The organism is Halomonas sp. CKK8 (genome assembly GCF_029625235.1).
GTDB classification, from domain to species: Bacteria; Pseudomonadota; Gammaproteobacteria; order Pseudomonadales; family Halomonadaceae; genus Halomonas; species Halomonas ventosae.
In genome coordinates this window covers 3,273,260-3,330,930 of record NZ_CP121193.1, presented here as the reverse complement: position 1 = coordinate 3,330,930, position 57,671 = coordinate 3,273,260, and the positions used below count along the sequence as shown (strand labels likewise).

Sequence of the window (57,671 nt, the reverse complement as noted above, 5' to 3'; positions counted from 1 at the left end):
CAGGCGCAGGTGCGGGTCGTCGGTGTGCAGGGTCTGCACCAGCACCCGGCCGGGATGGGCGGCGCGGCCGGCGCGCCCCGCCACCTGCTCGAGCAGCTGGGCGCTGTGTTCCAGGGCCCGGAAGTCGCTGGCATAGAGCCCGGCATCGGCATTGACCACCACCACCAGGGTGACATGGGGCAGGTGGTGTCCCTTGGCCAGCATCTGGGTCCCCACCAGCAGACAAGGATCGCCGCGGCGCACCTCGGCCAGCACCTGCTCGAGGGCGTCGCGGCGCCGGGTGCTGTCGCGGTCGATGCGGTGTACCGGCACCTCGGGGAACAGCGACGCCAGGGTCTCCTCGGTGCGCTCGGTGCCACTGCCCAGGGGGCGCAGGTCGACGCTGCCGCACTCGGGGCAGGCGTCGGGGAGGGCGCGGCGCCGGTCGCAGTGGTGGCAGGCCAGCAGCGGCGGCTGCCGGTGCAGGGTCATGCGCGCATCACAGTGGTCGCACTCGGCCATCCAGCCGCAGGCGTGGCAGGCCAGGGTGGGGGCGAAGCCGCGCCGGTTGATGAAGACCAGCACCTGGTGGCCGGCGGCCAGGGTCTCGCGCACCGTCTCGATCACCGGCGGGATCAGCCCGCCCTGGCGGCGCCGGCCGCGCAGGTCGACAAGCTCGAGGCGGGCCGGGGCATGGCGGCTTGCCCGTCGGGTCAGGCGCAGGTGACGGTAGTCACCTTGTTGCGCCCGCTGCAGCGACTCCAGCGACGGGGTGGCGCTGCCCAGCAGCAGCGGGATGCGGTGGTGATGGGCGCGGGCCACGGCCAGGTCGCGGGCATGGTAGCGCAGGCCATCCTGTTGCTTGTAGGAGCCGTCGTGCTCCTCGTCGACGACGATCACGCCGGGGCGGGCCAGGGGGGTGAAGATGGCCGAGCGGGTGCCCAGCACGATGGGTGCCCGGCCGCTGGCGGCGGCTTCCCAGGCATCGAGGCGCTCGTGGTCGGTGAGCCCCGAGTGCAGCGCCACCACCGGTGCCCGGAAGCGGCGGCGGAAGCGGGCGAGGGTCTGGGGCGTCAGGCCGATCTCGGGGACCAGCACCAGGACCTGGCGATGGCGGGCGATGACCGCCTCGATCAGCTGCAGGTAGACCTCGGTCTTGCCACTGCCGGTGACGCCATGCAGCAGGCAGGGATGGAAGCCGTCGAGCCGCTCGTGGATGGCGGCCAGCGCCACGGCCTGCTCGCGGTTGAGGGGCAGGGCGGGTTCGGCCAGCCCCACGTCGCCCTCGGCCGCCGGCGAGGCCGCCAGGGGTTCCTCGTGTCGCGCCACCAGGCCCTTGTCGGCCAGGGCGCGCAGCTGGTCGCGGCTGAACGACTGGGCGAGGATCGCCTGGCTGACCAGCCCATGGGGATGCTGGCGCAGCATGCCCAGCAACTCCGCCTGGCGGGGGGCCCGGGCCAGACCCCGCGGGGCGTCCTGGCGGCCGGCGGCGGTGACGCTCCAGCGCTCGCGGGTGCGAGCCTCGAGCGCCCGGCCCTGGCGCAGCAGTCCCGGCATCGCCTGGTGCAGGGTGTCGCCGAGGGCATGCTGGTAGTAGCGGGCGGCGAAGCGGCACAGCCACAGCCAGTCGGCCGGCAGCGGGGCGTCGTCCAGGCAGCCCGCCACTGGCCTGAGGCGTGACAGCGGCAGCTCGCTCTCGTCCCGGCACTCCGCTACCACGCCGACCACCTCCCGGCGGCCGAAGGGCACCGTCACCCGCAGGCCAGGCTGCCATCCCCCCGGGGGTGACTCGCGGCAGGGGCGGTAGTCGAACAGCCGGCGCAGCGGCGAGGGTACGGCAACGCCCAGTACGCGTGGCACGGGCGGGCAGGGGGAATCGGGCAATTGGCCTCCGGCGTCGGCTCTGCTAGAATGCTTCGCCGCTGCGGACACCCTGGCCCTGTACAAGGGAGCGTGGCGGCAACCGGTTCGCATCTACAGACAACCCGTATGCGGTGCCTGGCAGAAGATCAGGTGGCGGCATACAGCTTCATGAGGCTCAAGATGAAACAAGGTATCCACCCGGATTACAAGACGGTCAACGCGACCTGTTCCTGCGGCGCCACCTTCGAGGTCGGCACCACCGCCGGTCACGACTTCTCCCTGGACGTCTGCTCACAGTGCCACCCCTTCTACACCGGCAAGCAGAAGCAGGCGACCACCGGTGGTCGCGTCGAACGCTTCAACAAGCGTTTCGGTGCCGCCATCAAGCGCTGAGCCGCCCGGCACGAGGCACCATCGAGAAACCCGCCCATCGTGGCGGGTTTCTTTATGCCCGCTCGTCGGAGCGCCACCCGTCCCGTTGCCGGCCGCGAGGATAAGCAAAGCGTTATGGCTGGCGGGGTCAGCCATAAGTGTCGGCAAATGGCCGGTAACGTCTTCAAACGAGCGTACAACAGGGCGGATGTCTGGCGAGTTGAGCGCGACAGGCTTTTTGTATACGCTAGCCGACCTCCCACTGTTTACCGGATCCTCTCAGCATGACTGACGCGAAGAAGAAGGCGGCGCTGGATTACCACGCGAAACCCATCCCCGGAAAGCTGTCGGTGGAGCTCACCAAGCCCACCGCCACCGCCCGGGACCTCTCCCTGGCCTACAGCCCGGGCGTGGCGGAGCCTGTTCGCGAGATCGCCAGTGACCCGGAGAACGCCTACCTCTACACCGGCAAGGGCAACCTGGTGGCAGTGATTTCCGACGGCAGCGCCATCCTCGGCCTTGGCAACCTGGGCCCACTGGCGAGCAAGCCGGTGATGGAAGGCAAGGGGGTGCTGTTCAAGCGCTTCGCCGGCATCAACTCGGTGGACATCGAGGTCAATGCCGAGAGCCCGCAGGCCTTCATCGACACCGTGGCGCGCATCGCCGATACCTGGGGCGGCATCAACCTCGAGGACATCAAGGCCCCGGAGTGCTTTGAGATCGAGCAGGCGCTGATCGAGCAGTGCAGCATCCCGGTGTTCCACGATGACCAGCACGGCACGGCCATCGTCACCGCCGCGGGCATGCTCAATGCCCTGGAGATCGCCGGCAAGTCGCTGGACAGCGCCCGCATCGTCTGCCTGGGGGCCGGTGCCGCGGCCATTGCCTGCATGAAGCTGCTGGTCTCCTGTGGCGCGCATCCCGAGAACATCGTGATGCTCGACCGCAAGGGCGTGATCCACAGCGGCCGCGAGGACCTGAACCAGTACAAGGCGATGTTCGCCGTGGAGACCGACAAGCGCACCCTGGCCGACGCCATCGACGGCGCCGACGTCTTCGTCGGCCTCTCCGGTCCGGGACTAATGAGTGCCGACCACATCCGCAGCATGGCCCCCAATCCGGTGGTCTTCGCCTGCACCAATCCCGACCCGGAGATCCACCCTGACGTGGCCCGGGAGGCGCGACCGGACGTGATCATGGCGACCGGCCGCTCCGACTACCCCAACCAGGTCAACAACGTGCTGGGCTTTCCCTTCATCTTCCGCGGGGCACTCGACGTGCGCGCCACGCGCATCAACGAGGAGATGAAGGTCGCCGCCGTCCACGCCCTCAAGGACCTCGCTCGCGAGCCGGTGCCGCAGGAGGTGCTGGAGGCCTACGAGATGGACGAGATGACGTTCGGGCCGGAGTACATCATCCCCACCCCTGTGGACATCCGCCTGCTCGACCGGATCTCCTCGGCGGTGGCCCAGGCCGCGGTGGACTCCGGGGTGGCGCGCAAGCCCTATCCGTCCCATTACCCGCTGAAGACCGTGGATGACGTCTACGGCGGCTGAGCCCCGAAGACCCCCTCCGTTGCGCGACGACGCCGGCTCTCGAGCCGGCGTCGTCGTCTGTGGCGAGGAGGGCTCGGGGCCTACCAGTCGTAGAGGAGCGAGGCGCTGGTGGTATGGTCGGTGCGGGCCTCGGCGCCCTCCGGCGGGCGGGAGTTGTCGCGGATCTCGTGGGAGAGCCGCAGGGCCAGGTGAGCGTTGAGCCGCGCGGTGAGCGAGGTCAGCGAGCGCGAGGTGGTGTTGTCGTCGGTCGCCTCCACCGAGAGTTCCTGTGCCAGGCTGGAGGTCTCCGAGAAGGCCCATTCGTAGGCCAGCGCCCCGTAGGCCACGCCCAGGGTGGCGTTCTCCTCCCCCTCGATGCGGTCATAGCGGTAGCCAGGTCCCGCCTCCAGCGAGAGCTTGTGCCTTTCGCCGTCGAGCAGGTCGCGGCCGTAACCGCCGATGGTGGTGAACTGCTGGTCGTAGCCGCCGAAGCGGTCCTTCTCCCAGCGGGCAAAGCCGAACACGTAGTGGGGGCCGTCGAGCCCGTAGCGCTCGCGGCCGGCCACCAGGTATTGCTCGGCGCTGGTATCACCGTTTCGCGAGACGTTGCGTACCTCGCCGCGCAGGGTGTGGGTCCAGTCGTCGACTACCCAGGTGAGCCGGCCCTTGCCGATCAGGGTCTGGCTGTCGGTGTTGCCCGAGAGGTGGGTGTAGCCCAGCTCGGCGCTGCCGCCGAAGCCCTGGTCATCCTCCTCGGGCGGCGGCGGGGCATAGAAGGGGCCGGCCTGGGTGCCGCCGGCGAGCGTCAGCAGGCCGCAGAGGGCCGCCCATCGAGTCATCGAAGGGAGTGTCGCGGGATGCGGCATGGTGGTTCTCCCCGGGTTGCCGGATGTCGATAGCTGCCCGAAGCGGCGTGCGAGGTTGCGCTGCCCGGGCGGCGTCCCTGCCGCCCGGTGCAGGAGTCGGGTGTCGGCCTAGAAGATGGCCTCGTAGGCGCCGGTGCCCTGGGAGCCGCTCTCGCGCTCGACCTCACGCTCGACGCGACGCGGCTGGACGTCCGGCAGGTAGTCGGCCATGAACAGCTCCTCGATGCCGCCGCCCTGTCCCTCACGCAGCAGGCGGCCGGTGTCGGGGTCGACCCGCTCGGTGACCACCTGCTCCGGCCGCTCGGGCCAGCGCTCGGGCTGGCCCTCCAGGGCCTGGCCCATGAAGTCCATCCAGATCGGCAGGGCGGCCTGGGCGCCGTACTCGGCGGTGGAGGAGTTGTCGTCCTTGCCCACCCAGGCGGTGGTCACCAGGTCGCTGTTGAAGCCGGCGAACCAGGCATCGCGCTGGTCGTTGGTGGTGCCGGTCTTGCCGACGATGTCGCTGCGGCCGAGCTCCAGGGCCTTGCGCGCGGTGCCGCGCTCGACCACGTCGCGCAGCATGTCGCGCAGGATGTAGACGGCGGCGGGATCGGCGACCCGAGGGGCGACCTCGAAGGTCTCGCCGTCGCGCTCCACGGTCTGCTGGCCATCGCGGCAGTCGCGACAGGCGACGCGCGGGTTGGCTTCCTCGACGACGGTGGTGTCATCGCCGCGGGTCACCCGCTCGATGAACCAGGGCGACACCTGGAAGCCGCCGTTGGCCAGCACCGCATAGGCGTTGGTCATCTCCAGGGGGGTGAGGCTCGCGCTGCCCAGGGCCAGGGAGAGGCCGCGCGGCAGCTGGTCGGCGGCGAAGCCGAAGCCCTGCAGGAACTCGATGGTGCGATCCAGCCCCAGGGACTGCAGCACGCGGATGGTGACCAGGTTGCGCGAGCGGGCCAGGGCATCGCGCAGCCGGATCGGGCCGAGGAAGTCGCCGCTGGAGTTCGCCGGGCGCCACAGCTCGTCGCTGCCGTCCTGCATCACCACCGGGGCATCGTTGACCACGCTGGCGGGGTTCATCTCGCCGCTGTCCAGCGCCGCCAGGTAGACGAAAGGCTTGAAGATCGAGCCGGACTGGCGACGGGCCTGGGTGGCGCGGTTGAACTTGCTGGCATCGAAGTCGAAGCCGCCCTGCAGGGCCAGGATGGCCCCGGTGTCGGGGGCCATCGCCACCAGCGAGCCCTCGGCGTCGGGGCGCTGGGAGAGGCGCCAGCTGCCGTCCTCCCGCTGCAGGATGCGCACCAGGTCGCCGCGACTGGCGATCTCGCTCGCTGAGCCCGGGGCGGCGCCTCGGCTCCTGGCGCTGCGATAGGGGCGCGCCCACTCCAGGCCGGCCCAGTCGAGGGTGTGCAGCTCGCCGCCGCGGGCCAGCACCTGCATCTCGCGGCCCTCGCTCTCCACCACGATGGCCGGCTGCAGGGGGCCATAGGCCGGGGTGCGCTCGAGCACCTGCAGCCAGTTGCTGACATCGCCCTCGATGCCCTCGACCTCGGTCTGGCTGCGCTCGGCGGCGCGTCGCGCGGTCTGCATGATCTCGGGCGACTCGGCGAGTTCCTCCTCCAGACCCTCGCGTCCGGTCTGCTCCTGGGCCTCGGCCAGGCTGCGCGGGATGTCGGTCTCTTCGGGCCCGCGCCAGCCGTGCCGGGTGTCATAGGTGATCAGGCCGCCGGCCAGGGCCTGGCCCGCCAGCGGCTGGAGCTCGCTGTCCAGGGTGGTATGGATGCGATACCCGCCGGTGTAGGCCAGGTCGCCGTAGCGCTCCACCGCGAACTGTCGGGCCATCTCGGCGACGTAATCGGCCTCCACCTCCAGCTGGGCGAGGTGGCGGCTTGCGGTGACCGGGGCCTGCACGGCTTCCTCGTAGGCCGCCTGGTCGATGATCTCCAGTTCCCGCATGCGGAACAGGATCCAGTTGCGGCGGATCAGCGCCCGCTCGGCGTTGGCCAGCGGGTTGAAGGCGGAAGGCGCCTTGGGCAGGCCGGCGATCATCGCCGTCTCGGCCAGGGTCAGCTCGGCCAGCGGCCGGTCGTAGTAGACCTCCGCGGCGGCGGCGATGCCGTAGGCGCGGTTGCCCAGGTAGATCTTGTTGACGTAGAGCTCGAGGATCTCCTCCTTGGAGAGGATCTGCTCCATCTGCAGCGCCAGCAGGATCTCGCGGATCTTGCGGGTGAAGGTCCGATCCAGGGTGAGCAGGTAGTTGCGCGCCACCTGCATGGTGATGGTCGAGCCCCCGGACTGGATGTCGCCGCCGCTGGCCACCAGTTCCACGGCCGCACGCGCCAGGCCCTTGGGATCGACGCCGCGGTGGTCGAAGTAGGTGGCATCCTCGGCGGCCAGCAGGGCCCCGATGAGCGCCTGGGGGATCTCCTCATACTCCACCGGCGTGCGGCGCTCCTCGCCGAACTCGCCGATCAGCTTGCCGTCGCGGGTGAAGATGCGTAGCGGGGTCTGCAGCTCGAAGTCCTGCAGCTGGCGAACATCGGGCAGGCCGGGGGCGAAGTAGAGCGCGGCACCCACCACGCCCAGTACCCCGGCGGCGGAGAGCGAGACCAGCAGCCAGAGGACGGAGACAACCAGGGTTCTGAGTAACTTCATGAAAACGCGGTATCCATGCTGGGAACGGGGGCGGAGTGATGGCGATGAGCGTGGCCTTCCCTTGCGGCGGCCATTATAGGAAGCCGAGGGGGTGGTCACCAGCGTTGACGCCTGACGACACCGTCATTCGTGTGAGATCCGGAAATATCATGTAACCTTCGATTACGGATCGGGTATGATGAGTTTCATCTGTTCCGCCCCGGTTCGGAGTGGATAATCATAATGAGCGGCACGCCGCATGGATCAGGCAGGGGCATGACTCAAGATGCGACTGAGAGCATCCGGCAAGGGACTGGTCGGTGTCGACATCACCTCGGCAACCGTCAAGGTCATCGAACTCAAGCGCGCTGGTAGCCACTACCAGGTCGAAAGCTACGCCGTCCGGCCCCTGCGCGAGGGCGCCGTGATCGAGCGACGGATCCGCGACATGTCGGCCGTGGTGGACGCCCTGAAGCGTGCCGTGGACCATGCCCGGCCGGGCTCGCGCAACGCCGCTGTGGCCGTGCCGGCCAGCGCCGCCATCACCAAGACCCTCACCCTGCCCGCCTCGCTCGATGACGACGAGATCGAGGCGCGCATCCAGCTCGAGTCAGACAAGCACATCCCGTTTCCGTTCAGCGAGGTCGCCTTCGACTTCCAGCGGCTGGGGCTCAACTCGCGCTACGGCGACCAGCAGGACGTGTTGCTGGTCGCCTGCCGCCAGCAGGACGTCAACCAGTTGACCGAGGCCGTGCTGCAGGCCGGGCTGACCCCGGCGGCCGTTGACGTCGAGACCTTCGCCATGGAGCGCGCCTTCCAGGAGCTTCGCCACCAGCTGCCCGCGGACGAGGGCGAGCAGGAGTGCGTGGCCCTGGTGGATATCGGCGCCACCATGAACGCCTTCCATGTGCTGCGCGAGGGGCGCGTTACCTACAGCCGCGACACCGTGTTCGGTGGCCGCCAGCTGACCGACGAGATCCGCAACCGCTACGGGCTGAGCCTCGAGGAGGCGGGCCTGGCCAAGAAGCGCGGCGGCCTGCCCGATGACTACCAGCGCAGCGTACTCGACCCCTTCCTCGACACCCTGGTCCAGCAGGTGGGTCGCTCGCTGCAGCTCTACTATACCGCCGGGCGCAAGCAGGAGGTGCGGCGGATGATCCTGGCCGGCGGCACCAGCGTGCTTCCGGGGCTGGCCGAGCGCCTGGCCGAGGAGAGCGGCATGGAGGTGGTGATTGCCAACCCCTTCCGGCGCATGAAGGTGAACCCCCGCATCGACGTCCCGACCCTGGCCGGGGATGCCCCGGCCATGCTCACGGCCTGCGGCCTGGCGATGAGGGTAGGCAAATGACCATCGAGATCAACCTGCTCCCCTGGCGGGAGGAAGTGCGTGCCCGGCGCAGCAAGCGGTTCTACCTGGCGCTGGCGCTGATGGCGCTGATCGGCCTTGGCGGCGGCTATGGCATGACCTGGTACTACGAGCAGCGGCTGAGTGCTCAGCAGGAGCGTAACGAGTTCGTCGAGGCCGAAAGCAGGAGACTGGATGCCGCTATACGTGAGATCAGCGAGCTTGAGGAGATTCGGCAAACCATGGAGGCCCAGGTGCGGGTCTTCACGGAGCTTCAGGCGGGGCGAGCCCAGACCGTTCACGTCTTCAATGATCTGGTCACCAGCCTCGTCGACGGTGTGCATTACACGCGATTAAACCGGCAGGGAGACAACCTGCAGATGGCGGGTGTGGCCGAAAATAACCGCCAGGTGTCCGATCAGTTGCGAGCGCTGGCTGCTGCAGCGTCTCTCACTGAGCCTGTTCTTTCCGAAGTCGAGGCCGAGCAGGAAGGGGAGCTTCGACATTTCAGCCTGAGTCTCGGTCAGCGCATGCCATCGGCTTCTGATGACGCATCTGGAGGTCAGCCATGAGCATGAAGGACGAATGGCGCCGGTTACGTACCATGGACTGGGGCGAGCTGGACATCAAGGAGTCCGGCGGTTGGCCCTTCCTGCTGCAGCTGATCTGCTGTCTGCTGGTGCTGGGCCTGACGCTCGCCGGCATGTACTGGTATCTGGCAGCCCCCAAGGCCGAGGAGCTGGATCAGGCCAGGGCCGAGGAGGGGCGGCTGATCCGGGACTACCAGAGCAAGGCGGCCCAGGCGGCTCGTCTGGATGTCATGCGAGAGGAAATGGCCGTCCTCGAGGAGCGCATGGGGGTCCTCAGAGAGATGCTTCCCACGGGCGCCGAGGTTCCGTCGCTGATCGATAACATCAGTGAAGCGGCTATCAGCAACCAGCTTTCCATTGAGTTCATCCGCCTGCGTAGCCCCGTCTCGCAGGAGTTCTATGTCGAGCAGCCATTCGATATACGGGTGCAGGGTGACTACCACCGCATCGCGGAGTTTTTGGCGACTGTTGCCAGCCTGCCCCGCATCGTCACCCAGCACGACCTGATGCTCGAGCCCATGGAGGGCACTGGCGGTCAGCAATTGCAGCTGTCGATGCTTGCCCGCACCTACAGCTACCGCCAGCCGGATGATGAGGAGGCACCGTGACCAGACTGAACGGACGCCATGCGCTTCTGGTTCTCGGCATGACACTGCTGGCCGCCTGTGCGGACCCTGAGCTCCGTAGCCTCGAGCAGGAACTGGCCGAGGTGCGAACGGACCCGGGAGAAGTACCCCGGGTAGAACTCCCGGAAATCCCGCAGGTTGACCGGGTGGGGTATGCCGGGAGTGATGCCAGGAGTCCCTTCGAACCTCGGCGCATGCAGGATCAGCGTGAAGTGCCTGAGGCCGGTGAGCTTGCCCCTCCGCCTGATCGTCCTCGTGAGCCGCTGGAGGCCTACGACCTCTCCGAGCTGGATCTGGTCGGGACCTTGACGGTGGGCGGAGAGCCATCGGCGCTGGTACGGGGGCCCGATGGCAAGGTGCATCGGGTCCGGATCGGCGACTACATGGGGCTGGATCATGGACGTATCGTGAGTATCACGGATGCCTCGGTGGTATTGGTAGAGACCGTGCTTGAGCAAAACGCCTGGCAGGAGCGTTCCAGGCAGATTGCCCTCGGTGAGGGTGAATAATAGAACAGTTCATGCCGTGTCGTCGGCTGGAGGCGGCAGAGGCCAGCAGGGGGAAGGGAACAATGCAACCGATGATTCGTGGTCTCGCAATCGTGGCACTGCTGGCGGTCTCCACGGCCGCCACGGCGGCCTCCACCCTCACCGACCTGGCCTTCCGCCAGGGCAGTGACGGGGCGCTGGAAGTCGACCTCGACTTCCGTGGCCCGGTGCCCGAGGTGCGCGGCTATCGCCTCGACGACCCGGCGCGGCTGACCATCGACCTGATGGAGACCGACAGCGCCCTGGAGCGCCGCCGCGAGGAGCTCGGCATCGGTGGGGTGGAGCGGGTCACGGCCCTGGAGGCCGGTTCGCGCACGCGCCTGGTCTTCGAGCTCGAAGGCCCCCTGCCCTACGACACCCGCCAGCAGGGCGACCGCCTGCAGCTCTCCATCGGCGGCGGGGCCGGCCAGCCGTCGGCGGCCACGACCGCCTCGACCACGACTTCCTCGACCACCACCGCCCCGGCTAGCCCGAGCCGCAACACCACTTCGGCCTACGATGAGCCGAGCATCCAGGACATCGACTTCCGCCGCGGCGACGGCGGGGCCGGGCGACTGGTGGTGACCTTCGACCGGACCGGGGTGGATGCCCGGGTGCGCGAGAGCGGGCGCAACCGCATCGTCGCCGAGCTGCGCGGGGTCGAGCTGCCGGCCTCCCTGGACCAGGTCTATGACGTCAGCGACTTCGGTACGCCGCTCGAGCGCGTCACGCCGAGGGTGGGGCGCGATGGCGTCACCCTGGACATCGAGGGCAGCGGCAGCTTCGCCATGGTCTCCACCCAGAGCGGTCGCCAGCTGACCATCGAGGCCCAGCCGGTCACCCGCGAGGTGCGCGAGGAGCGCACTCGCGAGCAGTTCCCCTACACCGGCGAGCGGATCACCCTGAACTTCCAGGACATCGAGGTGCGCTCGGTGCTGGCAATCATCGCCGACTTCACCGGCCTCAACCTGGTGGCAAGCGACAGCGTGACCGGTCGCGTCACCCTCAACCTGCAGGACGTGCCCTGGGACCAGGCCCTGGACTTGGTGCTCAAGAGCCACGGCCTGGCCAGTCGCCAGGAGGGCAACGTCATCGTGGTAGCGCCGGCCTCCGAGCTCGCCCAGCGAGAGCAGATCGAGCTTCAGGCGCGCGAGCAACTCGAGACGCTGGCCCCGCTGGAGTCCGAGTATGTCCAGATCAAGTATGCCAAGGCCGAGGACATGGCCCGCCTGCTGCGTGGCGAGGAGGGCTTCGGCCTGCTTTCGGAGCGGGGCAGGGTGGCCGTGGATGCCCGTACCAATACCCTGTTGATCCAGGATACCGCCGAGAGCATCGACTCCATCCTCGCAACCTTCGAGACGCTCGATGTTTCAGTACGTCAGGTACAGATCGAGGCGCGTATCGTCATCGCCCGGGACAGTGCGACCCGCGAGTTGGGGGTGAACTGGGGGCTTTCCTCGCCCGATCGCATCGGTGATAGCCGCTTCGACGTGGATGGGGCGGCTACCGGCAATGCGCCAAACGGTGGCCTGACAGTGGATATGGGTAGCTCCGGCGTGGCGAACACGGCCTTCAGCTTCGGCTATCTCTCCGGCGATATCCTGCTCGACCTGGAGTTGCGTGCGCTGGAGAGCGAGGGCAAGAGCCAGACCATTTCCCAGCCGCGGGTGATCACCGCCAACCAGAAAAAAGCTGTGATCAAGCAGGGCACGGAGATTCCCTATCAGGAGGCATCCTCCAGTGGTGCCACCAACGTCGAGTTCAAGGAGGCGGTGCTGGCGCTGGAGGTGACGCCCCAGATCACCCCGGACAACCGCATCATCATGGACCTGGTGATCAACAACGACACGGTGGGGGAGCTCTTCAACGGCGTGCCCTCCATCGACACGAATTCCATCGAGACCCAGGTGCTGGTGGATAACGGCGAGACCGTGGTGCTGGGCGGGATCCTCACCACCGACGAAGTTCGCAGCCTGTTCAAGACCCCCTTCCTGGGCGACGTGCCGGTGCTGGGGAACCTCTTCCGCTATACCGAGAACACCAATGATAAGGTAGAGTTGCTGGTATTCATCACGCCCCGAATACTGGACGACAACCTGGCCATTCGCTGATGCAGGCACTTCCCAACCTGATACTGATCGGCCCCATGGGGGCCGGCAAGAGCACCATCGGCCGCCTTCTGGCGGCCGAACTGTCACGCGAGTTCTACGACAGCGACCACGAGATTCAGGCGCGCTGTGGCGCGGACATCCCGTGGATCTTCGACGTCGAGGGCGAGGCGGGCTTCCGCGACCGCGAGACCCAGATGATCCGCGAGCTGACCCGCCACGAGGGCGTGGTCATCGCCACCGGCGGCGGTGCCGTGCTGCGCGAGGAGAACCGCCGGGTGCTGCGCGAGAGCGGCACCGTCATCTACCTGCTCACCACCGTGGAGCAGCAGCTCAGGCGCACCGCCAAGGACCGCAACCGCCCGCTGCTGCAGCGCGGCGACCGCGAGCAGCTGCTGCGCGAGATGTTCGCGCTGCGAGACCCCCTCTACCGTGCTACCGCCGATGTGGTGGTGCGCACCGACCGGCGCGGCCCGCGGGCCGTGGTCAACGAGATCGTGCGGCGCGTCACGCGCCTGGTCGATCCCCTGCAATGCAAGGCCTGACGCCATGAGCGATTCCCGCAATGCCCCCAGCACCCTCGAGGTGGCGCTGGGCAGCCGCAGCTATCCCATCCACATCGGTCCCGGGCTGCTCGGCGATCCTCGCTGGTTGGCCCCCCACCTGGCGGGGCGCCAGGTCATGGTGGTGACCAACGAGACGGTGGCGCCGCTCTATCTGGAACGCCTCCGACAGGGGCTTGGCGATGACCTCGACGTGCGCGAGCTGGTCCTGCCGGACGGCGAGGCCACCAAGACGCTGGCCAGCGTCGAGCGGATCTGGGATGCCCTCCTGGCGGCCGGCTTCAACCGTCGCTGCACCCTCATCGCCCTGGGCGGCGGGGTGATCGGCGACATGGTCGGCTTCGCCGCGGCCTGCTACCAGCGCGGCGTGGCCTTCGTGCAGGTGCCGACCACGCTGCTCGCCCAGGTCGACTCCTCGGTGGGAGGCAAGACGGGGGTCAACCACCCGCGGGGCAAGAACATGATCGGTGCCTTCTGGCAGCCGCGGGCGGTGCTGGTGGATACCGACACCCTGGCGACGCTGCCGCCGCGGGAACTCTCCGCGGGGCTCGCCGAGGTGATCAAGTACGGCCTGATCCGCGATGCCGACTTCCTGGCCTGGCTGGAAGCGGAGATGGAGGCGCTGCGCGGCCTCGACGCCGACGCCCTGACCCGGGCCATCGAGCGCAGCTGTGCGCTCAAGGCCGAGATCGTTGCCGAGGACGAGACTGAGCAGGGGGTGAGGGCGCTGCTCAACCTGGGGCATACCTTCGGTCATGCCATCGAGGCCCACCAGGGCTACGGCAACTGGCTGCATGGCGAGGCCGTGGGCACCGGCATGCTGATGGCGGCCGAGCTCTCCCGACAACTGGGCTGGCTGAGCGACCCGGAGGTGGCGCGTACCCGGGCGATCATCGAGGCCGCGGGCCTGCCCCTGGCCGCCCCGGCCAGCATGGGCATGGAGGACTTCCTCGCCATCATGCGCCTCGACAAGAAGAACCTCGACAGCCGCCTGCGCCTGATCCTGCTGCGCACCCTGGGCGAGGCCTGCATCCATGACGCGACGCCCCCCGAGACCCTGGCCGACCTGCTCGAGGCGTTTCCTCGTCGCTGACGCCTTCCTGCGCCGCCCTTCCTTCGTGCCGCCGACGCCCGCCCCGTGCGGGCGTCGTCATGTCTGGAGGAGGAAGGAGAGGGTGCTCGGCGGCCTCATCCTCAAGCATCTGCATGGCTTATGCCGCATCGGCATGGGGGAATGGCGGCAATATAGACCAAAGTCTAGTGCGTTATCCGGCGCGTTGAAGCACCGTGGTTGGTCCTTGCAAGCCCTTGAGTTAGCGGGTTTTTTCGGAATGCCGTTGGTGCAAGTCGCGGATTTGTCGATGGTTTTCCGGGGCTTGCCCGGGGCGGAATATTGCGCAGTGGGGGTGGCTCTGGCTATGCTGGTCGGCCTTTTGCCGAGCAGTCGTGCGCCCGATTCGGGGGCAGCATGAAAAAAGCAAAACCGAGTAAAATAGCATGTAATGACTGCCAAAGAAACCCTTCAACTCGAGGCACGCCCATGAACAGAGGTCTTCACCAGCCCGGCGAGTTCCGCGACAACTGCGGGTTCGGCCTGATCGCCCATATGGAGGGCCAGGCCAGTCACGACCTGCTCAAGACGGCCATCGAGTCCCTGACCTGCATGACCCACCGTGGCGGCATCGCGGCCGACGGGAAGACCGGCGATGGCTGCGGGCTGCTGCTGCAGATGCCGGATGCCTTCATGCGCGAGGCGGCCCGCGAGGCGCTGGGCGTCGCCCTGGGCGAGCACTACGCGGTGGGCGTGGTATTCCTGCCCGACGATGACGCCCGCGAAGCTCGCGGGCGCGAGACCCTGGTCGCCGAACTCGAGGCACGTGGCCTGCGGGTGGCCGGCTGGCGCGACGTGCCGGTGGATGCCAGCGTCTGCGGACCCATGGCACTCGACTGCCTGCCGCGGATCCGCCAGCTGTTCGTCGAGCCGGGCGACGACGAGGCCGGCCACTTCGATGTGGACCTTTTCATGGCCCGGCGCCGCGCCGAGGAGAAGTTGCGTGACGACGAGGACTTCTATGTCTGCTCGCTCTCCCGCGAGGTGGTCTCCTACAAGGGGCTGATGATGCCGGTGGATCTGCCGGCCTTCTACCCCGACCTGGGCGACGAGCGCCTGGAAACCGCGATCTGCGTGTTCCACCAGCGCTTCTCCACCAACACCGCGCCGCGCTGGCCGCTGGCCCAGCCGTTCCGCCTGCTGGCCCATAATGGCGAGATCAACACCGTGGAGGCCAACCGGGGCTGGGCCAACTCGCGCAAGGAGAACTTCGTCAACGAGCGGCTTCCGGATATCGCCGGGCTCGACGAGATCGTCAACACCTCCGGGTCGGACTCCTCGAGCATGGACAACATGCTCGAGGTGCTGCTCACCGGGGGCATGGAGCTGCATCGCGCGGTGCGCATGATGGTGCCGCCGGCCTGGCAGAACGTGGAGCTGATGGACGGCGATCTGCGCGCCTTCTATGAATACAACTCCATGCACATGGAGCCCTGGGACGGCCCCGCGGGGGTGGTGATGACCGATGGTCGCCAGGCGGTCTGCATGCTCGACCGCAACGGGTTGCGCCCGGCCCGCTGGGTGATCACCCGCAATGGCTACATCACCCTGGCCTCGGAGATCGGTACCTACGGCTACAAGCCCGAGGACGTGGTGGCCAAGGGGCGCGTCGGCCCGGGCCAGATACTGGCCGTGGATACCGAGACTGGCGAGGTGCTGCATACATCGGACATCGACGAGCGCCTCAAGTCCGCCTATCCCTACAAGCGCTGGCTGAAGCAGGAGGCCCAGTACCTGGAGTCGGCGCTGACCGAGCTCGCCAGCTTCCAGAACATGGATCCCGAGGCGCTGCTCACCCAGCAGAAGATGTTCCAGGTCAGCTTCGAGGAGCGCGACCAGGTGTTGCGCCCGCTGGCCGAGACCGGCCAGGAGGCCGTGGGCTCCATGGGCGACGACACTCCCATGGCGGTGCTCTCCGGCAAGCAGCGCCTGCTCACCGACTACTTCCGCCAGAAGTTCGCCCAGGTCACCAATCCGGCCATCGACCCGCTGCGCGAGGCGATCGTGATGTCGCTGGAGACCTGCATCGGCGCCGAGCTCAACGTCTTCAAGGCGACCCCGGAGCACGCCCATCGCATCATCCTGACCACGCCGATCCTCTCGCCGCGCAAGTTCGCCGCCCTGGTGAACCAGGACGATCCGGCCTTCGCCAGCCACACCCTGTCGCTGGGCTATGACCCCGAGGAGGTCGGCCTCAAGGGCGCGATCCATGAGCTCTGCCGCCAGGCCGAGGAGGCGGTCAACGACGGCAAGGTGATCCTGGTGCTCTCCGACGCCGAGCTGGGCAAGGGGCTGCTGCCCATCCATGCGGCGCTGGCGGTGGGCGCGGTGCACCACCACCTGGGGCGCCTGGCCCTGCGCCCGCGCTGCAACATCGTGGTGGAGACCGGCTATGCCCGGGACGCCCACCAGATGGCGGTGCTGTTCGGGGTGGGGGCCACCGCGGTCTTCCCCTGGCTGGCCTACCAGGTCATGGCCGACATGCACCACACCGGCGAGCTGGTCGGCAACCCCGCCGATGCCCGGGAGAACTACCGCAAGGGCCTGCAGAAGGGGCTGTTCAAGATCCTCTCCAAGATGGGCATCTCGACGCTCGCCTCCTACCGTGGTTCGCAGCTGTTCGAGGCGGTGGGCCTCTCCTCGGAGGTGGTCGAGCTGTGCTTCACCGGTATGGCCTCGCGCATCGAGGGCACCGGCTTCAGCGAGCTGCAGCTGCAGCAGGAGCTGCTGGGACGCGAGGCCTGGACGCCGCGCAAGGGCGTCGCCCAGGGCGGCCTGATGAAGTACGTCCACGGCCACGAGTATCACGCCTACAACCCCGATGTGGTCATGGCGCTGCAGGAGGCGGTCCAGGAGGGCGACTACGCCAAGTGGAAGAAGTTTGCCCGACTGGTCAACGAGCGCTCCCCGGCTACCCTGCGTGACCTGCTCAGGCTCCGGCCCGCCGTCGAGCCGCTGCCGATGGAGGAGGTCGAGGCGGTCGAGGACCTGCTGCCGCGCTTCGACAGCGCCGGCATGAGTCTCGGCGCCCTGTCGCCCGAGGCCCACGAGGCGCTGGCCCAGGCCATGAACGAGGCCGGCGGGCGCTCCAACTCCGGCGAGGGGGGCGAGGACCCGGCCCGCTATGGCACCATCCGCTCCTCCAAGATCAAGCAGATCGCCTCCGGGCGCTTCGGCGTCACGCCGGCCTACCTGATCAACGCCGAGGTGCTGCAGATCAAGGTGGCCCAGGGCGCCAAGCCCGGCGAGGGCGGGCAGCTGCCCGGCGGCAAGGTCAACGAGCTGATCGCCCGGCTGCGCTACTCGGTGCCCGGCGTGACCCTGATCTCGCCGCCGCCGCACCACGACATCTACTCCATCGAGGACCTGGCGCAGCTGATCTTCGATCTCAAGCAGGTCAATCCCGATGCCCAGGTCTCGGTGAAGCTGGTCTCCGAGCCCGGCATCGGCACCATCGCCACCGGCGTGGCCAAGGCCTACGCCGACCTGATCACCGTCTCCGGCTACGATGGCGGCACCGCGGCGAGCCCGCTGACCTCGATCAAGCATGCCGGCAGCCCCTGGGAACTGGGCCTGCCCGAGGTGCACCAGGCGCTGCGCATCAACGGCCTGCGCGACAAGATCCGCCTGCAGACCGATGGCGGCCTGAAGACCGGCCTCGACGTGGTGAAGGCGGCGATCCTCGGCGCCGAGAGCTTCGGCTTCGGCACCGCGCCGATGGTGGCGCTGGGCTGCAAGTACCTGCGCATCTGCCACCTCAACAACTGCGCCACCGGCGTGGCCACCCAGATGCAGTACCTGCGCGACGAGCACTTCCGCGGCACCGTGGACATGGTCAAGCACTACTTCCGCTTCATCGCCGAGGAGGTGCGCGAGCTGATGGCCCTGCTGGGGGTGCGCAAGCTGACCGACCTGATCGGCCGCACCGACCTGCTGGAAGTGCTGGAGGGCGTCACCGCCTCCCAGCGCAAGCTCGACCTGTCGGGGCTGCTGGGCAACGACTTCGTGCTGCAAGACGCGCCGCAGTTCTGTGCGGTCAGCCGCAACGTCCCCCATGACCCGGGCGCCAAGAACCAGGAGGTGCTCGAGGCCCTCGCGGATGCCATCGAGGCGAAGTCCGGCGGCGAGTTCGATTTCGCCATCACCAACTGCGACCGCAGCGTCGGGGCGCTGACCTCCGGGGCCATCGCCAAGCGCTACGGCGAGGCGGGGCTCGAGGATGCGCCGGTCACCGCCCGTTTCACCGGCGTCGCCGGCCAGAGCTTCGGTGTCTGGAACGCCCGCGGCCTCAACCTCTACCTGGAGGGGGATGCCAACGACTATGTCGGCAAGGGCATGAACGGCGGCAAGGTGGTGATCGTGCCGCCCGCCGGCAGCGCCTTCGAGAGCCACCGCACCGCCATCATCGGCAATACCTGCCTGTACGGTGCCACCGGCGGCAAGCTGTTCGCCGCGGGTACCGCCGGCGAGCGCTTCGGGGTGCGCAACTCCGGTGCCCATGCGGTCATCGAGGGCGCCGGCGACCACTGCTGCGAGTACATGACCGGCGGCCTGGTCTGCGTGCTCGGCGAGGTGGGCGTCAACTTCGGCGCGGGCATGACCGGCGGCTTCGCCTATGTGCTCGACGAGGACCGCACCTTCGTCGACAAGTACAACCATGAACTGGTGGAGATCCACCGGGTGAACACCGAGGCCATGGAGGCCCATCGGCGTCATCTGCGGGAGATCATCGAGGAGTACGTGGCCGAGACCGGCTCCACGCGCGGCCACGCGATCCTCGAAGACTTCAGCGACTTCGTCCGTCACTTCTGGCTGGTGAAGCCCAAGGCCGCGAGCCTGGGCAGCCTGCTCGCCGAATCTCGGCGTCGGCCGGAATAAGTGACTGTCGAGACGACGATATCGCCACGCAGAGACCAGGAGAAGAGACCATGGCTAACCGCTTGAGCAACGATTTCCAGTTCATCGACGTGGGCCGCCAGGACCCGCAGAAGAAGGACGCCCGCACCCGCGCGCGGGAGTTCGCCGAGATCTACGAGCCCTTCAAGCCCCAGGAGGCGGCCAGCCAGGCGCATCGCTGCCTGCATTGCGGCAATCCCTACTGCGAGTGGAAGTGCCCGGTGCACAACTACATCCCCAACTGGCTGCAGCTGGTCAGCGAGGGCAATATCCTCGAGGCGGTGGAGCTGTGCCACAAGACCAACTCCTTGCCCGAGGTGTGCGGGCGGGTCTGTCCCCAGGATCGGCTCTGCGAGGGCGACTGTACCCTCAACGACGGCTTCGGCGCGGTGACCATCGGCTCGGTGGAGAAGTACATCACCGACACCGCCTTCGCCATGGGCTGGCGTCCGGACCTCTCTCGCGTCACCCAGACCGGCCGCAAGGTGGCGGTGATCGGTGCCGGCCCCGCGGGGCTGGGATGCGCCGACATCCTGGTGCGCAATGGCGTCAAGCCGGTGGTGTTCGACAAGTACCCGGAGATCGGCGGGCTGCTGACCTTCGGCATCCCCGAGTTCAAGCTCGACAAGACGGTGATGGAGCGTCGTCGGGCCGTGTTCGAGGAGATGGGCATGGAGTTCCGCCTCGGCGTCGAGGTGGGCAAGGACGTCGAGTTCGACCGCCTGCTCGAGGAGTACGATGCCGTCTTCCTGGGCATGGGTACCTACAAGTACATGGAGGGCGGTTTCCCCGGCGAGGACCTGCCCGGCGTTCACAAGGCGCTCGACTACCTGATCGCCAACGTCAACCACTGCCTGGGCTTCGAGAAGGACCCCCGGGAGTTCACCTCGCTGAAGGGTCAGCGCGTGGTGGTGCTGGGCGGCGGCGATACCGCCATGGACTGCAACCGCACGGCCATCCGCCAGGGTGCTACCAGCGTGACCTGTGCCTATCGCCGTGACGAGGAGAACATGCCCGGCTCCAAGCGCGAGGTGGCCAACGCCCGCGAGGAGGGGGTGGAGTTCCTGTTCAACCGCCAGCCGGTGGCGGTGGTCGGAGAGGGCAAGGTCGAGGGCGTCAAGGTGGTGCGCACCCGGCTGGGCGAGCCCGACGAGAATGGCCGGCAGCGCCCGGAAGTGGTGCCCGGCTCCGAGGAGATCATCCCCGCCGATGCGGTGGTGGTGGCCTTCGGCTTCCAGCCGAGCCCGGCGCCCTGGTTCGAGACCGTGGGCATCGAGCTCGACGAGCGCGGCCGGGTGAAGGCGCCGGAGGAGGGGGGTACCCATGCCTTCCAGACCACCAACGAGAAGATCTTCGCCGGCGGCGACATGGTGCGCGGCTCCGACCTGGTGGTCACCGCCATCTACGAGGGCCGCCAGGCCGGCGAGGGCATCCTCGATTACCTCGGCGTGTAATGGCGAGCCGCTCCTTCTCGTCCATGCTGCGCCCCGGCCAATGTCGGGGCGTCCGCATTGCGGGGGACGCTTCATCTAGACTCTTCCCATGGCCACTGCTCAGGAGGCGATCATGGAGACGACGCTGATATCCCTGGGGCTTGCGCCGGCCAAGGGCGGGTCGCTTGAGCCCGAGCGGATGACATTCGCCGATGATGGGGGCATTCCCAATACCCCCTTGGCGACCCTGCTGTTCCGCTCCCGGGGCCTCGATCCGCGGCTCGACCGGGAGGCCGTGGCACACTGCTTCGAGCGGGTCTTTGCCACCAACGGCTGGCGGCCGAGCTGGCGCGGCGGCGTCTATCCCTACCACCACTACCACTCCATCGCCCACGAGGCCTTCGGGGTGCTCTCGGGCCGGGGTCGGCTGCGACTCGGCGGGGAGCAGGGAGAGGACGTCGACATCCGCGCCGGCGATGCCCTGGTGCTTCCGGCGGGCACCGGGCATTGTCACCTCCAGGCCAGCGACGATTTCCTGCTGCTCGCCGCCTATCCCGAGGACCAGCGCGAGCTCGACCTGATCCGTGCCGACCCCGCCGAGCATGACGCGGCGGTGGCCCGCATCGCCAAGGTGTCGCGTCCCGCGCGGGACCCCCTGGGGGGCGAGATGAAGCGCTGGTGGCCATGATGGCGCCCCTTCGCCAGGGCTATCGCCGTGAGCGGCATGGCGCCAGGCCGTCACGCCGCCGCCCACTGCGTGTCCTTGCCGCTGGGGGGCTGCAGCGGCGTCGCCCTCCCGCTCGCTACCGGCCTGAAATTGAGCCTTTGGTCGTATTCTGCTAGTCTGTCGTCCCATCCTGGCGCGGCTTCCTGCCGTGCCTACCGATCACGTTTCGACAGGTTCTCCATGACACGATATATCTTCGTGACCGGCGGCGTTGTGTCCTCACTCGGCAAGGGCATCGCGTCGGCCTCGCTGGCGGCGATTCTCGAGGCGCGCGGCCTCAAGGTCACCATGCTCAAGCTCGATCCCTACATCAACGTGGATCCGGGCACCATGAGCCCCTTCCAGCACGGCGAGGTGTTCGTCACCGAGGATGGCGCCGAGACCGACCTGGACCTGGGCCACTATGAGCGCTTCATCCGCACGAAGATGAGCCAGGCCAACAACTTCACCACCGGTCGCGTCTACGAGCACGTGCTGCGCAAGGAGCGCCGCGGCGACTACCTGGGTGGCACCGTGCAGGTGATCCCGCACATCACCGACGAGATCAAGCGCCGCGTCTATGCCGGCGGTGAGGGCTTCGACGTGGCGCTGGTCGAGATCGGCGGCACCGTGGGCGACATCGAGTCGCTGCCCTTCCTGGAGTCGATCCGCCAGATCAGAAGCGAGCTGGGTGCGAGCCGGGCGATCTTCATGCACCTGACGTTAGTGCCCTATATCAAGACGGCGGGGGAGACCAAGACCAAGCCGACCCAGCACAGCGTCAAGGAGCTTCGCTCCATCGGCATCCAACCGGACATCCTGATCTGTCGCAGCGAGGTGGAGCTCGAGGAGAGCGAGCGGCGCAAGATCGCGCTGTTCACCAACGTCGAGGAGCGGGCCGTCATCCCGCTGCAGGACGCCGACACCATCTATCGCATCCCGCTGATGCTCCACGAGCAGGGCCTCGACGATATCGTCTGCGACAAGCTGCGCCTCGAGGCGCACGAGGCCGATCTCGGCGAGTGGGTGAAGGTGCTCGATGCCAAGCTCAACCCGCTGAAGTCGATCAACATCGCCATGGTCGGCAAGTACATGGAGCTGCTCGACGCCTACAAGTCCCTCAACGAGGCGCTGATCCATGCCGGCATCCAGACCCGCATGAAGGTCAACGTCGACTATATCGACTCCGAGGACATCGAGCGCCACGGCACCGAGCGCCTGGCCGGCAAGGACGCCATCCTGGTGCCCGGCGGCTTCGGCGAGCGCGGCGTGGAAGGCAAGATCGCCACCGCACGCTTCGCCCGCGAGAACGGCATTCCGTATCTCGGTATCTGCCTCGGCATGCAGGTGGCGGTAATCGAATTCGCACGCAACGTGGCCGGCTGGGCGGATGCCGACTCCACCGAGTTCACCCACGACACGCAGCACCCGGTGGTGGGCCTGATCACCGAGTGGTTGAGCCCCGAGGGCAAGGTCGAGCTGCGCGATGCGGCCTCCGACCTCGGCGGCACCATGCGCCTGGGTGGCCAGGTCTGCCAGCTCAAGCCCGGCAGCCGGGCTCGCGAGGCCTATGGCAGCGACGAGATCGTCGAGCGCCACCGCCACCGCTTCGAGGTGAATAACCAGTTCATCGACGAGCTCGAGCAGGCCGGCCTGGTGGTCTCCGGCAAGAGCGTCGACAACTCCCTGGTGGAGATGGTCGAGCTGCCGGACCACCCCTGGTACGTCGCCTGCCAGTTCCACCCGGAGTTCACCTCCACGCCGCGTGACGGCCATCCGCTGTTCACCGGCTTCGTCAATGCGGCGCTGGAGCACAAGGCGGCACGCATCCGTGCCCAGTCCTCCCACCAGGAGTGAGGCCCATGTCCGTGATGAGCGAGTCCGCCCCTGAACGGCACATCGAATTCGCCGGCCTGAAGGCCGGCAATTCGTTGCCGCTGATGCTGCTGGGCGGCATGAACGTGCTGGAGTCCCGCGAGCTGGCCCTCGAGGTCGCCGAGACCTACGCGGCGGTGACGGGTCGGCTGGGCATGCCCTACGTCTTCAAGGCGAGCTTCGACAAGGCCAACCGTAGCTCCATCCACTCCTTCCGCGGCCCGGGCCTGGAGAAGGGGCTCGAGATCCTGGCCGAGGTGAAGGCGCGCTTCAACGTCCCGATCATCACCGACGTCCATGAACCCTGGCAGGCCGCGCCGGCGGCCGAGATCGCCGATATCATCCAGCTGCCGGCCTTCCTGGCGCGCCAGACCGACCTGGTGGTGGCCATGGCCGAGACCGGGGCGGTGATCAACATCAAGAAGCCGCAGTTCCTGGCCCCCCACGAGGTGCGCCACATCATTCGCAAGTGCGAGGAGGCGGGTAACGACCGGCTGCTGCTGTGCGAGCGCGGCTCCAGCTTCGGCTACAACAACCTGGTGGTCGACATGCTCGGCTTCGGCGACATGAAGCAGACCGGCTATCCCGTCTTCTTCGATGTCACCCACTCCCTGCAGCGCCCCGGCGGCCGGGCCGACAGCGCCGGCGGGCGGCGGCAGCAGGTGACCGAGCTCGCCCGTGCCGGGGTGGCGGTCGGCCTGGCCGGCCTCTTCCTGGAGGCCCACCCCGACCCCGACAACGCCAAGTGCGACGGCCCCTGTGCCCTGCCACTGGATCGCCTCGAGCCCTTCCTGGCCCAACTCAAGGCCATCGACGAGCTGGTAAAGGGGTTTCCCACATTAACAATCGAATAACCCGGTAAACCGAGCAGCGCTGGAAAGCCGAGAGAGCACGGCAGTTTCCCCATCGACTCAATCAACGCTGACAGTATGGAAGGACGACACAGATGACCAAGATCGTCGATATACGCGCCCTCGAGGTGCTCGATTCACGCGGCAACCCCACCGTCCAGGCCGAGGTGCGCCTGGAGAGCGGCGCCGTGGGCGTGGCCTGTGCGCCCAGCGGGGCCTCCACCGGCTCCCGCGAGGCGCTGGAGCTGCGTGACGGCGACAAGAGTCGCTACCTGGGCAAGGGCGTGCTGAAGGCCGTGGAGGCCGTCAACACCACCATCCGTGAGCGCCTGGTGGGCATGGATGCCCGTGACCAGCGCGGGCTGGACGACGCCATGCTGGTGCTGGACGGCACCGACAACAAGGCGTCGCTCGGCGCAAACGCCATCCTGGCGGTGTCGCTGGCGGCGGCCAAGGCCGCGGCCAATGCCAAGGGCATGCCGCTCTACGCGCATATCGCCGAGCTCTACGGCCAGCCCGGGAAGTACCTGATGCCGGTGCCGATGATGAACATCCTCAACGGCGGCGAGCATGCCGACAACAACGTCGACATCCAGGAGTTCATGGTCCAGCCGGTGGGCGCGCCGACCTTCCGCGAGGGCCTGCGCATGGGCGCCGAGATCTTCCACGCCCTGAAGAAGGTGCTCTCGGCCCGGGGGCTTGCCACCTCGGTGGGCGACGAGGGCGGCTTCGCGCCGAACCTCGACTCCAATGCCGAGGCCCTGGCGGTGATCCAGCAGGCCGTGGCAGATGCCGGCTACCGCCTGGGCGACGACGTGACCCTGGCGCTGGACTGCGCCTCCTCCGAGTTCTACCGAGACGGCAAGTATGACCTTTCCGGCGAAGGCAAGGCCTTCGATGCCGCCGGCTTCGTCGACTACCTGGGCGAGCTCTGCGAGCAGTTCCCGATCGTCTCCATCGAGGATGGCATGGACGAGTCCGACTGGGAGGGCTGGAAGGCGCTGACCGAGCGGCTGGGCGACAAGGTCCAGCTGGTGGGCGATGACCTCTTCGTCACCAACACGCGGATCCTGAAGCGCGGCATCGACGAGCAGATCGGTAACTCCATCCTGATCAAGTTCAACCAGATCGGCTCGCTCTCCGAGACCCTGGAGGCGATCCGCATGGCCCAGGATGCCGGTTTCACCGCGGTGATCTCCCATCGCTCCGGCGAGACCGAGGACACCACCATCGCCGACCTCGCCGTGGGCACCTGCGCCGGCCAGATCAAGACCGGCTCGCTGAGCCGCTCTGACCGCGTCGCCAAGTACAACCGGCTGCTGGTCATTGAGCAGGAACTGGACGGCACGGTGGACTACCCGGGGCGCGCCGCGATCAAGGGGCAGTAAGCGAACAGCGTTGCCTTTTGCGTGACCTGCTGTAGGAGATCGCCTACAGGGAGGCGAAGAGATCCGCCATTCCTGCGTCGGACAGGCCCGACCCCGTGAGGGGTCGGGCCTTTTCATTTCATTGATTTTAAAGGGGTCCGGTTCCCGCTGCGGTGAAGGGCCGGGCCGGGATGACCGTGGTCGACGCGTCACGGGCGGGGTTGTGCTGCAATGCGTCTATGCCACACTGCACTCGGGATGTGGGAGAGCGGGGATGCTCTTCCGGCAGGATGCAACGGGATGCGACAAGTGATGCGCCCGGTGCGGCAGGAGGCCGTTCCCGGGCAGGGAAGGCATCACGGGAGTCGGGCGGAGGGAGCCGCTCGAGGATCGGCTGGGAGCGGGCGGCCTGCGGGCCGCCTTTTTTGCCGAGTGTTCTCCATCTTCGCTCAGGGCAGAGACGACGACGCCGGATGTCGCAAGACATCCGGCGTCGTCGTGTCCGGCCGCGTCAGCGGCTCAGCGCTCGAGCAGCTCCAGCTTGCCCGACTTGCCGTCCCACTCCTCGGCATCCTCCGGCGGATCCTTCTTCTCGCTGATGTTTGGCCACACCTCGGCCAGCTCGGCGTTGATCTCGATGAACTCCTCCTGGCCATCCGGCAGCTCATCCTCCGAGAAGATTGCCTCGGCGGGACACTCCGGCTCGCACAGGGCGCAGTCGATGCACTCGTCGGGGTGGATCACCAGGAAGTTGGGGCCCTCGTAGAAGCAATCCACCGGGCAGACCTCGACACAGTCGGTGTACTTGCACTTGATGCAGTTCTCGGTGACGACGAATGTCATGCCAGTCTCCCATTCTCTGGCCGTGGCAGGGCGCGGCCGGTAGTCGATGATGCTAAATGAGTTATAAGAAAAAAAATTCTTATAATTTCCAGAATTTGATCGAGCCATTCTAGTCGCGGCGAGGGTGGCCCCGCAAGCCAGGCTCGGCGCCATTGTCGGCCATTCACAGGGCCTCCTTCCAGCGGTAGAGCAGCTCCAGGGCCTGGCGGGGGGACAGCGCGTCGGGGTCCAGGCTGCCCAGCTGCTCGACCAGCGGGTGGGGCGTGCTGGCGAAGAGGTCGGCCTGGCGTGGCGCCGCCGGCCGCTCTCCCTCGCGCGTCGTGTCGGCCGGCAAGCGGCTGCCCTGGTCGATCTCCTGCTGCTCCAGGGTTGCGAGCTTCTCCCGGGCGCGGGCGATCACCCCCTGGGGGACACCGGCGAGCTGGGCCACCTGCAGGCCGTAGCTCTGGCTGGCCGGGCCGTCCTCCACCCGGTGCATGAAGACGATCCCGTCGCGGTGCTCCGCGGCCGTCAGGTGCACGTTGGCCACCCCCTCGGCCTGCTCGGCCAGCGCCGTCATCTCGAAGTAGTGGGTGGCGAACAGCGTGAAGGCGCGGGTGCGGGTCAGGTGCTCGGCGCTGGCCCAGGCCAGCGATAGGCCATCGAAGGTGCTGGTGCCGCGACCGATCTCGTCCATCAGCACCAGGCTGTGGTCGGTGGCGTTGTGCAGGATGCTGGCGGTCTCGGTCATTTCCACCATGAAGGTGGAGCGCCCGCCGGCCAGGTCGTCCGAGGAGCCGATGCGGGTGAAGATGCGGTCCACCGGGCCGATGGCGGCCGCATCCGCCGGCACGAAGCTGCCGGTGTGGGCGAGCAGGGTGATCAGCGCGGCCTGTCGCATGTAGGTGGACTTGCCGCCCATGTTGGGGCCGGTGATTACCAGCATGCGGCGCGCGTCGTCCAGCACCAGGTCGTTGGGCACGAAGGGCGTCTCGGTGACCTGTTCGACCACCGGGTGGCGGCCGCCGCGGATGTCGATGCCCGGCGACTCGGGCAGTGACGGGCGCACGAATTCCAGGGCCCGGGCGCGCTCGGCGAAGGCGCACAGCACGTCGAGGGCCGCCAGTGCCCGCCCGGTGCCCTGCAGCGCGGCGAGCTCGGCGTTCAAGGTGTCGAGCAGGCCGTCGTAGAGCAGCTTTTCCCGGGCCAGCGCCCGGGACTTTGCCGAGAGGGCCTTGTCCTCGAACTCCTTGAGCTCGGGGATGATGAAGCGCTCGGCGTTCTTCAGGGTCTGGCGGCGCACGTAGTCCACCGGGGCGTCCCGGGCCTGGGCGCGGGGGATCTCGATGTAGTAGCCGTGGACCCGGTTGTAGCCCACCTTGAGGCCGGGCAGGCCGGTGCGCTCGCGCTCCCGGGTCTCCAGGCGGATCAGGTAGTCGCCGGCATGCTCGGCGAGGCCTCGGTGCTCGTCGAGCTCGGCGTCGAAGCCCTCGGCGATCACGCCGCCGTCGCGGATCACCACCGGTGGGTTCTCCACCAGGGCGCGGGTCAGGGTGTCGGCCAGCGCCGGGAAGGGATGGATATGGTGGCGAAGCTCGTCCAGCGTGCTGCCCTCGCCGTAGGCCTCGAGGGAGGCCTGGAGGTCGGGCAGGGCGACCAGGGCGTCGCGCAGGCGGGCCAGGTCGCGCGGTCGTGCGCTGTAGAGGGCCACGCGGGCCAGGATCCGCTCCACGTCGCCGATCGCCTTGAGCGACTCGCGCAGCGCCGCGAAGCCCTCGTCGTCGAGGAGCAGCGCCACCGCCGCCTGGCGGCCGCCGACCTGGGCGCGGTCGCGCAGCGGGCGGTTGAGCCAGCGCTTGAGCAGCCGCGAGCCCATGGCCGTGGCGGTGGTGTCGAGTACGCTGGCCAGGGTGTTATCGGCGCTGCCGCCGAGGTTCACGTCGATCTCCAGGTTGCGACGGCTGGCGGCATCGATCACCACGGCGTCGTCGCGGCTCTCCACACCGATGGCGGTGACGTGGGGCAGGGCCGTGCGCTGGGTGTCCCGGGCATAGTCGACCAGCACCCCGGCGGCGGTGATCGCGGCCTCAAGATGGGCGCAGCCGAAGCCGCGCAGGTCCTGGACCTGGAACTGGTCGCAGAGGGTGCGGGTCGCGCTCTCGAGGTCGAACAGCCAGTCGCTCTGGCGACGCAGGCCGCGACGCCCCTCCAGCGCGGCCGGTAGTGCCAGGCTTTCGGCGACCAGCAGCTCGGCGGGGTCGAGGCGCTGGAGTTCGGCGAGCATCTCGCCCTCGCCCTCGACCTCCAGCACGTTGAAGCGGCCGCTGGAGAGCTCCAGCCAGGCCAGCCCCCAGCGCTCGCCGAGCGGGGCCACGGCGACCAGCAGGTTGTCGCGGCGGGCATCCAGCAGCGCCTCGTCGTAGAGGGTGCCGGGGGTGACGATGCGCACCACGCGGCGCTCCACCGGTCCCTTGCTGGTGGCCGGGTCACCGATCTGCTCGCAGATCGCCACCGACTCGCCGGCCGCCACCAGGCGGGCCAGGTACCCCTCGGCGCTGTGGTAGGGGACCCCGGCCATGGGAATCGGCTGGCCCGCGGACTGGCCGCGCTGGGTCAGGGTGATGTCGAGCAGGGCGGCGGCACGCCGGGCATCGTCGAAGAACAGCTCGTAGAAGTCACCCATGCGATAGAAGAGCAGCACGTCGGGGTGCTCGCGCTTGATCTTCAGGTACTGGCTCATCATGGGGGTATGCTGGGCGCTGGCCTGTGACATCGGGTTCCTGCTCTGGCGGTTGACGGATGGCTGGCGTCGAATGCGCCATGCATGTCGCTGGCAAAGCCGTTATTGTACGGAAAAGTCATCGCTCACGCGCGGCCGACGTCGCCTCGGCCGCTGCGAATGCCCAGGAGTCATGCCATGTCCCCCCGCGCCTCCCGCCTGGCCGACCTCGACCTCGTGGCCCTCGCCGAGCGGCTGGGCGAACGGTGCCGCGAGAAGGGCATCACGGTCACCGCGGCCGAGTCCTGCACCGGGGGCGGGGTGGCCAGCGCCATCACCGCCGTGGCCGGCAGTTCGGACTGGTTCGAGACCGGCTACGTGACCTATGCCAATGGCGCCAAGACCCGGCTGCTGGGCGTGCCGGAGGCGCTGCTCGAGGCGCAAGGGGCGGTCAGCCGCGCCGTCGTCGAGGCGATGGTGGCAGGCGCCTGCCGCGACAGCGGCGCCGGGCTCGGCGTGGCGATCAGCGGGGTGGCCGGCCCCGGCGGGGGCAGTCCCGACAAGCCGGTGGGCACCGTCTGGCTGGCCTGGGGCGATGCCGAACGGGCCGAGGCGGCGTGCCACCATTTCGCCGGCGACCGGGCGGCCGTGCGTGAGCAGGCCGTGCGCGAGGCGCTGCTCGGCCTGGTGCGGCGCCTGGAGCAGCCTTGAGCGCCTGTAGACACCAAGGGGCGCCGGGTCAGCCCCGAGCCGCGCAGGCTATCTGTAATCGTCCTGCGACAATAGCCCTTCCAGCAGCGAATCGGCACTGGCCGCGCAGGCGATTTTTCGCCATACTACTGTGCAGTCATACAGTATTTCAGAGACCCCAGATTCAGGAGGCCCGTGATGGCTCAGGATGACAACCGTTCCAAGGCGCTGGACGCCGCCCTTTCCCAGATCGACCGCCAGTTCGGCAAGGGCACCGTGATGCGCCTGGGCGACGCCCCGCGCGTGGTGATGCCCTCGGTCTCCACCGGCTCGCTGGGCCTGGACATCGCCCTGGGGATCGGCGGCCTGCCATTGGGCCGGGTGGTCGAGATCTTCGGCCCCGAATCCTCGGGCAAGACCACCCTGACCCTGTCGGTGATCGCCCAGGCCCAGAAGCAGGGCAAGACCTGCGCCTTCATCGATGCCGAGCACGCCCTGGACCCGAGCTATGCCGAGAAGCTCGGGGTCAATCTCGACGACCTGCTGGTCTCCCAGCCGGATACCGGCGAGCAGGCCCTCGAGATCTGCGACATGCTGGTGCGCTCCGGCGGCGTCGACGTGATCATCATCGACTCGGTGGCGGCGCTGACCCCGCGGGCCGAGATCGAGGGCGAGATGGGCGACTCCCACGTCGGCCTGCAGGCGCGCCTGATGTCCCAGGCCCTGCGCAAGATCACCGGCAACATCAAGAACGCCAACTGCATGGTGGTCTTCATCAACCAGATCCGCATGAAGATCGGCGTGATGTTCGGCAGCCCCGAGACCACCACCGGCGGCAATGCGCTCAAGTTCTACTCCAGCGTGCGCCTGGACATCCGCCGCACCGGCTCGGTCAAGCAGGGTGACGAGGTCACCGGCAACGAGACCCGGGTCAAGGTGGTCAAGAACAAGGTCGCCCCGCCGTTCCGCCAGGCGGAGTTCCAGATCCTCTACGGCAAGGGGATCTACCATGCCGGGGAGGTGGTCGACCTGGGCGTGCAGTGCAAGCTGATCGACAAGGCGGGGGCCTGGTACAGCTACCAGGGCAACAAGATCGGCCAGGGCAAGGCCAACGCCGCCCAGTTCCTCGAGGACAACCCGGCGGTGATGGAGGAGATCGAGAGCCAGATCCGCGCCCAGCTGCTCGCGCCGGTGGAGCCCAGGAAGGAGGAGGCCGTCGACGAGGCGGTCACCGCCGAGGCCGGCCGCGACGACGACCCGTCATAAGCCATGCTGGGGCAGCCCTCCGGCGACGAGTCGTCGCCTCGTGACGATGCCATCCGCCTGCTGGCCCGGCGAGAGCACTCTCGCCGGGAGCTTGCCGAGCGCCTGGCGGCCAAGGGGCATGCGCCCGAGGCGATCGCCGAGTGCCTCGACGACCTGGTCGAGCAGGGGTTGCAGTCTGACGACCGCTTCGCCGAGAGCTTCCTGCGCTCACGCATCCTGCGGGGCCAGGGGCCGCTGAAGATCCGTGTCGAGCTCGAGCGACGCGGCCTCGATGGAGAGGCGATCCGTCACGCCTTCGCCGAGAGCGAGCAGGCCGGCGAGGGCGACTGGTTCGCCCTGGCCAGCGAGGCGCTCGCGCGGCGCTTCACCAGACCCGGCGAGTCGCCTCGCGAGCGCGCCCGCCGCGAGCGTTTCCTGGCCGGCCGCGGCTTCGACTTCGACCAGGTGCGCCACGCCCTGGAACACGCCTGGGATTCGGCACCGGATCAGTAGTCGTCCAGGCCTGCCCCCGCATCACCCCTGAGTGGTGCGGGCACCGACGCCCCTTCAGTCCCTTGACAACTGCGCTATAATGGCTCCCTTTGCGAACGCCCCGGGTGGCATCCCGCGGCACCACGAGGCGCCTGGAGACTGCGCGTCGTGCTGCCCGCCTCGAGCCAGCGTCGCCCGCCGGGTCACCCCGTTCATCGCCACGGATACCCCATGAAAAGCGCAGACATCAGACAGGCCTTTCTGAGTTACTTCGAGGCGCACGGCCATACCGTCGTGCCCTCCAGCTCACTGGTTCCCGGCAACGACCCGACCCTGCTGTTCACCAATGCCGGCATGGTGCCGTTCAAGGACGTCTTCCTGGGTCGCGACCCTCGCCCCTACGTGCGCGCGGCCTCGTCCCAGCGCTGCGTGCGCGCCGGCGGCAAGCACAACGACCTCGACAACGTCGGCTATACCGCACGCCACCACACCTTCTTCGAGATGCTGGGCAACTTCAGCTTCGGCGACTACTTCAAGCGCGAAGCCATCCGCTTCGCCTGGGAATTCCTCACCGAGACTCTGGGCCTGCCGAAGGAGAAGCTGTGGGTCACTGTGCACGTCAGCGACGACGAGGCCGAGCGCATCTGGAAGGAGGAGATGGGCATCGACCCCGAGCGCTTCTCCAAGCTCGACGAGGACAACTTCTGGCAGATGGGCGACACCGGTCCCTGCGGGCCGAGTTCCGAGATCTTCTATGACCACGGTCCCGAGGTGTGGGGCGGCCCGCCCGGCAGCCCCGAGGAGGACGGCGACCGCTATATCGAGATCTGGAACCTGGTGTTCATGCAGTTCGACCGCGACGCGGCCGGCACCCTGCATCCGCTGCCCAAGCCCTCCATCGATACCGGCATGGGGCTGGAGCGCATCGCCGCGGTGATGCAGGGCGTGCACTCCAACTACGAGATCGACCTCTTCCAGAACCTGCTGGAGGCGGCAGCGCGCCATACCGGCCATGCCGATACCCGCGCGCCCTCGCTGCGGGTGATTGCCGACCATATTCGCTCCTGCGCCTTCCTCGTCGCCGACGGTGTGCTGCCCTCCAACGAGGGGCGCGGCTATGTGCTGCGCCGGATCATCCGTCGCGCCATCCGCCACGGCCACAAGCTCGGCGCCCAGGGCAACTTCTTCCACAAGCTGGTGGGTGCGCTGGACGTGGAGATGGGCGACGCCTTTCCGGAACTTCGCGAGGCGCGCCACCAGATCGAGCGCGTCCTTCTCAAGGAGGAGGAGCAGTTCGCCCGCACCCTGGAGCACGGCATGGGCCTGCTCGAGGAGGCCCTGGCCAGCCTCGACGGGGAGGTGCTGCCCGGCGAGACGGTGTTCAAGCTCTATGATACCTACGGCTTCCCCTATGACCTGACCGCCGATGTCTGCCGGGAGCGCGGCGTCACCCTCGACGAGGTCGGCTTCGAGCGCGCGCTGGAGGCCCAGCGCGAGCGCGCCCGGGCGGCGAGCCAGTTCGGTGCCGACTACGGCGCCGCCCTGGAGCTGGAAGGCGAGACCGACTTCACCGGCCATGAGCGCCTCGAGGACCGCGCCACCGTCACCGCCCTGGTCGATCGGGAGGGCAACCCCCTGGCACGGCTCGAGCCGGAGCAGCGTGGCGTGGTGGTGCTCGATCGCACCCCCTTCTACGGCGAGTCCGGCGGCCAGGTGGGGGATACCGGCTACCTGGAGCTGGAGGGCGGCCGCTTCCTGGTCACCGACACCCAGAAGCAGGGCGGCCACCATCTGCACCACGGCGTGCTGCTCGAGGGGTCGCTCGCGGTGGGTGCCACGGTTCACCCGCGGGTCGACGCCAGCCTGCGCGCGGCCACGGTGCGCAATCACTCCGCGACCCACCTGATGCACAAGGCGCTGCGCCTGGTGCTCGGCGACCACGTGGCGCAGAAGGGCTCGCTGGTCACCCCCGAGCGGCTGCGTTTCGACTTCAGCCACTTCGAGCCGGTGACACCGGAGCAGCTCTCCGAGGTGGAGCGCCTGGTCAACGAGCAGATACTCGCCAATGCACCGACCCGCACCGAGCAGATGACCCTCGATGAGGCCAAGGCCAAGGGCGCCGCGGCGCTCTTCGAGGCCAAGTATGCCGACAGCGTGCGGGTGCTGACCATCGGCGCCGATGACTTCTCCATCGAGCTGTGCGGCGGCACCCACGTGGCGCGCAGCGGTGACATCGGCTGCTTCCATATCGTCAGCGAGGCCGGCATCGCCTCGGGCGTGCGCCGCATCGAGGCGATCACCGGCGAGGGGGCGCTGGCCTGGTTCCGCGAGCAGGAGGCGCGCCTGAATCGCATCGGCGAGCGCCTCAAGGCCAAGCCGGAGCAGGCCGAGGAGCGCGTCGAGTCGCTGCTCGAACGCAACCGCACCCTGGAGAAGGAGCTCGAGCGCCTCAAGGCCAAGCTGGCCAGCGCCGCCGGCAACGACATGGTCGACGAGGCCCGCGAGGTCAAGGGCGTCAAGGTGCTGGCCAGGCGCCTCGAGGGCGTGGCCGGCAAGGAGCTGCGCGGCATGCTCGACCAGCTCAAGAACAAGCTCGGCTCCGGCATCGTGGTGCTGGGCGTGGCTGACGCCGAGGCCGGCAAGGTCAGCCTGATCGCCGGCGTCACCGACGACCTGACCGGCCGGGTCAAGGCCGGCGAGCTGGTCAACCACGTGGCGGCCCAGGTCGGTGGCAAGGGCGGCGGCCGGCCCGACATGGCCCAGGCCGGCGGCAGCGATGTCACGGCACTGCCCGGGGCGCTGGACAGCGTGCCGGCCTGGGTCGAGGAGCGGCTCCAGTAAGGGCTAGCAGGGCCGGCGGCAGCGATGCCCCGGCCCTCGTCATCTTCACTCACCTTTCACTCATCCGAGCGCGATTCGCACTCGACGCACGAGGGAAATCGGCATATGGCACTATACGTACAGAAATTCGGCGGCACCTCGGTGGGCTCCGTGGAGCGCATCAAGGCCGTGGCCGAGAAGGTCAAGGGCTTTCGCGACAACGGCCACCAGGTCGTCGTCGTGGTCTCCGCCATGAGCGGCGAGACCAATCGCCTGATCGGCATGGCCAACGAGATCAATGACGAGCCGACGCCGCGCGAGATGGACATGCTGGTCTCCACCGGCGAGCAGGTGACCATCTCGCTGCTGGCCATGGCCCTCCACAAGATCGGCGTGCCGGCCACCTCCTACACCGGCTCCCAGGTGGGCATCCAGACCGACAGTGCCCACACCAAGGCGCGCATCCAGCGCATCGAGACCGATGAGCTGCAGGCCGACCTGGACGACGGTCAGGTGGTGGTGGTCGCCGGTTTCCAGGGCGTCGACGAGGAGGGCAACATCACCACCCTCGGCCGCGGCGGCTCCGATACCACCGGCGTGGCGCTGGCGGCGGCGCTGAAGGCCGACGAGTGCCAGATCTATACCGACGTCGACGGTGTCTACACCACCGACCCGCGGGTCTGCTCCAGGGCCCAGCGCCTCGACACCATCACCGTCGAGGAGATGCTGGAGCTGGCGAGCCTGGGCTCCAAGGTGCTGCAGATTCGCGCCGTCGAATTCGCCGGCAAGTACAATGTTCCGCTGCGCGTGCTGTCCAGCTTCGAGGATGGCCCCGGCACCCTGATCGTTGCAGACTCCGACCAAGACGAGGATTCCATGGAAGAACCGCTGATCTCAGGCATCGCCTTCACCGCCAACGAAGCCAAGCTGACCCTGCTCAACACCCCCGATGTGCCGGGTGTCGCCTCGCGGATCCTGGGGCCGATCGCCGATGCCAACATCGAGGTCGACATGATCGTCCAGAACGTGGCGCCGGCCGGTGACTACACCGACTTCACCTTCACGGTGGCCAAGGGCGACTACAAGCAGACCATGAAGATCCTCCAGGAGCAGGTCATTCCCGACCTGGGCGGCGGCGAACTGCGCGGGGACGACAATATCGCGAAGGTCTCGCTGGTCGGGGTGGGCATGCGCTCCCATGCCGGGGTGGCGTCGAAGTTCTTCCGCGTGCTGGCCGACGAGAACATCAACATCCGCATGGTCTCGACCTCCGAGATCAAGATCTCCGTGGTGATCGACGAGAAGCACATGGAGCTGGCAGTCAAGGCGCTGCACAAGGCCTTCGGCCTCGACAAGAGCGATATCGAGGCCGAATAGGGCTCCCTTCGGGCGACGACACCTTCTACGCTTGTAGGGAAGGCCGCGACACCCGTGCCACAGGGCTTCCTTTCAACGTGGTGCGGGCGTCTCATGGGTCGGCGCCATTGGTCAGGGACGACGACTTGTCGCACAATGTAATTTCGTCGTCCCTGCCGGCGAGCATCCCGTAGCCAGAAGTCTGAGAAGGAGATCAGTCATGCTCATCCTGACCCGCCGCGTCGGCGAAACCCTGATGATCGGTGACGACATCACCGTGACCGTCCTTGGCGTCAAGGGCAATCAGGTTCGCATCGGCGTCAACGCCCCCAAGGATGTCGCCGTGCATCGCGAGGAGATCTACCAGCGCATCCAGCGCGAGAAGGCCGATTCCGGCCTCGAGAGCGATGACTAGCACCCGGCCGGTGCTCGAGCCGGGAGCGCCATCGCGGGGTCATGGTGAAAAATCGCCCGGGTCGCTGGACAATGGCCTTCTAAAACGGTAGGATACGCACCGTGCCGATGAGGGAGAGGTGGCCGAGTGGCTGAAGGCGCTCCCCTGCTAAGGGAGTAAGGGGTTTATAGCCTCTTCGAGGGTTCGAATCCCTCCCTCTCCGCCATTGTCGTCACGCGAAGGTCAAGCGCCCGTAGCTCAGCTGGATAGAGTACCTGACTACGAATCAGGTGGTCGGAGGTTCGAATCCTCCCGGGCGCGCCACCTTCACACTGGATATGGTCGGCGGTATCCCCTCCGCTTTATCCCTGCAACGACTCGCTTGTTGCCTTACGCGCCCGTAGCTCAGCTGGATAGAGTACCTGACTACGAATCAGGTGGTCGGAGGTTCGAATCCTCCCGGGCGCGCCAGATCTCGACCCGCCCTCCATGAGAGGGCGGGTCTTCTGCTTTCCGGGCCCGCTGTGCCCGATGTTCTGTGTTCTGCTAGCCGGGTCGGCGCTTCTCGCGTGCCGACCCTGCGATCGTTTGAGGCGCCGTCGTGATGCGACGTGCGCCTCTTTTTTTGTGGGCGCCTGGCGCCTTGTCGTGACTCGCCGTCAGGCGGGCTCTGCGCGGTGGTCGGCGCGAACGGGGAAAGGGGGGCGGTTAGCGGTCGCAGGAGGGTCGAGGCCCGCCAGCAGGGCGTCGAGCTCGCGCAGGCGCTTCACGGCCTGGAAGCGGCGGGCCGCCTCGTGGTCGCGCTGGCGCATATGGTTGAGCCACTGCTTGATCAGGGCAGTGACGACACGCGTCGGAAGTGTGCTACGCTGCAATGCAGCAAAGTCGGCGAGGATCCGTGCCCGAGTCTCCCAGGGCGTGTCGGGTAATCGTTCTCCCGTCGCCTGCCAGTGGCGGATGCGCGCCGCCAGCCAGGGGTCGGCCAGGGCGCCGCGACCGAGCATCACGTCGCGACACCCGGAGAGGGTGCGGGCCTTCCAGTAGTCCTCCAGGGTCCAGATGTCGCCGTTGGCGACCACCGGGATGGAGAGGCGCTGGTGGATGCGGCCGATCCACTCCCAGTGGGCCGGCGGGCGGTAGCCCTCGTCGCGTGTCCGGCCATGGACCACGAGCCGCCGGGCGCCGGCCTCCTGGGTGGCCAGGGCGCAGGCCAGGGCCAGGCGTCGATCGGAGAAGCCCAGGCGGATCTTGGCCGTCACCGGGATCTCGTCGCCCACCGCCCGGGATACCGCCGACACGGCGGCGTGAACCCGTCGCGGGTCACGCAGCAGCGAGGCGCCGCCGTCGTGGCGATTGACGAGCTTGGCCGGACAGCCGAAATTGAGATCCAGGCCGGTAGCGCCGAGACGCAGGGCCTGGCGGGCGTTGGCCGCGAGGGCCTCGGGGTCGGAGCCCAGCAGTTGCAGCTGCACGGGGACGCCGCTCGGCGTGGTGACGCCGGGGTGCGCTAGTTCCGGGCAGTGCCGGTGGAAGACGCGGGGCGGCAGGCGGGCGTTCACCACGCGCACGAACTCGGTCACCACCCAGTCGAAACCGGGCGTGCGGGTCAGCAGGTCGCGGGTCACCGCATCGATGACCCCTTCCATGGGCGCTAGGCCGATCCGCCCGTTATGTAGTAAATTAACAACGCTGACTTCCACCATGACGCCATTGCAATCTGTCGGGGATGTGGCAGGTTATAGCATCCTAAAAAATGCGCAAGCCGAGTTTTCTCGTGAGATCGAGGCCAACTCCGCGCAAGAAACAGGAGAATTCGCATGCAGGACACGCAGCTGCTCAACGAGGGGCTTGCCCTGATGGGCCTCGGCATGGGGTTTGTCTTTGTTTTTCTTACCGTGCTGGTGATCGTCACCACCCTGATGTCCAAGGCCATCGGCCGCTTCTTTCCCGAGCCGCCCGCCCCTGTCGCGACCGGCAACCGCCGCCCGCCGGCGCCTCGCCAGGACGATGACGTGATGGTCGCCATCACCGCCGCGGTACACCGCTATCGCCGCCGCCACCGCCGCTGAGGCGGCCGCTCCCCCCTTTCCCCTTCCATCCATAACGACAAGGTCACGACCATGACTGACAAGACACGCCCGCTTGGCATCACCGATGTCGTCCTGCGCGATGCCCACCAGTCGCTGTTCGCCACCCGCATGCGCCTCGATGACATGCTGCCCATCGCCGAGAAGCTCGACCGCGTCGGCTTCTGGTCGCTGGAGTCCTGGGGCGGGGCCACCTTCGACGCCTGTATCCGCTACCTCGGCGAGGATCCGTGGGAGCGGATACGGGCGTTGAAGGCCGCCATGCCCAACACCCCCCAGCAGATGCTGCTGCGCGGCCAGAACCTGCTCGGCTACCGTCACTACGCCGATGACGTGGTGGACAAGTTCGTCGAGCGAGCCAGGACCAATGGTGTCGACGTCTTCCGCGTCTTCGATGCCATGAACGACCCGCGCAACCTGGAGCGTGCCATCCAGGCCGTCCGCAAGGTCGAGGGCCACGCCCAGGGCACGCTCTCCTATACCGTGAGCCCGGTGCACACCCTGGACGGTTGGGTCGAGCTCGGCAAGACCATCGCCGCCATGGGCGCCGACTCCCTGGCGATCAAGGACATGGCCGGCCTGCTCAAGCCCTACGACGCCTATGAGCTGGTCACCAAGCTCAAGAAAGCGGTGGATATTCCCATCCACATGCAGTGCCACGCCACCACCGGCATGTCCACCGCCACCGCCCTCAAGGCCGCCGAGGCGGGCATCGACAACGTCGATACCGCCATCTCCTCGATGTCCATGACCTATGGCCACAGCCCCACCGAGTCGGTGGTGGCCATCCTCCAGGGTACCGAGCGCGACACCGGCCTCGACCTCGAACTGCTCGAGGAGATCGCCGCCTACTTCCGCGAGGTGCGCAAGAAGTACGCCGCCTTCGAGGGCTCGCTGAAGGGCATCGACTCGCGCATCCTGATTGCCCAGGTGCCGGGCGGCATGCTCACCAACATGGAAGGCCAGCTCAAGGAGCAGGGTGCCGGCGACAAGCTCGACGACGTGCTCAAGGAGATCCCGCGGGTCCGCGAGGACCTGGGCTTCATCCCGCTGGTCACCCCGACCTCGCAGATCGTCGGTACCCAGGCGGTGATGAACGTGATGATGGGCGAGCGCTACAAGTCGATCTCCAAGGAGGTCCAGGCGCTGCTCAAGGGCGAGTACGGCGCGGCCCCGGCGCCGTTCAACAAGCAGCTGCAGGCGCGCGTGCTGGAGGGGGGGGAGCCGATCACCTGCCGTCCGGCCGACCGGCTCGACCCGGAGATGGAGCGGCTGACCGCCGAGCTCAAGGAGAAGGCCAAGGCCGAGGGCATCCGCCTGGCCGAGGGCGAGCGCGAGATCGACGACGTGCTCACCTATGCGCTCTTCCCGCAGATCGGCCTGAAGTTCCTCAAGAACCGCGACAACCCCGAGGCCTTCGAGCCGGCGCCCCAGGCCCCCGGGAAGGAGGCGCCCGACGCCAGCCTGCCGGTCTCGTCGCAGAAGGGCGGGGCCGAGGCCAAGGCGCCGGCGACCCAGGGCGCGGCCCCGGCCGGCCCCGAGACCTATACCGTCAAGGTCAACGGCAAGCAGTACGTGGTCGAGGTCGCCGAGGGTGGCGAGGTCGGTGCCGTCCAGGAGCAGGCCGCGGCCGCCCAACCCGCCGAGAGTGCCCCCGCCGCCCCCAGCGGCGAGGCGATCACCGCGCCGCTGGCCGGCAACATCTTCAAGGTCAACGTGCGCCCCGGTGACGCGGTCGAGGAGGGCGATGTGGTGATCATCCTCGAGGCCATGAAGATGGAGACCGAGGTGCGCGCCACCGGTGCCGGCACCGTCTCCTCCGTCAATGTCAGCGAGGGCGACAGCGTCGCCGTCGGCGATGTCCTGATCGAGCTCTGAGGAAGGTACCCATGACGGAGAAGATACTGACGCTCTGGTACGGCTCGGGGCTCTACAACCTGAGCCTCGGCCAGGCGGTCATGGTGCTGGTGGGGCTGGGATTGCTCTACCTGGCCATCGCCAAGAAGTTCGAGCCGCTGCTGCTGGTGCCGATCGGCTTCGGCGGCATCCTGGCCAACATCCCCGAGGCGGGTCTGGCCCTGTCCGCCGCCGAGCAGGCGGCGCACCTGGCGCGGCCGGCGCTGCTCGAGCAGATGGCCGCGACGCTGCAACTGGGCCTCGACCCGGCCGCCGGCATCGAGGCCTGGCGCCACACCCTGACCGAGGCCCTGCATGGCGACCTCTCGCCGGCGCTGCTGCGCTCCGCCAACGACGTGGCCATGGACGCCGGCTTCGCCCACGGCATGCTCTACCAGTTCTACAGCGTGGCGATCGCCTCGGGCATCGCCCCGCTGGTGATCTTCATGGGCGTGGGGGCGATGACCGACTTCGGTCCGCTGCTGGCCAATCCCCGCACTCTCTTCCTGGGGGCAGCGGCGCAGTTCGGCATCTTCGCCACCCTGCTCGGTGCGGTGGGCATGTCGGCCATGGGCTGGATGGACTTCTCGCTCAACCAGGCCGCCGCCATCGGCATCATCGGCGGCGCCGACGGCCCCACCTCGATCTACGTGTCGAGCATCCTGGCCCCGGAGCTGCTGGGTGCCATCGCCGTGGCCTCCTACTCCTACATGGCGCTGGTGCCGCTGATCCAGCCGCCGATCATGAAGGCGCTGACCTCGAAGCGGGAGCGCGAGATCGTCATGACCCAGCTGCGGCCGGTGTCGAAGCTCGAGAAGATCGTCTTTCCGCTCAGCCTGCTGATCCTGGTGGTGCTCTTCCTGCCGGATGCGGCGCCGCTGCTGGGGATGTTCTGCTTCGGCAACCTGATGCGCGAGTGCGGGGTGGTGGAACGGCTCTCCGACACCGCCCAGAACGCGCTGATCAACATCGTGACCATCTTCCTCGGCCTCTCGGTGGGCTCCAAGCTGATGGCCGACCGCTTCCTGGCCCTGGAGACCCTGGGGATCCTGGCGCTGGGCATGGTGGCCTTCGCCATCGGCACCGCCTGCGGGATCCTGATGGCCAAGCTGATGAACACCGTGAGCCGCATGCCGATCAACCCGCTGATCGGCTCGGCGGGGGTCTCGGCGGTGCCCATGGCCGCAAGGGTCTCCAACAAGGTGGGGCTGGAGTCCAATCCCCACAACTTCCTGCTGATGCACGCCATGGGGCCCAACGTGGCCGGGGTGATCGGCTCGGCGGTGGCCGCCGGGGTGATGATCAAGTACCTGGGGTGATCGGCAGCCCACCAACGACCTGCAACGGCGCCTCAGGGCGCCGTTCGTCGTGATGGGGAGCCATCGTCCAGCATTGTGAGCCGGCCCCGCAGGCGGGTCTCGAGGGCGCTGAGGTCGGCGGGCGCGTCGCTGGGCCAGCCCACCGTGAGCACCACCCCGTCGGCGCCGTAGTCGGCCTGCGCGACCGGCACCTCCTGCCCGGCCAGCCAGGCGCGGGCCTCGGCCTCGCCGGCGAAGTCGACCCGCAGGCGCAGCGGGGTGCGCTCGACCATCGTGCGGCGCGGCAGGGCCTCCAGGCCTTCGGCGACGGCGCGGGAGTAGGCGCGCGCCAGGCCGCCGGTGCCGAGCTTGGTGCCGCCGAAGTAGCGGGTGACCACGCAGCCCACCTGGCCGAGGCCGTCGCCCTCCAGCACCTGGAACATGGGGCGCCCGGCGGTGCCGCCGGGCTCGCCGTCGTCGGAGAAGCCGATGGCGGTCTGCTCGCCGGGCGGGCCGGCGATGAAGGCGCTGCAGTGGTGGCTGGCGCCGGGGTGGGTGCGGCGCGCCTCGGCCAGCAACGCCTCGAAGGCGGCGCTGTCCGGCGCATGGCAGAGCCAGGTGATGAAGCGGCTCTTCTCCACCTCCAGTTCGCTCTCCTGCCAGCGTCCGGCGGGGACATCGGGGACGTCATAGCGCATCAGGCAGCCAGCTCCGCCTGGCGCACCACGCCCATCACCAGGCCGATCACCTGGATATCGTCGTTGCGCAGGTAGATGGGCGCCATGCGCTCGTTGGCCGGCTGCAGGCGCACGCCGGACTTCTCGATGTAGAGCTTCTTCAGGGTGACCTCCTGGTCGTTGATCATCACCACCGCGGTCTCGCCGTTCTCGGCGCTCTCGCGGCGCTCGATGATGATCACATCCCCGTCGAAGATGTTGCAATCGACCATGGAGTCGCCGCGCACCCGCAGGGCATAGGTATTGCGGCGCACCATCCGCGTGGGCACCTGGATGCTGCCGGCCTCGGGACAGGCCTCGATGGGCATGCCCGCCGAGACGCGACCGAGCAGCGGGATCTCGGTCAGGTCGTCCGCTTCGATGGCCGCCCAGGACCGGGCCAGCGGGAGGTTGGGGCGGCGTTCCAGGTACTGCGGTGTGACGTTGGGCATGCGATGTCTCCCCTGTCGTCGAGACCTGTCGATACATACAGTGTTTCACGAGCATAGCAGCGGGTCCGGATCTGGCAAGGGCTGGCGGTCCACGCAAGGCTTGACCCAGGGCAAGTGCGACCGGCTGACGCAGACGGCGCGACTGGTAGCCAGGGCCCTTTCCGTGTAGAGTTCCGGGCGAAATTACCCATGCCGGGAGAGTGCCTTGAGCCTGCGTCTGCAAGCCCGAAAGCTGGCCTGTGAGCGGGACGATCGCTGGCTGTTCCGGGACCTTGACCTGGACATCCATGCCGGCGAGATCGTGCGTGTGGAGGGTCCCAACGGCAGTGGCAAGACCACCCTGCTGAAGATCCTTTCCGGGCAGCTGGCCGACTTCCAGGGCGAGCTCTACTGGAACGACCATCCCATGCGGCGCACGCGCCAGAACTTCCTGGCCAACCTGCTCTACCTGGGCCATGCGCCGGGGGTCAAGGCGGCGCTGACGCCGCTGGAGAACCTGGCCTGGTACCAGGCCCTGGCGGGCGAGCCCGACGACGAGGCCGCGCGCTTCAAGGCCCTGGCGGCGGTGGGGCTCGCCGGCTTCGAGGACCTGCCCGCCGGCCAGCTCTCCGCCGGCCAGCAGCGCCGGGTGGCCCTGGCCCGGCTGGAGCTGATCCCGCGTCCGCTCTGGGTGCTCGACGAGCCCTTCACCGCCATCGACCGCGACGGCGTGGCGGCCCTCGAGGGCCGCCTGGCGGCCCATGCCCGGCGCGGCGGTTGCGTGCTGGTCACCACCCACCACGAGCTGGCCGATTCTCCGGCGCTGCGGCGCATCCGGCTGGGGCAGGGGGGTGACGATGCCGCACTCTGAGTCACGCCTGGCGCAGGAGCCGGGTGACATGCCGCTGTTCCGGGAACCCGAGGGCGGCGCCGGGGTCGCAATCCGAGCGACGCTGAAGCGTGACCTGGTGCTGATGATGCGCCGGCGCAGCGAGGTGCTCAACCCGCTGGTGTTCTTCGCCCTGGTGATCACCCTGTTCCCGATCGGCATTTCGCCGGACCCGGAGCTGCTGGCGACCATCGCCCCGGGCCTGCTGTGGGTCGCGGCGCTGCTCGCGGCGCTGCTCTCCCTGGACAGCCTGTTTCGCAGCGACTACGACGACGGCTCCCTGGAGCAACTGCTGCTCTCGCCCCAGCCGCTGCCGGCGCTGGCGCTGGCCAAGGTGGCGGTGCACTGGCTGCTCACCGGCCTGCCGCTGGCGCTGATGGCGCCGCTGCTGGGCATCATGCTGTCGCTGCCAGCGGGCAGCTATGCGGTGCTGGCACTGTCGCTGGCGCTGGGCAGTGCCAGCCTGAGCCTGATCGGTGCCATCGGGGCGGCGCTGACGGTGGGGCTCGCGCGGGGTGGCGTGCTGCTCTCGCTGCTGGTGCTGCCCCTCTACATCCCGGTGCTGATCTTCGGCGCCGGGGCCGTGCAGGCGGCGATCCTCGGCGATGGCGTCTCCGCGCACCTGGCCATCCTCGGTGCGCTCCTGGCAGTGGCGCTGAGCCTCGCCCCCTGGGCGATCGCGGCGTCACTGCGCATCAGTATCAACGGTTGAGGACAACAATCGGCATGTGGGCCTTCATACACAAGCTCGGCTCCCCCAAGTGGTTCTACGCCATCAGCGCGCGCCTGCAGCCCTGGTTCTGGGTTGCGGCGGCGGTGCTGATCCTGGTCGGCAGCGCCTGGGGGCTGGCCTTCGCCCCGGCGGACTACCAGCAGGGCAACAGCTTCCGCATCATCTACGTGCACGTGCCGGCGGCCTTCCTGGCCCAGTCGATCTTTGTCAGCATGGCGGTGGCCGGCTTCATCTATATGGTCTGGAAGATCAAGATCGCCGACATGGCGGCAGCGATGATGGCCCCGCTGGGCGCCGCCATGACCTTCGTGGCGCTGTTCTCCGGCGCGGTGTGGGGCGTGCCGACCTGGGGCACCTGGTGGATGTGGGACGCGCGCCTCACCTCGATGCTTATCCTGCTGTTCCTCTACTTCGGCGTCATTGCCCTGCGTGGCGCCTTCTCCAGCCGCGACAGCGCCTCCCGGGCCGCCTCGGTGCTGGCCATGGTCGGGGTGATCAACATCCCCATCATCAAGTACTCGGTGGACTGGTGGTACACCCTGCACCAGCCGGCCACCTTCAGCGTCACCTCGCGTCCGGCCATGCCGATGGAGATGTGGGCCCCGCTGCTGATCATGGTGCTGGGTTTCTACAGCTTCTTCATCGCGGTGACCCTGATGCGCACCCGCAGCGAGATCCTGCGTCGTGAGGCGAGCAAGCGCTGGGTGCGCGAACTGGCCGGGGAGGTGAGCTGATGGCATTCGATTCCCTGTCGGCCTTCCTGGCCATGGGCGGCCATGGCGTCTACGTCTGGGCGGCCTGGGGCGTCACCGGGCTGCTGCTGGTGGGCGTGGTGCTCCATGCCCGAGCCGAGCGTCGCGCGCTGCTGCGCGACCTGCGTCGCCGGGCGCGTCGCGCGCAGCACCACGGCGCCTCGGGCGCCGCCGCGACACCGGTTTCACATCAAGAGGGCCATGCCCGTGAGAGCTAAACGCAAGCAGAAGCTGTTCGTGATCCTGGGGCTGGTCTCGCTGGCCGCCATCGCCGTGGGTCTGACCCTCTACGCCCTGCGCAGCAACATCAACCTCTTCTTCAGCCCGGTGCAGATCGCCGCCGGGGATGCCCCCCTGGAGCGCCAGATCCGTGCCGGCGGCATGGTCAAGGAGGGCTCGGTGGATCGCGACAAGGAGAGCCTCGAGGTGACCTTCACCGTCACCGACTATGTCGACGACCTCGAGGTGCGCTACAGCGGCATCCTGCCCGACCTCTTCCGTGAGGGGCAGGGCGTGGTGGTGGTCGGCCAGCTCCAGCAGGGCGGCTGGCTGCGGGCCGACCAGGTGCTGGCGCGTCACGACGAGAACTACATGCCCCCCGAAGTGGCCCAGGCGCTGGAGGAGGCCGGCTACTCGCCGGAGGACTACCAGGCCAAGGCGGCCGAGGTGGGCAAGCGACTGGACGCCCAGGGCGACGGCGCCAGCCAGAACTGATCCGGAGTGCCCATGCAGACCCTGATGATCCCCGAAATCGGCCACTACGCCCTGATCATTGCGCTGCTGATGGCGCTGGTCCAGGGGGTGATGCCGCTCGCTGGGGCGGCCACCCGCCGCCCGCTGTGGATGGCCTACGCGCGTCCCATGGCCACCGGCCAGTTCCTCTTCCTGGCCATCGCCTACGCTTGCCTGACCGCCAGCTACCTGCTGGACGACTTCAGCGTGGCCAACGTGGCCAACAACTCCAACTCGATGCTGCCCTGGTACTACAAGGCCAGCGCCGTATGGGGCAACCACGAGGGGTCGGTGCTGCTGTGGAGCTTGATCCTGGCCGCCTGGGGCTTCGCGGTCAGCCGCTTCTCGCGGGAGCTGCCCCGCGACATGCTGGCCCGGGTGATGGGGGTGATGGGGCTGGTCAGCGTCGGCTTCCTGGCCTTCGTGCTGATCACCTCCAACCCCTTCGAGCGGCTGCTGCCCAACGTCCCCCAGGACGGCGCCGACCTCAACCCGCTGCTGCAGGACTTCGGCCTGATCGTCCACCCGCCGATGCTCTACATGGGCTACGTGGGCTTCTCGGTGGTCTTCGCCTTCGCCATCGCCGCCCTGCTGGGCGGACGCCTGGATGCGGCCTGGACCCGCTGGGCGCGGCCCTGGACCAATATCGCCTGGGCCTTCCTCACCGTGGGTATCGCCCTGGGCAGCTGGTGGGCCTATTACGAGCTGGGCTGGGGCGGCTGGTGGTTCTGGGACCCGGTCGAGAATGCCTCGCTGCTGCCCTGGTTGGCCGGCACGGCGCTGATCCACTCCCTGGCGGTGACCGAGAAGCGCGGCGCCTTCAAGAGCTGGACGGTGCTGCTGGCGATCACCACCTTCTCGCTGTCGCTGATGGGGACCTTCCTGGTGCGCTCTGGGGTGCTCACCTCGGTACATGCCTTCGCCAACGACCCCTCCCGCGGGCTCTTCATCCTGGTGCTGCTGGGCATCACTGTGGGGCTCTCGCTGCTGCTGTTCGCGCTGCGCGCCCCGCGCGTCAGCCACCAGGTGGGCTTCAGCTGGCTCTCCCGTGACGCCCTGCTGCTGATCAACAACATCCTGCTGGTGATCATGACCGTCACGGTACTGCTCGGAACGGTCTACCCGCTGCTGCTCGATGCCCTGAACCTGGGCAAGATCAGCGTGGGCCCCCCCTACTTCAATGCGCTCTTCGTGCCGCTGACGGTGATCCTCTGCCTGTTCATGGGGCTGGGCCCCCTGGCGCGCTGGAAGCATACCCCGGCCCGCGACCTCTTCCGGCGCAGCTGGCTCGCCGGCCTGGCGGCCCTGGTGATCGGCGCGGTCGCACCGCTGCTCTATCGCGGCGAGTGGAACCTCAAGGTGAGCCTGGGCGTGGTGGTCGCCCTGTGGATCGTGCTGCCCATGGCCCGCGACCTCTGGGCCAAGTCCCGCCACTCCGGCGGCCGCGTGGCCGGCCTCCGGCGCCTCTCGCTGGCCTACTGGGGCATGATCCTCGGCCACCTGGGCATCGCGGTGACCATCATCGGCGTCACCGTGGTCTCCAACTACGCCATCGAGCGCAACGTGCGCATGGGCGTGGGCGACAGCGTCGAGGTGGTCGGTTACACCTTCACCATGACCGAGCTCGCCAACCGCCGGGGGCCGAACTACCTGGCGGACGCCGCCGAGATCGACGTGCGCCGCGGCGACAGCCAGCGCAGCTTCACCATGACCCCCGAGAAGCGCCTCTACATCGCCCGCGGCATGCCGATGACCCAGGTCGCGCTGCGCCCGGGCCTGTTCCGTGACCTCTACGTGGCCATGGGCGAGGACCTGGAGGACGGCAGCTGGGCGATGCGCATCCAGTACAAGCCCTTCGTGCGCTGGTTGTGGCTCGGGGCGCTGCTGATGGCCGCCGGCGGGGTGCTGGCCGTGGCGGACCGCCGCTACCGGCGCACCGTGACGGCCCGCGACCCCGAGCGCGCCGTGGCCGCCGAGCCCCGGGAGGCCACCACATGAAGCGTCGCCTGCTGCTGCTGCTGCCGCTGGCCGGCTTCCTGGTGCTCGGCGCCTTCCTCTACATGGGACTGTCGATCAACCCCTTCGAGCGCGACTCGGCGCTGATGGCGAGGGAGTTCCCGGCCTTCGAGCTCACCACCCTCGAGGATCCCGAGCGGGTGGTGGATGCCTCGCTGCTCGAGGGCGAGGTCACCCTGGTCAACGTCTGGGGCGAGTGGTGCCCGACCTGCAAGCAGGAGATGCCGCAGCTGCTCGATCTCGCCGAGCGCGGCGTGCGCCTGGTGGGAGTCGACTACAAGGACACCCGGGAGAAGGGGCGCGAGTTCCTCACCGCGTTCGGCAACCCCTTCGAGGTCAACATCTTCGACCCCGAGGGCAGCCTGGGCTTCGACCTGGGCGTCTACGGCGCCCCGGAGACCTTCCTGGTCGACCGCGAGGGCATCATCCGCTATCACCATACCGGCTACATCCGGCCGGAGGACGTGCGCGAGACGATACTGCCGGAGGTGGAAAGATGGCGCTGATCACCCGACTGCTGCTGTGTGCCCTGCTGCTGTGGCCTGCCCTGGGCCAGGCAGCGGTGGAGGTGCGCGAGTTCGACGACCCGGTCACCGAGCAGCGCTACCGCGACCTCACCGCGACCCTGCGCTGCCCCAAGTGCGAGAACCAGGCCATCGACGACTCCGACTCGCCCATCGCCGGCGACATGCGTGAGCGGGTCTATCTCCAGCTCCAGGATGGCCGTTCCGACAAGGAGATCCTCGACTTCATGGTCAACCGCTTCGGTGACTATGTGCTCTACAACCCGCGTCTCGAGGGCCGCACCCTGCTGCTGTGGGGGCTTCCCGCCGGCCTGGTGCTGCTGGGCGCCCTGGTAGTGGTGCTCATGGTGCGCGCCCGTCGGCGCACCTCGGCCTGCGACCTGAGCGCCGAGGAGCGGGCGCGACTGGATGCCCTGATCAAACGCGAGAGGACCGAATGACCCTGCTATGGATCGCCCTTGCCGTCCTGCTGCTGCCGGCCCTGTGGCTGCTGGTGGCTCCCCTGCGGCGTGCCGCCGCCGTGAGTGCCGCCCAGCGCGACTATGAGGCCAATGACCGCACGACCGACCAGAACCTGGCCATCTACCGCCGTCGGCTGGCCTCGCTGGAGGCGGCCCGGGAGCGGGGCGACATCGATCAGTCGCGCTTCGAGGAGGACCGCCTGGAGCTCGAGCGAAGCCTGCTCGAGGATACCGAGCGCCTGGAGCGCGCGCCGCTGAAGCCGGCCGCGTCCGGCAAGCTGGCGGTGCCGGTGGTGATGGTGGCCGTGGTGCTGGCCAGCCTCGCCTGGTACCTCCAGGAGGGGGCGGAGGGCGACCTCACCCTCTACACGGTCCAGCAGCAGGTGATGAACGACCCCGAGGCCTCGCTGCCGATGCTGATCGAGCGGCTCGAGGGGCAGGCCGCCCGCCAGCCCGACAACCCCAACGTCTGGCGGGCACTGTTCCCGCTCTACCGGGACAGCGGACGCATCGCCGAGGCCACCCGCGCCCTGGAGCGACTGGTCGAGCTCGAGGGGCGCCAGCCCTGGCTGCTGGCCGAGCTGGCCCAGATCCGCTACTTTGCCGCCGGCCGCGAGATGACCGACGAGGTCCAGGCGCTGGTCGACGAGGTGCTGGAGAGCGAGCCCGCCCAGCCCACGGTGCTCGGCATGCTCGGTATCGATGCCTTCGATAGCGGCGACTTCGAGACCGCCATCGACCGGTGGCGCCGGGCCATCGCCGGCATGGATGACCCCGACACCGCCGACGCCCTGCGCCAGGGCATCCGCGTCGCCCAACAGCGCCTGGGGATCGCCCCGGAGGAGGCCGAGCAGGCCGTCGCCGAGGGGCCCGGCATCGCCGTCCGGGTTCGCCTGGCGGATGACCTCGCCGGCCGGCTCGACGATGGCGCCACCGTCTTCGTGGTGGCCCGCGACCTCGAGGGGGAGCTGCCGCCGCTGGCCGTGGCCCGGGCCCGGCTGGACGAGCTCCCGCTGACGGTGGTGCTCGACGACTCTCGCTCCATGTCTCCCCAGGCGCGGATCTCCCAGGTGGACCAGGCGCGGCTGATGGTGCGTGTCTCGGAGAGCGGCCAGGCCACGCCCCAGCCCGGCGACCTGCTCGGTACCCTCGAGGGGGTGACGGTGGGGGAGACCGATGGCGAGCCCGTCGAGGTGGTGATCGACCGGGTCGTCGAGTAAGCCCATGCGCCTGAAGTCGATCCGCCTGGTGGGGTTCAAGTCCTTCGTCGACCCGGTCAGCGTGCCCTTCGACGGCAACATGACCGCCATCGTGGGGCCCAACGGCTGCGGCAAGTCCAACATCATCGACGCGGTGCGCTGGGTGATGGGCGAGTCGTCGGCCAAGACCCTGCGCGGCGAGTCGATGACCGACGTCATCTTCAACGGCTCCACCGGCCGCAAGCCGGTGGGCCTCGCCTCCATCGAGCTGCTCTTCGACAACCGTGACGGCGCCATGGGCGGCGCCTATGCCCAGTACGCCGAGATCGCCGTCAAGCGCCAGGTCACCCGCGACGCCCAGTCCAGCTACTTCTTCAACGGCCAGAAGTGCCGTCGCCGCGACATCGCCGACCTCTTCCTGGGCACCGGCCTGGGGCCGCGTTCCTATGCCATCATCGGCCAGGGCATGATCTCGCGGCTGATCGAGGCCCGCCCCGAGGAGCTGCGCGCGACCCTCGAGGAGGCCGCCGGCATCTCCAAGTACAAGGAGCGTCGCCGCGAGACCGAGAACCGCATGCGGCGCACCCAGGAGAACCTGGAGCGCCTGGAGGACATCCGCGAGGAGCTCGACAAGCAGCTCGAGCGGCTCAAGCGCCAGGCCGAGGCGGCGCGTCGCTACCAGACCCTCAAGCAGGAGGAGCACCGTCTCAAGGGCGAGCTGGCGCTGCTGCGGGGGCGCGCCCTGCGCGCCAGCCAGACCGAGGAGGAGACCCGCGTCCGCGAGCTGGAGACCGCCGTGGAGCGCGAGGTGCTGGGCATGCGCCAGGCCGAGAGCCGCCTGGAGGAGGCCCGTGCCGAGCATGACCGCCTGGCCACCGAGCTCGACGGCCGGCAGTCGCGCTTCTACGAGACTACCACCGCCATCGCCCGCCTGGAGCAGGACCTTGAGCACACCCGCGCCCGGGACCAGCAGCTGGCCCGCGACCTCGAGGCCGCCCGAGGCGAGCTCGCCGAGCTTGCCCGCCTCGGCGACGACGACGGCGAACGCCTGGCTCGCCTGGACGAGCGCCTCGAGACCCTGGGGCCGGAGCAGGAGGAGGTGGCCGAGCAGCTCGCCGAGCTGGAGGCCGCCCTGGAGGAGGCCGAGCCCCGGACCGAGGAGGCCGACGCCGCCTGGGAGAGCTTCGGCGAGCGCTGGCAGGCACAGAGCCGCGAGGCGGAGCGCGCCCAGGACCGGCTTCGCGACCTGGAGAGTCGGCTCGAGCAGCTGGCCACCGACGAGCGCCGCCGTCGCCAGCAGCACGAGGAGCTGCCCGATATCGCCGGCCTGGGTGAGCAGCGCCGTGAGCTGGCCGAACGTCATGCCGAGCTCGAGGAACGCCTGGCCGAGCTCGAGGCGCAGCGCGGCGAGCACCAGGCCAGCCGCGACGGCGCCCGGGAGCAGGTGCGGGAGGCCGAGGCGGCCCGCGAGGCCGACCGCCAGCGGCGCAGCACCCTGCAGGGCGAGCTGGCCTCCCTGGAGGCGCTGATCCAGGCGGCCCTGGCCGACCACGACGAGGCGCTGGATGCCCACCTGGCCGCGCATGGCCTGGCACAGCAGCCCCGCCTCGGCGAGGCCCTCGAAGTCGAACCCGGCTGGGAGGAGGCGGTCTCCTGGGTGCTGGCACCCTGGCTGCGGGCGCGACTGGTGTCGCTGCCCGGGGCCCGCGAGGCCCTGGCCACGCCGCCGGACGCCGAGCTCGGCCTGCTCGAGGCCGAGGCGTCGCCTGCCCCGGCCGACAGCCTGGCGGCCCGGGTGCGCGGCGCCGGTGCGGCCGGCCAGTGGCTGGCCGGCATCCGCTGCGTCGCCGACCGCGAGGCGGCCTGGTCGGGCCGCGAGAGCCTGGCAGCCGGCGAGAGCCTGATCACCCCCGACGGTCTCTGGCTGGGACGTGGCTGGGTGCGCCACCGTGGCGCCGGCAACGGCCCGGATGCCCTGCTGGTCAGTCGGCGCCGCGAGGCGGAGGTGCGCGAGGCGCTGGCTGAGGTGGAGGCCCGCCTCGCCGACCAGGACCGCCACCTCGAGGTGGCTGCGGCCAAGGTCGAGCAGGCCGAGGCGGACCTGGAGCGGGCACGACTCGAGGAGCGCGAGCTCGAGCAGCAGCGCCAACAGCTGGCGGTGCAAGAGAGCGGGCTGGCCAGCCGGCTCGAGCACCTGGAGGGGCGCGCCGCCGAACTTGCCGAGGAGCTCGAGGGCATGGCCGAGTCCCGCGAGGAGGCCCTGCTGGCCCTGGAGGAGTCACGCGAGCAGTGGCAGGCGGCGATGGCGCGGCTGGAGGAGGGGGCCGAGACCCGCGAGAGGCTCGAGCGGGAACGCCGCGAGGCCCGCGAGGCGCTGGCCGCGCTGCGGGCACGCCAGCGCCCCCTGGCCGAGCAGGTCCAGCGCCTGGCCCTGGAGCAGGAGCGCACCGCCACCGAACGCACCGGGCTGGCCGAGCAGCTGGGCCGGGCCGGCGAGTCGCGGGAGCGCCTCGAGTTGCGCTGTGCCGAGCTCGAGGAGGCGCGCGAGGGGCTCCATGAGCCCGACGAGGAGCGTCGCGAGCGGCTCGACGAGTTGCTGGAGCGCCGCGAGCGCGAGGAGCGGGTGCTCAACGAGACCCGTGCCCGGGCCGCCGAGCTGGTCGAACGGCTGCGCGAGGACGAACAGGCCCGCCAGGGCCACGAGCGCAGCCTCGAGGGCATCCGCGAGCGCCTCCAGGAGTCGCGCATGCAGGTCCAGGCGCTCTCCCTCAAGGCCGAGGCCCAGGACGAGCAGCTCGCCGAGCTGAACCACGACGCCGCGAGCCTGTCCGATTCCCTTGACCCCAACGCCACCGAGTCCGCCTGGCAGGCCCGGCTGGAGGAGGTCGGCGAGCGCGTCCGCCGGCTGGGGGCCATCAACCTGGCGGCCATCGAGGAGTACGACCAGCAGGCCGAGCGGCGCGACTATTTGGAGGCCCAGCATGCCGAGCTCTCCGAGGCACTGGAGACTCTGGACCGGGCCATCCGGCGTATCGACCAGGAAACCCGGACGCGATTTCGCGATACCTTCGAGCGAGTCAATGCCGGCCTGCAGGCACTTTTCCCGCGGGTATTCGGCGGGGGAACCGCGTGGTTGACCCTGACCGGCGAGGATTTGCTGGAAACCGGGGTGGCCATCATGGCGCGCCCCCCCGGCAAGAAGAACAGCACCATTCATCTTCTGTCCGGTGGGGAAAAGGCCCTCACCGCCCTGTCGATGGTATTTGCCATCTTCCAGCTCAATCCGGCGCCCTTCTGCATGCTCGACGAGGTGGATGCCCCGCTAGATGATGCCAATGTGGGACGCTACGCCAAGCTGGTGAAGGAGATGTCCGACACCGTCCAGTTCATCTACATCACCCACAACAAGATCGCCATGGAGGCATCGGAACGCCTGATGGGGGTGACCATGCAGGAGCCCGGGGTGTCACGCCTGGTATCGGTCGGCGTCGAGGAGGCCGCGGCCCTGGCCGAGGCCTGACGGGCTTGAACGTGAACGGCAAACGGGTTAACAAGGAAGACAATGTATACTGCAATGCACGGAAGCACGGGGAACCTGAAGGGCGATTGCGAAGGGCCCGGTCGGGTTGCGGCAGGAAAATGCCGGGCTTGACAAATAAAAAAGTGGCCCTTTTTTTGGCAATCGCGCTATGCTGTTGACGGACAACCATCAGGCATGGCGCCTTAGCAAAAGGCATGACGACCCATGGAACTAAGAGAGTGGCTGATCATACTAGGGCTGGCGCTGGTGACCCTCATCGTCATCGATGGTGTGCGTCGCCTGCAGCGTCAGCGTCGTGTTCCACGTCTCGACCAGGTCTCGGACCGTGACGAGCGTGGCCCCACGGGGAGCGACGAGGACCCTGAAGCCGCGGCCCGTGCGGCCGAAATCAACTGGGAGCTGCCCAACGGAGGGGCGCGGGTCGTCAGGCCGGCGGACGACCGGGGGGTACAACCCAAGCCCAAGCTGCAGCGCCAGGAGCATCCCGGTCCCTCGCGGGTGCTGGCGGAGTTCCGGCGCCATGCCGACGGCCCCGAGGCATCGGGCCCCCGGCCGGCCGGCGAGCGTGAGCCGAGCGTCGCCCGGCCTGCCGCCGAGTCGCGGGAGACCGTCCGGCCGCTGAGCCGTGAGCCCGAGCCCAGGGCACAGCGTGACTCCGCCCCCGAGCGCAGCGCCCAGGCGCCCGCCTCCCGGGGCCCGGTACCGGAGCCGGCGGATCAGGAGGCGGCGAGTCTCTACCCCGAAGCCGACGAGCGCCGCGAGCCAGGGCTCTCGAGCCTGGATGGCCTGGACGAGACGGCCATGGAGTCCGCCGCGTCGCGGGACACCCAGCCTCTGGCGGCCGACCCCGAGGATCACGACACCTACGCCGACGAGGAGCACTACCGCCTGGTGGACCTCGAGGGCATGGGCGACTCCCTCAAGAGCGGCTCGAAGCGGGTGGGTTCCTCCATGCAGCGCTTCGGGGCCTCCCTGCAGAAGAGTCTCGCCGAGCGGCGCGAGCACAAGCGCAGCGAGAAGGTTCGCCGCGAGCAGGAGCGCGCCGAGAAGGCCGCCGGCGAGGCGGCGCGTCGGCAGCGGGCCGAGGACGAGAAGGCCGTCCAGGAGGCCGAACGGCGTCGCCTGGAGGCGGAGGCGGTCGCCTCTGCCGATGACGACGACCCGCTCTTCACGCCCTCCCGCCAGCAGCAGGCACACGACGAGGAGGTACCGGTCGAGGCCGCAAGGGACGACGTGGTGCGCACCCACCCGGTGCTGGAACGGGCCCTGCGCCACGACGTCAACGCCGAGCATGCCCGCGAGACCCTGAGCCAGTCCGACGAGATCATCGTCATCAGCGTGATGGCACGGGACGAGGAGGGCTTCTCCGGTACGGCACTGCTCGACCTGATGCTGGCCTGCGGGCTGCGCTACGGGCGCGACATGGGCATCTTTCATCGCTTCGAGACGGAGGACCCGGAGAGCCGCCTGCAGTTCTCCATGGTCAACGTGGTCAAGCCGGGGACCTTCCCCATCGAGGCCATGGACGACTTCCGGACCCAGGGCATCACCCTGCTCATGCCGCTCCCGGGCGCCAGCGATACCGCGGCCGCCTTCGAGGCGATGGTCGAGACCGCCATGGTCATCGTCCGCCACCTCGGCGGCGAGCTGAAGGACGAGAACCAGAGCGTGATGACCGCCCAGACCGTGGAGTTCGCCCGCCAGCGGGTCCAGGAGTTCGAGCGACGCAATCGCCTCAACCGCTATCAGGTGAACTAGCGGCAAGCCTGAAGCTGGAAGCCGGACGACAACCCCCGTGAGCTGACCCCACGGGGGTTGTTGCTTTGGTAAGCTAGGCAACCATGCCGGCCTTGAGCCTTCACGCAACCAGACCACGGACGCCATGACCCAAGCCGACCCGCAGATCCTCGACGAGGTGGCGCGCCTGCGTGCCGAGCTCGACGACGCCAACTACCGCTACTATGTGCTCGATGAACCACGGCTCACCGACGCTGAGTACGACCGCCGCCTGCGCCGCCTGCAGGAGCTCGAGGAGGCCTATCCGGACCTGGTGACCCCCGACTCCCCGACCCAGCGGGTGGGGGCCGCGCCCGATTCCGGCTTCCCCGAGGTGCGGCATGCCGTCCCCATGCTCTCCCTGGACAACGCCTTCAGCGAGGAGGAGATCAAGGCCTTCGTCAGGCGCGTCGCCGACCGCCTGGAGGCCCATGGCGAGCCGCTGGCCTTCTGCTGCGAACCCAAGCTCGACGGGGCCGCCGTGTCGCTGGTCTTCGAGCGGGGCATGCTGGTCAGTGGTGCCACCCGCGGCGACGGCCGCACCGGCGAGGGCATCACCTCCAACCTGCGCACCCTGCGCTCCATCCCGCTGCGGCTGCGCGGCGACGACCCGCCCGCCCTGCTGGAGGTGCGCGGCGAGGTGATCATGAGCCATCGGGGCTTCGAGACACTGAACGAACGGGCCCGGGAGTCGGACGGCAAGGTGTTCGCCAACCCCCGCAACGCCGCTGCCGGCAGCCTGCGCCAGCTCGACCCCAGGATAACGGCGACGCGCCCGCTGGAGTTCAGTGCCTACCAGGTGGCGCGCATCGAGCCGGAGCCGGGCGACGCCAGCCACAGCCAGCTGATGGCCAGGCTCGGCGAGTATGGCTTTCGCACCAGCCAGGAGCTGGCGGTGGTCGAGGGGGCCGAAGGGATCATCGACTACTGCCGGCGGCTCGGCGAGAAGCGAGACGGCCTCGGCTACGACATCGACGGGGTGGTGATCAAGGTCGACGACCTGCGCCTGCAGCGCGAACTCGGCTTCGTGGCGCGCGCCCCGCGCTGGGCCATCGCCTTCAAGTTTCCCGCCCAGGAGGAGACCACCCGGCTCAACGACGTGGAGTTCCAGGTCGGCCGCACCGGGGCGATCACCCCGGTGGCCCGGCTCGAGCCGGTCTCCGTGGCCGGGGTCACCGTCTCCAATGCCACACTGCACAATGCCGACGAGATCGCCCGGCTCGGCGTGATGATCGGCGATACCGTGGCGATCCGCCGGGCCGGCGACGTCATTCCCCAGGTGGTGCGGGTGCTGGAGGAACGCCGTCCGGCCGATGCGCGGGCGATCGTCTTCCCCGAGCACTGCCCGGCCTGTGGTTCGGAGATCGAGCACCTGGAGGGCGAGGTGGTGGCGCGCTGCTCCGGGGGCCTCTACTGTCCCGCCCAGCGCAAGGAGGCCCTCAAGCACTTCGCCTCGCGCCGTGCCCTGGACATCGACGGCCTGGGCGAGAAGCTGATCGACCAGCTTGTCGAGCGTGACTGGGTCACCACCCCGGCGGACCTCTTCCGGCTCGAGGCCGAGCGCCTCGCCGAGCTGCCGCGCATGGGCAGGAAGTCCTCCGAGAACCTGGTGGCGGCACTCGAGAAGGCGAAGCAGACGACGCTTGCGCGCTTCGTCTATGCGCTCGGCATCCGCGAGGTGGGTGAGGCCACGGCCGCCAACCTGGCGCGCCACTTCGGCACCCTGAAGGCCCTGATGGCGGCCGACATCGAGGCGCTGGAGGCCGTGGAGGACGTGGGCCCCGTCGTCGCCGCCCACGTGCATACCTTCTTCCGCCAGCCCCACAACCGCGAGACCATCGACGACCTCATCGCCTGCGGGCTGAGCTGGGACGAGGAGGAGGTCGGCGAGCGCCCCCAGCCATTGGCTGGCCAGAGCTGGGTGCTCACCGGCACCCTGGAGAGCATGACCCGCGACGAGGGCAAGGCGCGACTCCAGGCCCTGGGGGCCAAGGTCGCCGGCAGCGTCTCCCGCAAGACCGCCTGCGTGGTGGCCGGCGAGGCCGCCGGCAGCAAGCTGCAGAAGGCCGAGCAGATGGGGGTCGAGGTCATCGACGAGGCCGCCTTCCTCGAACGGCTGGCCGCCTGGGAAGAGGGGGAGACCGACGCATGAACGGCGATCGCTTTATCGAGGTGCCCTACCGCATGCTGCCGGGCGAGACCCTGGACGCCCTGCTGGAGGCGTTCGTCACCCGCCAGGGCTACGACACCACCGACACCGGCGAGGGCATGCGCGGCTGGGTGGCCCAGCTCAAGGCGCAGCTCGAGCGCGGCGAGCTGCTGATCGCCCATGACCTCAGGACCGAGACCACCGAGGTGATGACCCTGGCCCAGTGGCGCGCCTTCGGTCGCGACCTGGCCGACGACGAGGAAGAGGGGTAGGACTTCCTCTAAGAGCCGTTTCCGACGCCTCTCGCTGACTCTACTTCCCTTGTATCAGGTCGCGGATCAGCCGTCGCCCCGGGTGCAGGTGGTCCACCAGCGGCTGCTCCAGTGGCAGTGGCTCGTCGCAGATCCGTGAGGCGAGAAGCTCCGCGCAGAGCGGCGCGCTGGCCAGGCCCCGGGAGCCGTGGGCGGCGCTGATCCACAGCCCCCCATGGTGCCGGCCGAGCGTGTCGGGCACCCGGGCGGCGTCCCTGGCCAGGCCCGCGTAGTCGGCCTGCCAGGCCTCGGCGTCGGGCACCGGGCCGGCATAGGGGGACTTGTCGGGACTGGCGGCGCGCACCGCGGCCCGCCCCTCCAGGTGGTCCGGGTCTAGCTCCGCCCCCGCCTCGCGCAGGGCGGCCACGAAGGCGGGCAGGGTACCCTCGAGCT

The 57,671-nt window shown here is 68.7% G+C and carries 46 protein-coding genes and 3 tRNA genes (2 of these 49 running past the window's edge); 40 read left to right on the top strand and 9 right to left on the bottom strand.

Features of this window, described 5'->3' with window-relative positions:
- Positions 1-1,863: the 5' portion of a primosomal protein N' gene (locus tag P8934_RS15680; protein ID WP_278031862.1), read on the bottom strand. 381 nt of this gene lie to the left of the window's left edge; 1,863 of the gene's 2,244 nt are visible here — the first part of the coding sequence; it begins with the start codon at positions 1,861-1,863; its stop codon lies beyond the left edge, outside the window.
- A gap of 159 nt (positions 1,864-2,022) precedes the next feature.
- Here P8934_RS15680 and rpmE point away from each other — a divergent pair, with 159 nt between their 5' ends.
- Both rpmE and P8934_RS15670 read left to right on the top strand, forming a co-directional pair.
- Positions 2,023-2,235, top strand: a complete 213-nt coding sequence (gene rpmE / locus P8934_RS15675) for a 50S ribosomal protein L31 (RefSeq protein WP_040185115.1) — start codon at positions 2,023-2,025, stop codon at positions 2,233-2,235.
- 263 nt (positions 2,236-2,498) lie between these two features.
- Complete coding sequence (locus tag P8934_RS15670; RefSeq protein WP_278031861.1) at positions 2,499-3,770, top strand: malic enzyme-like NAD(P)-binding protein; 1,272 nt, start codon at positions 2,499-2,501, stop codon at positions 3,768-3,770.
- An 80-nt stretch (positions 3,771-3,850) separates the two neighbouring features.
- On the opposite strand, the gene P8934_RS15665 is transcribed toward P8934_RS15670, so the two are convergent.
- Positions 3,851-4,588 (bottom strand): DUF481 domain-containing protein, encoded by a 738-nt coding sequence (locus P8934_RS15665; RefSeq protein WP_278031860.1) that lies wholly within the window; start codon positions 4,586-4,588, stop codon positions 3,851-3,853.
- Positions 4,589-4,723: 135 nt separating this feature from the next.
- A complete protein-coding gene (locus P8934_RS15660; RefSeq protein WP_278031859.1) occupies positions 4,724-7,252 on the bottom strand; it encodes a penicillin-binding protein 1A in 2,529 nt (842 codons plus the stop codon).
- A gap of 265 nt (positions 7,253-7,517) precedes the next feature.
- Between P8934_RS15660 and pilM the strand changes: the two genes are divergently transcribed.
- From pilM to eno, 13 genes are all read left to right on the top strand, one after another.
- Positions 7,518-8,579, top strand: coding sequence for a type IV pilus assembly protein PilM (gene pilM, locus P8934_RS15655; protein ID WP_106230514.1), 1,062 nt, complete (start codon positions 7,518-7,520; stop codon positions 8,577-8,579).
- Complete coding sequence (locus P8934_RS15650; protein WP_278031858.1) at positions 8,576-9,148, top strand: PilN domain-containing protein; 573 nt, start codon at positions 8,576-8,578, stop codon at positions 9,146-9,148. Before pilM ends, P8934_RS15650 begins: the two co-directional genes overlap by 4 nt.
- Complete coding sequence (pilO, locus tag P8934_RS15645) at positions 9,145-9,774, top strand: type 4a pilus biogenesis protein PilO (RefSeq protein WP_278031857.1); 630 nt, start codon at positions 9,145-9,147, stop codon at positions 9,772-9,774. Before P8934_RS15650 ends, pilO begins: the two co-directional genes overlap by 4 nt.
- Positions 9,771-10,301 (top strand): pilus assembly protein PilP, encoded by a 531-nt coding sequence (locus P8934_RS15640; protein WP_278031856.1) that lies wholly within the window; start codon positions 9,771-9,773, stop codon positions 10,299-10,301. The genes pilO and P8934_RS15640 overlap by 4 nt, the downstream gene beginning before the upstream one ends.
- A 62-nt stretch (positions 10,302-10,363) precedes the next feature.
- Positions 10,364-12,430 (top strand): type IV pilus secretin PilQ, encoded by a 2,067-nt coding sequence (gene pilQ / locus P8934_RS15635; RefSeq protein ID WP_278031855.1) that lies wholly within the window; start codon positions 10,364-10,366, stop codon positions 12,428-12,430.
- A complete protein-coding gene (gene aroK, locus P8934_RS15630) occupies positions 12,430-12,972 on the top strand; it encodes a shikimate kinase AroK (protein ID WP_278031854.1) in 543 nt (180 codons plus the stop codon). Before pilQ ends, aroK begins: the two co-directional genes overlap by 1 nt.
- Positions 12,973-12,976: 4 nt before the next feature.
- Positions 12,977-14,083 carry a 3-dehydroquinate synthase gene (aroB, locus tag P8934_RS15625; protein WP_278031853.1) on the top strand — a complete coding sequence of 369 codons (1,107 nt, stop codon included), beginning with the start codon at positions 12,977-12,979 and terminating at the stop codon, positions 14,081-14,083.
- Positions 14,084-14,530: 447 nt separating this feature from the next.
- Entirely contained in the window at positions 14,531-18,979 is a 4,449-nt protein-coding gene (gltB, locus tag P8934_RS15620; protein ID WP_278031852.1) for a glutamate synthase large subunit, read from the top strand.
- Positions 18,980-19,029: 50 nt separating this feature from the next.
- The gene (locus P8934_RS15615) at positions 19,030-20,451 is read left to right on the top strand and encodes an FAD-dependent oxidoreductase (RefSeq protein WP_133635699.1); all 1,422 of its coding nucleotides are present in this window, start codon (positions 19,030-19,032) and stop codon (positions 20,449-20,451) included.
- Between the two features lie 112 nt (positions 20,452-20,563).
- Positions 20,564-21,118: a cupin domain-containing protein gene (locus P8934_RS15610; RefSeq protein WP_278031851.1), complete on the top strand. Its 555-nt coding sequence runs from the start codon at positions 20,564-20,566 to the stop codon at positions 21,116-21,118.
- Positions 21,119-21,337: 219 nt separating this feature from the next.
- Positions 21,338-22,993 carry a CTP synthase gene (locus P8934_RS15605; protein WP_278031850.1) on the top strand — a complete coding sequence of 552 codons (1,656 nt, stop codon included), beginning with the start codon at positions 21,338-21,340 and terminating at the stop codon, positions 22,991-22,993.
- A 14-nt stretch (positions 22,994-23,007) separates the two neighbouring features.
- Entirely contained in the window at positions 23,008-23,865 is an 858-nt protein-coding gene (gene kdsA, locus P8934_RS15600) for a 3-deoxy-8-phosphooctulonate synthase (protein WP_278034049.1), read from the top strand.
- A 92-nt stretch (positions 23,866-23,957) separates the two neighbouring features.
- Complete coding sequence (gene eno / locus P8934_RS15595; RefSeq protein ID WP_278031849.1) at positions 23,958-25,250, top strand: phosphopyruvate hydratase; 1,293 nt, start codon at positions 23,958-23,960, stop codon at positions 25,248-25,250.
- Positions 25,251-25,748: 498 nt separating this feature from the next.
- Here eno and fdxA read toward each other — a convergent pair whose 3' ends face one another.
- Positions 25,749-26,072 carry a ferredoxin FdxA gene (fdxA, locus tag P8934_RS15590; RefSeq protein ID WP_278031848.1) on the bottom strand — a complete coding sequence of 108 codons (324 nt, stop codon included), beginning with the start codon at positions 26,070-26,072 and terminating at the stop codon, positions 25,749-25,751.
- Positions 26,073-26,235: 163 nt separating this feature from the next.
- Positions 26,236-28,824 carry a DNA mismatch repair protein MutS gene (gene mutS / locus P8934_RS15585; RefSeq protein WP_278031847.1) on the bottom strand — a complete coding sequence of 863 codons (2,589 nt, stop codon included), beginning with the start codon at positions 28,822-28,824 and terminating at the stop codon, positions 26,236-26,238.
- 144 nt (positions 28,825-28,968) lie between these two features.
- Here mutS and P8934_RS15580 point away from each other — a divergent pair, with 144 nt between their 5' ends.
- From P8934_RS15580 to P8934_RS15540, 9 genes are all read left to right on the top strand, one after another.
- The gene (locus P8934_RS15580) at positions 28,969-29,481 is read left to right on the top strand and encodes a CinA family protein (RefSeq protein ID WP_278031846.1); all 513 of its coding nucleotides are present in this window, start codon (positions 28,969-28,971) and stop codon (positions 29,479-29,481) included.
- Positions 29,482-29,658: 177 nt separating this feature from the next.
- Positions 29,659-30,726, top strand: coding sequence for a recombinase RecA (recA, locus tag P8934_RS15575; RefSeq protein WP_133635705.1), 1,068 nt, complete (start codon positions 29,659-29,661; stop codon positions 30,724-30,726).
- Positions 30,727-30,729: 3 nt separating this feature from the next.
- Positions 30,730-31,218 carry a regulatory protein RecX gene (locus P8934_RS15570; protein ID WP_278031845.1) on the top strand — a complete coding sequence of 163 codons (489 nt, stop codon included), beginning with the start codon at positions 30,730-30,732 and terminating at the stop codon, positions 31,216-31,218.
- A 210-nt stretch (positions 31,219-31,428) separates the two neighbouring features.
- Positions 31,429-34,038: an alanine--tRNA ligase gene (gene alaS, locus P8934_RS15565; protein ID WP_278031844.1), complete on the top strand. Its 2,610-nt coding sequence runs from the start codon at positions 31,429-31,431 to the stop codon at positions 34,036-34,038.
- Positions 34,039-34,143: 105 nt separating this feature from the next.
- Positions 34,144-35,394 (top strand): aspartate kinase, encoded by a 1,251-nt coding sequence (locus P8934_RS15560; RefSeq protein WP_106230498.1) that lies wholly within the window; start codon positions 34,144-34,146, stop codon positions 35,392-35,394.
- A gap of 199 nt (positions 35,395-35,593) precedes the next feature.
- Positions 35,594-35,788 (top strand): carbon storage regulator CsrA, encoded by a 195-nt coding sequence (gene csrA / locus P8934_RS15555; protein WP_089712664.1) that lies wholly within the window; start codon positions 35,594-35,596, stop codon positions 35,786-35,788.
- 112 nt (positions 35,789-35,900) lie between these two features.
- Positions 35,901-35,993 (top strand) — tRNA-Ser (locus P8934_RS15550).
- Between the two features lie 21 nt (positions 35,994-36,014).
- A tRNA-Arg gene (locus tag P8934_RS15545) sits at positions 36,015-36,091 on the top strand.
- Between the two features lie 70 nt (positions 36,092-36,161).
- Positions 36,162-36,238, top strand: a tRNA-Arg gene (locus P8934_RS15540).
- A 188-nt stretch (positions 36,239-36,426) separates the two neighbouring features.
- Here P8934_RS15540 and P8934_RS15535 read toward each other — a convergent pair.
- A complete protein-coding gene (locus P8934_RS15535; RefSeq protein WP_278031843.1) occupies positions 36,427-37,413 on the bottom strand; it encodes a tRNA-dihydrouridine synthase family protein in 987 nt (328 codons plus the stop codon).
- Positions 37,414-37,584: 171 nt separating this feature from the next.
- Between P8934_RS15535 and P8934_RS15530 the strand changes: the two genes are divergently transcribed.
- Genes P8934_RS15530 through P8934_RS15520 form a run of 3 tightly spaced genes read left to right on the top strand, consistent with a single transcriptional unit; the run spans position 37,585 to position 41,069 of the window.
- Complete coding sequence (locus P8934_RS15530; RefSeq protein WP_133635709.1) at positions 37,585-37,836, top strand: OadG family transporter subunit; 252 nt, start codon at positions 37,585-37,587, stop codon at positions 37,834-37,836.
- Positions 37,837-37,887: 51 nt separating this feature from the next.
- Positions 37,888-39,732 (top strand): sodium-extruding oxaloacetate decarboxylase subunit alpha, encoded by a 1,845-nt coding sequence (gene oadA / locus P8934_RS15525; protein ID WP_278031842.1) that lies wholly within the window; start codon positions 37,888-37,890, stop codon positions 39,730-39,732.
- 11 nt (positions 39,733-39,743) lie between these two features.
- Positions 39,744-41,069: a sodium ion-translocating decarboxylase subunit beta gene (locus P8934_RS15520; protein WP_278031841.1), complete on the top strand. Its 1,326-nt coding sequence runs from the start codon at positions 39,744-39,746 to the stop codon at positions 41,067-41,069.
- Between the two features lie 32 nt (positions 41,070-41,101).
- On the opposite strand, the gene P8934_RS15515 is transcribed toward P8934_RS15520, so the two are convergent.
- Together P8934_RS15515 and lexA are read right to left on the bottom strand one after the other, a co-directional pair.
- Positions 41,102-41,746 carry a YigZ family protein gene (locus P8934_RS15515; protein WP_278031840.1) on the bottom strand — a complete coding sequence of 215 codons (645 nt, stop codon included), beginning with the start codon at positions 41,744-41,746 and terminating at the stop codon, positions 41,102-41,104.
- Positions 41,746-42,216: a transcriptional repressor LexA gene (lexA, locus tag P8934_RS15510; RefSeq protein ID WP_133635713.1), complete on the bottom strand. Its 471-nt coding sequence runs from the start codon at positions 42,214-42,216 to the stop codon at positions 41,746-41,748. Before lexA ends, P8934_RS15515 begins: the two co-directional genes overlap by 1 nt.
- A gap of 205 nt (positions 42,217-42,421) precedes the next feature.
- Between lexA and ccmA the strand changes: the two genes are divergently transcribed.
- From ccmA to P8934_RS15445, 13 genes are all read left to right on the top strand, one after another.
- Positions 42,422-43,066 (top strand): cytochrome c biogenesis heme-transporting ATPase CcmA, encoded by a 645-nt coding sequence (gene ccmA, locus P8934_RS15505; protein ID WP_278031839.1) that lies wholly within the window; start codon positions 42,422-42,424, stop codon positions 43,064-43,066.
- Positions 43,067-43,094: 28 nt separating this feature from the next.
- On the top strand, positions 43,095-43,796 hold the full coding sequence (ccmB, locus tag P8934_RS15500; protein WP_106230490.1) for a heme exporter protein CcmB: 702 nt from the start codon (positions 43,095-43,097) through the stop codon (positions 43,794-43,796).
- Between the two features lie 14 nt (positions 43,797-43,810).
- Entirely contained in the window at positions 43,811-44,551 is a 741-nt protein-coding gene (locus P8934_RS15495) for a heme ABC transporter permease (protein WP_278031838.1), read from the top strand.
- Positions 44,551-44,787, top strand: a complete 237-nt coding sequence (gene ccmD, locus P8934_RS15490; RefSeq protein WP_278031837.1) for a heme exporter protein CcmD — start codon at positions 44,551-44,553, stop codon at positions 44,785-44,787. Before P8934_RS15495 ends, ccmD begins: the two co-directional genes overlap by 1 nt.
- Positions 44,777-45,283 (top strand): cytochrome c maturation protein CcmE, encoded by a 507-nt coding sequence (gene ccmE, locus P8934_RS15485; protein ID WP_133635717.1) that lies wholly within the window; start codon positions 44,777-44,779, stop codon positions 45,281-45,283. The genes ccmD and ccmE overlap by 11 nt, the downstream gene beginning before the upstream one ends.
- A gap of 12 nt (positions 45,284-45,295) precedes the next feature.
- A complete protein-coding gene (locus tag P8934_RS15480; RefSeq protein WP_278031836.1) occupies positions 45,296-47,299 on the top strand; it encodes a heme lyase CcmF/NrfE family subunit in 2,004 nt (667 codons plus the stop codon).
- Complete coding sequence (locus tag P8934_RS15475; RefSeq protein ID WP_278031835.1) at positions 47,296-47,823, top strand: DsbE family thiol:disulfide interchange protein; 528 nt, start codon at positions 47,296-47,298, stop codon at positions 47,821-47,823. Before P8934_RS15480 ends, P8934_RS15475 begins: the two co-directional genes overlap by 4 nt.
- Positions 47,814-48,281: a cytochrome c-type biogenesis protein gene (locus tag P8934_RS15470; protein WP_278031834.1), complete on the top strand. Its 468-nt coding sequence runs from the start codon at positions 47,814-47,816 to the stop codon at positions 48,279-48,281. The genes P8934_RS15475 and P8934_RS15470 overlap by 10 nt, the downstream gene beginning before the upstream one ends.
- Positions 48,278-49,522, top strand: a complete 1,245-nt coding sequence (gene ccmI / locus P8934_RS15465; protein ID WP_278031833.1) for a c-type cytochrome biogenesis protein CcmI — start codon at positions 48,278-48,280, stop codon at positions 49,520-49,522. The genes P8934_RS15470 and ccmI overlap by 4 nt, the downstream gene beginning before the upstream one ends.
- A 4-nt stretch (positions 49,523-49,526) precedes the next feature.
- Positions 49,527-53,021, top strand: a complete 3,495-nt coding sequence (gene smc / locus P8934_RS15460; RefSeq protein WP_278031832.1) for a chromosome segregation protein SMC — start codon at positions 49,527-49,529, stop codon at positions 53,019-53,021.
- A 225-nt stretch (positions 53,022-53,246) separates the two neighbouring features.
- Complete coding sequence (zipA, locus tag P8934_RS15455; RefSeq protein ID WP_278031831.1) at positions 53,247-54,800, top strand: cell division protein ZipA; 1,554 nt, start codon at positions 53,247-53,249, stop codon at positions 54,798-54,800.
- Positions 54,801-54,924: 124 nt separating this feature from the next.
- The gene (ligA, locus tag P8934_RS15450) at positions 54,925-56,970 is read left to right on the top strand and encodes an NAD-dependent DNA ligase LigA (protein WP_278031830.1); all 2,046 of its coding nucleotides are present in this window, start codon (positions 54,925-54,927) and stop codon (positions 56,968-56,970) included.
- Positions 56,967-57,239, top strand: coding sequence for a YheU family protein (locus P8934_RS15445; RefSeq protein ID WP_133635725.1), 273 nt, complete (start codon positions 56,967-56,969; stop codon positions 57,237-57,239). The genes ligA and P8934_RS15445 overlap by 4 nt, the downstream gene beginning before the upstream one ends.
- Positions 57,240-57,279: 40 nt before the next feature.
- On the opposite strand, the gene mnmC is transcribed toward P8934_RS15445, so the two are convergent.
- On the bottom strand, positions 57,280-57,671 hold the 3' end of the coding sequence (gene mnmC / locus P8934_RS15440) for a bifunctional tRNA (5-methylaminomethyl-2-thiouridine)(34)-methyltransferase MnmD/FAD-dependent 5-carboxymethylaminomethyl-2-thiouridine(34) oxidoreductase MnmC (protein ID WP_278031829.1). The gene runs 1,624 nt beyond the window's last position; the window shows 392 of its 2,016 coding nt (coding positions 1,625-2,016); its start codon lies off the right edge, out of view — the gene reads right to left on this strand; it ends in the stop codon at positions 57,280-57,282.

What these genes read in the sequence shown, in the direction of transcription:
- rpmE (WP_040185115.1), top strand. Translation starts at nt 2,023, where the DNA reads ATGAAACAAGGTATCCACCCGGATTACAAGACGGTCAACGCGACCTGT.
- P8934_RS15670 (WP_278031861.1), top strand. Translation starts at nt 2,499, where the DNA reads ATGACTGACGCGAAGAAGAAGGCGGCGCTGGATTACCACGCGAAACCC.
- P8934_RS15665 (WP_278031860.1), bottom strand. Translation starts at nt 4,588, where the DNA reads ATGACTCGATGGGCGGCCCTCTGCGGCCTGCTGACGCTCGCCGGCGGC.
- P8934_RS15660 (WP_278031859.1), bottom strand. Translation starts at nt 7,252, where the DNA reads ATGAAGTTACTCAGAACCCTGGTTGTCTCCGTCCTCTGGCTGCTGGTC.
- pilM (WP_106230514.1), top strand. Translation starts at nt 7,518, where the DNA reads ATGCGACTGAGAGCATCCGGCAAGGGACTGGTCGGTGTCGACATCACC.
- P8934_RS15650 (WP_278031858.1), top strand. Translation starts at nt 8,576, where the DNA reads ATGACCATCGAGATCAACCTGCTCCCCTGGCGGGAGGAAGTGCGTGCC.
- pilO (WP_278031857.1), top strand. Translation starts at nt 9,145, where the DNA reads ATGAGCATGAAGGACGAATGGCGCCGGTTACGTACCATGGACTGGGGC.
- pilQ (WP_278031855.1), top strand. Translation starts at nt 10,364, where the DNA reads ATGCAACCGATGATTCGTGGTCTCGCAATCGTGGCACTGCTGGCGGTC.
- aroK (WP_278031854.1), top strand. Translation starts at nt 12,430, where the DNA reads ATGCAGGCACTTCCCAACCTGATACTGATCGGCCCCATGGGGGCCGGC.
- aroB (WP_278031853.1), top strand. Translation starts at nt 12,977, where the DNA reads ATGAGCGATTCCCGCAATGCCCCCAGCACCCTCGAGGTGGCGCTGGGC.
- gltB (WP_278031852.1), top strand. Translation starts at nt 14,531, where the DNA reads ATGAACAGAGGTCTTCACCAGCCCGGCGAGTTCCGCGACAACTGCGGG.
- P8934_RS15615 (WP_133635699.1), top strand. Translation starts at nt 19,030, where the DNA reads ATGGCTAACCGCTTGAGCAACGATTTCCAGTTCATCGACGTGGGCCGC.
- P8934_RS15610 (WP_278031851.1), top strand. Translation starts at nt 20,564, where the DNA reads ATGGAGACGACGCTGATATCCCTGGGGCTTGCGCCGGCCAAGGGCGGG.
- P8934_RS15605 (WP_278031850.1), top strand. Translation starts at nt 21,338, where the DNA reads ATGACACGATATATCTTCGTGACCGGCGGCGTTGTGTCCTCACTCGGC.
- kdsA (WP_278034049.1), top strand. Translation starts at nt 23,008, where the DNA reads ATGAGCGAGTCCGCCCCTGAACGGCACATCGAATTCGCCGGCCTGAAG.
- eno (WP_278031849.1), top strand. Translation starts at nt 23,958, where the DNA reads ATGACCAAGATCGTCGATATACGCGCCCTCGAGGTGCTCGATTCACGC.
- fdxA (WP_278031848.1), bottom strand. Translation starts at nt 26,072, where the DNA reads ATGACATTCGTCGTCACCGAGAACTGCATCAAGTGCAAGTACACCGAC.
- mutS (WP_278031847.1), bottom strand. Translation starts at nt 28,824, where the DNA reads ATGTCACAGGCCAGCGCCCAGCATACCCCCATGATGAGCCAGTACCTG.
- P8934_RS15580 (WP_278031846.1), top strand. Translation starts at nt 28,969, where the DNA reads ATGTCCCCCCGCGCCTCCCGCCTGGCCGACCTCGACCTCGTGGCCCTC.
- recA (WP_133635705.1), top strand. Translation starts at nt 29,659, where the DNA reads ATGGCTCAGGATGACAACCGTTCCAAGGCGCTGGACGCCGCCCTTTCC.
- P8934_RS15570 (WP_278031845.1), top strand. Translation starts at nt 30,730, where the DNA reads ATGCTGGGGCAGCCCTCCGGCGACGAGTCGTCGCCTCGTGACGATGCC.
- alaS (WP_278031844.1), top strand. Translation starts at nt 31,429, where the DNA reads ATGAAAAGCGCAGACATCAGACAGGCCTTTCTGAGTTACTTCGAGGCG.
- P8934_RS15560 (WP_106230498.1), top strand. Translation starts at nt 34,144, where the DNA reads ATGGCACTATACGTACAGAAATTCGGCGGCACCTCGGTGGGCTCCGTG.
- csrA (WP_089712664.1), top strand. Translation starts at nt 35,594, where the DNA reads ATGCTCATCCTGACCCGCCGCGTCGGCGAAACCCTGATGATCGGTGAC.
- P8934_RS15535 (WP_278031843.1), bottom strand. Translation starts at nt 37,413, where the DNA reads ATGGAAGGGGTCATCGATGCGGTGACCCGCGACCTGCTGACCCGCACG.
- P8934_RS15530 (WP_133635709.1), top strand. Translation starts at nt 37,585, where the DNA reads ATGCAGGACACGCAGCTGCTCAACGAGGGGCTTGCCCTGATGGGCCTC.
- oadA (WP_278031842.1), top strand. Translation starts at nt 37,888, where the DNA reads ATGACTGACAAGACACGCCCGCTTGGCATCACCGATGTCGTCCTGCGC.
- P8934_RS15520 (WP_278031841.1), top strand. Translation starts at nt 39,744, where the DNA reads ATGACGGAGAAGATACTGACGCTCTGGTACGGCTCGGGGCTCTACAAC.
- P8934_RS15515 (WP_278031840.1), bottom strand. Translation starts at nt 41,746, where the DNA reads ATGCGCTATGACGTCCCCGATGTCCCCGCCGGACGCTGGCAGGAGAGC.
- lexA (WP_133635713.1), bottom strand. Translation starts at nt 42,216, where the DNA reads ATGCCCAACGTCACACCGCAGTACCTGGAACGCCGCCCCAACCTCCCG.
- ccmB (WP_106230490.1), top strand. Translation starts at nt 43,095, where the DNA reads ATGCCGCTGTTCCGGGAACCCGAGGGCGGCGCCGGGGTCGCAATCCGA.
- P8934_RS15495 (WP_278031838.1), top strand. Translation starts at nt 43,811, where the DNA reads ATGTGGGCCTTCATACACAAGCTCGGCTCCCCCAAGTGGTTCTACGCC.
- ccmD (WP_278031837.1), top strand. Translation starts at nt 44,551, where the DNA reads ATGGCATTCGATTCCCTGTCGGCCTTCCTGGCCATGGGCGGCCATGGC.
- P8934_RS15480 (WP_278031836.1), top strand. Translation starts at nt 45,296, where the DNA reads ATGCAGACCCTGATGATCCCCGAAATCGGCCACTACGCCCTGATCATT.
- P8934_RS15475 (WP_278031835.1), top strand. Translation starts at nt 47,296, where the DNA reads ATGAAGCGTCGCCTGCTGCTGCTGCTGCCGCTGGCCGGCTTCCTGGTG.
- P8934_RS15470 (WP_278031834.1), top strand. Translation starts at nt 47,814, where the DNA reads ATGGCGCTGATCACCCGACTGCTGCTGTGTGCCCTGCTGCTGTGGCCT.
- ccmI (WP_278031833.1), top strand. Translation starts at nt 48,278, where the DNA reads ATGACCCTGCTATGGATCGCCCTTGCCGTCCTGCTGCTGCCGGCCCTG.
- smc (WP_278031832.1), top strand. Translation starts at nt 49,527, where the DNA reads ATGCGCCTGAAGTCGATCCGCCTGGTGGGGTTCAAGTCCTTCGTCGAC.
- zipA (WP_278031831.1), top strand. Translation starts at nt 53,247, where the DNA reads ATGGAACTAAGAGAGTGGCTGATCATACTAGGGCTGGCGCTGGTGACC.
- ligA (WP_278031830.1), top strand. Translation starts at nt 54,925, where the DNA reads ATGACCCAAGCCGACCCGCAGATCCTCGACGAGGTGGCGCGCCTGCGT.
- P8934_RS15445 (WP_133635725.1), top strand. Translation starts at nt 56,967, where the DNA reads ATGAACGGCGATCGCTTTATCGAGGTGCCCTACCGCATGCTGCCGGGC.